Consider the following 57,671-nt stretch of genomic DNA (forward strand, 5'->3'; position numbering starts at 1 on the left):
GCTTGCATAAAGGCAAAAGCACCCAAACGAATGGGTGCTTTTTTTATATCAAATCAAACTCTAATTTTTCATTATTGGTAAAGTGAATTTTGCTGTTTTGTAATGGGAAATGATTTTTATTTAATTTTTTTGGTTTAAGTTGATAGATTTTTGTAAAAGTCTCTTTATCTATTCCGCCAAAATTTATCTGTCTAATAGTCTGGATGTTTAAAAGACTGGTATCTGGATAGGCTTCCTTTGGATTTTCCCATTCAATCAAAAAGGGAAGTACCTCTGTTTCATAATTATATAATGGAAATAGCATCCGCCACTTTAATAGGGAACCATCAGGCTTTTCTCGCACAGCTGATATAGGACCTTCAAATGGGATATCATTCTCCTGGAAGTGTTCAACATATTTATCCATTTGTGTTGTACGTAATGCAAATTGGAAAGGTCCAGCCAGATTTTGATTTAATACATGCATAAGGTGTTTGATTAATGGATTGTCTGCTTTATTTGTCTTTTCATTATCATAAGTTCCTAACCATTCTATATAACTATCATTTGAGAAATAAGATAAATAATTGTGGGTTCCCCAATCATTATGTTGGCCACCCTTGATAGATTTTATGGTGAACTGATTCCCATAACGGGCACTTAATTCTTCAGCATTCGTAGCTGCAATAACAACATGATCAAGTGCTAGCATTACGCATCACTCCTTAAATTATATTCGTTTATATTTCTAATTGGATTTAAGGCGTTTTTCAACTGATGAAATAATCGAATTCACGATTGTTTCATGTACACCATACCCTTCTAATAACTTCAACCCAGCATCAAGTGAATCAAAAAACGATACTATTTTATTTTATACATTATCGCCTCCTAATAACTATTTTGCAAAACATATGTTTTAAAAAAGAATTTAAATAGAACGTCATATTCGTACATAGTTATCATTATTTGATATAGTACTTAAAAAGAGACATGTAAAGTGGGTGATCATATTGAGTCAACCGGCTATTTTAATTGTGGAGGATGAAAAAAAGCTTAGCAGGGTTCTACAACTTGAACTTGAATATGAAAGTTACGATACGCAAATTGCAAATAATGGAAAAGAAGCGCTGCTTTTATTGGAAAATAAACAGTGGGATTTAGTGTTGTTAGATATCATGTTACCAGAAGTAAGTGGGTTAGAAGTTCTACGAAAGCTCCGACGAACTGATCAACAAACACCGATTATACTTTTGACGGCTAGAGACCAAATCCATGATAAAGTAAGTGGACTAGACTTGGGTGCAAATGATTATGTAACAAAACCGTTTCAAATTGAAGAACTATTAGCACGTGTAAGGGTCCACTTGCGTCAACAAAAAGATCGGAATGAATTGATTATAGGAGATCTGCGTGTAGACTTAAACACTCGACAAATCACCCGTTCTACTACAGAGATTGTATTAACACCACGTGAATATGATTTACTTATATACTTATTACAAAACAAAAGTATTGTGCTTACTCGGGAACAATTAATTGAAAAAGTTTGGGGATACGGCTATTTAGGGGATACCAATGTGGTTGATGTGTATATTCGGTACCTAAGACAAAAGATTGATAAAGGTTTTAATGAAAAATACATCCAAACAATACGTGGCGTTGGATATATGATAAAGGATCATAATTAATGAAACTTCGAACGAAAATTCAATTGTTCTCCAGTATATTTATGTTGGTATTAATTTTATTGGTTAATACATCCATCTATTACTTTTTTTATAAGATCTCTGCTGAAAACGAGTTATCCCAGTTAGATGAACAAGCAGAAACGATTATAAGCACATTAAACGATAATCCGGATATTGCTAAAAAACAATTGCTTCGTGCTTATTTACCAACGAATGGTATGATTCGCGTAATCGATGAAAAGGGTAATCTGGTTAATATGGTAAGACATGAAAACGATTTTACTAGTTTGCCTTATCAGTTTTCAACTAATGAGAGCCATAAAGTAGTTGCTTATGACGATAGCCCTAATGTAGCAATAGCTGTTCAGCCTGTTATATGGAATGATGGTAATATTGTTACCCTGCAGGTTTCCAAGCAATTAACAGGATTAGACGATACGATGCATACGTTATTGTACGTTGTAATTGCGGCATCCATAATTATGCTTATTCCAACCGTTGCCGCTGGTAGAATATTGAGTGGGTTTATACTTAAGCCTATCCAAGCATTGATTCAAACCATGAATGCCAATAAGAAAGTAGATACATGGAATAAAATTTCTGTCCGAAGCAATTCCAAGGACGAATTGCACCAAATGGAGCAAACATTTAATGAAATGATCGATCATTTAAAAGACAGCTTCCATAAGCAGGAACAGTTCGTTTCTGATGCATCCCACGAACTTAAAACACCAATTGCAATTGTCAAAAGCTATGCGCAACTTTTAGAACGGAGAGGATTAGCTCGTCCTGAGGTATTTAAAGAGTCAGTTGATGCAATAGAATCTGAAGCGGATCGAATGCAAAAGTTAGTGGAGCAATTGTTGGTTCTTGCGAAAAGTAAAGCAGAGGTAGAACGATCAACGATTAATATAGTCAAACTATGTGAAGATATTGCTGCTGTTTTTGTTGGTGCTAATAACCGTTCCATCCAGGTTAATAAAGAACATGATACTTTATTGGTACGAGCCAATGGGGACCAACTCAAGCAAGTGATTTATAGCTTAATTGATAATGCATGTAAGTATAGTGATGATCGTGTCATTTTGGCAATTTTAGAAGGTAACAAGGATGTGATAGTCGAAGTTCAGGATTTTGGCCAAGGTATTTCAGAAGATGAACAGGCAAAAATATTTGACCGGTTCTATCGAGTTGATAAAGCTAGAAACAGAGATAATGGTGGAACAGGTCTTGGGCTATCCATTGCCAAATCAATTGTAGAAGTGCACGGAGGAACATTATCTGTTTCGAGTAATCTGGGAGAGGGTAGTACTTTTACCATCCAGTTTCCATTAGTAATAAAAAGTTAATTATCTTCTCATCAAATTCTAATCTTATTCACCTTATTCTTTCATGTGTGAAGGGTAAGATGTAATTAAGAAAGAAAAGGGAGGAATTAATAGTGAGTAAAAAGAAAAAGGTAACAATAGGCGCGATTATTGTAACAGTCATTTTAGGTGTAGGCATATTTCAATCAACTGCCTCCCAAGCCGAGGCAACTCTGTCAACCGATGACATTAGAAAGTTAGTAGCGGATCAATATCCTGGAACAATTACAGAATTAGAATTAGATGAGGAAAAGAATAATGCGGTATATGAAGTTGAGATTTTAGGTAAAAAGAAAGAATATGACTTGAAGCTTGATGGAAATACAGGTGAAGTACTTCATTTAAGTGAAAAACCGTTATCTAAACAGGCAAAGAATAATTATGACAATGAAGCGGACGACGACAAAGATGATAAAAAAGTAGAAAAGCAACAGGCTGATGATAAGAATTCTACAAAAAAGGCAGTAATTGAAGCTAACAAAGCTGAGAAAATTGCATTAAAAGAATTTGATGGAAAAATAACGAGTATTGAACTAGATGAAGATGACGGTCGTTTAACGTATGAGATTGAAATCCATAATGCCAAAAAAGAGGCAGATATTGAGATTGATGCATACACTGGCGAAGTAATGGTTGTTTCAATTGAACAGGACGATAATGACGATGATGGAGAAGATGACAACGACGACAAAAATGAAGACTAATAATCAAAAGCCCATACCGAGTATGGGCTTTACTTCTTTATTTTTGGCTGTATTCCCAAAGATTGTTGCTTTATAAGGGAATAGATATATATTGCGACGTACCTAAAAATCATGTTCTGTGTCCCTGCAACCGCTGCGGAAAAAGCACTACGCTTTCCGCGGGCTTGCGCTGAGCCTCCTCGATCGCAAAGAACGCTCACTGCGGGGTCTCATCACTTCACTTTCCCGCAGGAGTCTTCGTGTTTTTCCTTCGCTAACATGGTGTCTGGAAGCAGTACTATATAACTCATTTCACTATTATGGCAGTTGATTTTCGCTGCGGACAGTTGACTCCTGCGGGAACAGCACGAGTCTGAAGACCCCGCAGCGGTGGTCTTCCGCGAGGAGGCTGAAGCCGTGCCCTAAGGTGCGCAACGGTCCGCAGCGGAAATCAACCAGTAGTTATGACACAGTTTTATATCAACTATGAAAATGAAAAAGCAACAATGCATACGAAAAGAGCCTTATTTTTTAACTTGAAAGTTAGCTGTAGTTGTCGCATGAACAGTTGGATGGTTTTCAAAGTACCATCGGATAAGCTCGACTGTGTCTTGTTGGACTTCCTTGATAATAGGTTTGTTTTTAAACATATGGTAATTACCGCCTCCATTTGCTCGATAATTATTTAAAACAACTTCATAAGTTCTATCTAAGTCAATTGGTTCCCCGTCTTTCCGAACATATTCAATGCGTGAACCAATTGAATTTTGTACTTTAATCGTGTATTCGATTCCTTCCCACATATCGTAATTATAATGTTGGGGTTTCGGTTGACTAAATGTCGGATTAACATCGATATCACCAGATTCGTTAATGATAAAATAGGACGCTGTTTTTTCTAGTGCTGCAAGAATATCAGCTCCAGTTAATTCAAGTACAACTAATGTGTTCGGATACATATAATTTGATACAACATCACGCATTGTTACCTCTGAGCCAAATCCTGTTGACTTATTATTGAGAAGTGAGGTAACGGAAATATCCACATCAGTTATTGCCATTTGTACACGCTGAATAAATTCAATAAATGGATGTTTACTTACACGGGTTTGAAGCGGGCTTTGAATGGTCATATCGCCCTCGATATAACCAATAGGTTGGTCCAGCCATTGTTGTGTAGAGTCTTCTAGATTCCTCATATAGCCCATTATTTCAGAATCAACAGGTATCCCACTCAGATCATGCACATTTGCACATTTCTTCTGTATATGCCATTTGTCTTGATTCTTATTGAATTCAATATTTATTTCACCATAACTTTGTCCGTTAAACCCTGGTTGTATAACCAATACATTATTGATCATACCTGTTAAGGTACGATGCTGATGCCCTGTCAAAAGTACATCGATACCATCTATTTCCTGGCACATCTGATAGCCTTGGTTTTCTCCAGTTAATGCCTCGGTTGCTTCGCCTGTTTCGATGTCGCGTTCAATTCCGCCATGATAAGAGACGATAAGTAGGTCTGGTTTTTCTGTCTTCCTAATTTGGTTTACCCAGTACTGAAGGGAGGTAAAAGCATCCTGAAATGAGATTCCTTCAATATGGTCCGGTGATTCCCAGTTTGGAATGTAATGAGTAGTGACACCAATCACAGCCAGCCTAATCCCATTATCCAATTCTTTTATATAATAGGGTTGACCAAAGTATGGTTCGTCATTGGCCTGTCTTCTAGTGTTAGCTGATAACCATGGAAAGTTTGATTGACTAACTGCATTTCTCAAAATTTCTTTTCCGAAATTAAATTCATGGTTTCCGATTACACTTGCTTCAATTCCAATTCGATTCATAATGCCAATCATAGGGTTTTCTTTAGTACGATGTTGTTTTACATAATGTGTCATCAAGGGGGTACCCTGAATTAAATCACCGTTATCAAGTACAAGAAGATTTCTATTATTTTCTTTTGCCTTTTTAACTATAGTCGCATATTTGGCAAGACCTCTATTAGCAGGTTCATTTGTCCCATATAGTATTGGTAGTGCATTTCCATGAACGTCACTCGTGTATAAAATCGTTAAATTTGCTGTATCCATATGTATGATTTAACTCCTTTTTAAAGGGGAATAAGTAAACGAAATTAAAAGTATCAATGCTTTTAATTTCGTTTACAGCTTATTATTATACAATTTTACGACGGATTCTTGCTGAAATAAAATCGATTATTGTTACAACAATAATAATTGCCAATAGGATAAGACCCATTACGCTCCAGTCGCGGTTAATGGCTGCAAAAAGAATCATTGTACCAATACCACCTGCACCAACGATACCTAGTATGGAGGAAGCACGTACATCTATTTCAAAACGGTAGATGGCATAAGATAGGAATTCAGGAATAATTTGAGGTATGACACCATAGAAAAGCATTTGTACCTTATTTGCTCCGTTTGCTTCCATGGCTTCAACTACTCTCATATCGATAGATTCGACTACCTCAGAGTAAAGTTTTCCTAGCATTCCTGTTGAACCAATCGCAATTGCAAGAACACCTGCAAAAGCATTTGGTCCTACTGCTACAACAAATAAAATCGCTAGGATAATATCTGGAAATGCTCGGATAGCAGATAATATCCATTTCCCAATCGCAGATAACAGATTACTGCGAGACATATTTTTGGCGGCTAAGAATCCAAGCGGTATGGCTAAAATAGCTGCCATAAAGGATCCGGCGAATGCAATTAATACCGTTTCAATTATCTTCATTGTAACCTCACCCACAGATGCCCAATCCGGATTGAAAAGTCTAGGGATAATAATTCCAAAGTTACTAATAGCGCGATCAACTGCACGTTCCCAATCAATATCAATACCTAGAAATGTCCAAATATAAACTGCAGCAATAGCTAGAAAGATTATCGAACTCTTAATCTTTTTAAAGCCTGATTTTGGTTGTTTTGGAGGTAATGAATAGGATTCCATTATATTAATGCCTCCCTTAGTTTATTGCTGATATACTCTATAATTAATACAACGATGAATATGAGAATAATAATAGCCATGACATTCGGATAATTATAGAACTTTAGTTGCTGATCAAGAACTAAACCGATACCGCCCGCACCAACAAGTCCCAGTACAACAGATGCCCGGATATTAATCTCGAAAACATATAAAACAAATGATGTGAATTGTGGTAACACTTGGGGTACTAACCCATAAAAAATCACCTGAAGTACACTTCCGCCTGATGCACGCATTGCTTCAAGTGGATTCATATCGACAGATTCGATTGTTTCACTAATCAGTTTTGCTAAAATACCTAATGAGAATATAACTAATGCAACGATACCAGGAAACAGACCAACACCGAATAACCCTACGAAAATAACAGCTAAAACCAGATCTGGAATAGTACGCAATATATTTAGTATCGTTCTTGTTGTGATGTAAAGTGGTTTAAAAGACGTTATGTTTTGTGCCGATAAAAGCGCTAAAGGAACCGTTAAAATAGCTGCAACCGTTGTCGCAAGAATCGCCATTTGTATCGTTTGTGCCATTGGATCCCATACAGCGGTAATAACACTCATATTCGGTGGAAAAAATTTTTCCACTACTCGAAGAACATTACCAAATGCATTGGCAAACCCACCGACCATTTTTTGTTGTGTCCAGAACATGCTAAATAGATAGAACCCTAGTACAACTACTAAAATTACTGTAATCTGTACCTTTGCTTTAACAGGATAAACAGATATAGCTTCCTGACTTTTTGAGCTTGGTTGTTTGGTCACGATTCTTTTGCCCCCCCACGCAAGTCGTCCTCACGTATTGTACGGCCATAAATTTCTTCAAATGTTTTCTCTGTAACCTCTGAAACTGGTCCATCAAAAACAACCTCTCCAGCGCGCATGCCGATAATACGATCAGCGTATTCCATAGCCATATCGATAAAGTGCAGGTTAACAATTGTTGTTATATTATCTTCTTTATTAATTTTCTTTAAGTATGTCATAACTTGATGAGATGTTGGCGGATCAAGTGATGCTACTGGCTCATCAGCCAGAATATAGGAGGGCTTCTGTGTCAGCACGCGCGCAATACTTACACGCTGTTGTTGACCACCACTAAGTTCATCTGCACGGTTGTACAACTTTTCATCAATGTTTACACGCTTAAGACTTTCATAGGCAAGTCCAACATCTTCTTTTTTATATAGATTTAAAATGGATCTTAATGTACCCGTATGGCCAAGTCGCCCCGCTAAAACATTCCTTAACACATTAGAACGTTTTACTAGATTATAATTCTGAAATATCATGCCGATTTTGGTGCGCAATTTTCGAAGGTCTTTTCCCCGATAGTCAAGAATATTCTCATCGTCAATTAAAAGCGAACCTGCTGTTGGGGTAACCAAACGATTAATACTACGAATGAAAGTCGACTTTCCTGCGCCGGATAGACCTACAATCACAACGAACTCACCATCTTTAATGGTGGTATTAATATCTTTCAGGCCCTGTGTTCCATTCGGATAAACGAGACTGACATCTTTAAATTCAATCATAGTATGTATTTCCTCCAGTACATAATTGTTTTGGATAAAGTGAAACTTCGTACAGTGGGGCATTACTACCCGACAAACTGCGATAAAAATTGAGAAAGAAGGGAGAGATAAATATACCTCCCCCTTCTGAATATGTGATATAAAATTTAGGTGTTATTATAATTCAATATTATCTTTGAATTTCTTATAAGTTTCTTTAACCACTTTGTATTCTTCTGGAGCAGCATCATCAATAGCATCCCAGTTATAAACTTCATTCATAATCTTAATCATTTCTTCGTCTTCATTAAATGAAAGGAAGATATCTTTAATCTTCTTAACTAGTCCATTATCAAGCTCTTTCGTTACAGAAATTGTGTCATTCGGAATCTCATCAGTATAGCCAATAACTGTTAACTCTTCCATGATATTAGGATGTTCCTCTTCAAGTTCAGTACGAACGTCATCAAACGTGGTCGCAACATCTGCGTCCCCCTCTAATACAGCAAGTGCAGCAGTATCGTGTGAGCCTGCCGGAACAGTCGCTGAGAAAAAGTCTGTTTCAAGTTCTGGTGCACTAGCGTAATCAAACTTCTTCATTAATTGACTAGCAGGGAAAAGGTATCCAGATGTAGATGCTTTATCAGGGTATGCCCATACTTTTCCTTCTAAATCTTCAAGGGTCTCGATGCCAGAATCAGATCGAACTAAATATTGTGCTTTATATGTACCTGATCCATGACGGATTGATTTTAAAATTACTTCTACACCGTACTGCTCATTTGCCAAAACATAACCAAATGCTGGAATGAACCCAACGTGGACTTGGTTAGCACCCATAGCTTCAACTAGTGAAGTGTAGCTTGTCATTACTTGACCTTTAACTTCAATACCCAGCTCTTCTGATAAACGGTCAGCCATTGGTTGGATTGTATCCGCAATAGTATCTGAGTCTTGAGATGGTACAAAGCCAATTACAATTGTCTCTGGTTTTATGCTACCTTCTTTGTTGTCGCCGCCTTTTGCATCTCCCTCATCCGAACCACCACAAGCTGCAAGAACGAAAGCCAAACTTAGTACAAGCAACAGACTATAAATTTTCTTCATCTTGACCCTCCTATTTAATAAAAAAATTATGAATCCTTCTACCTAATTAAATAACAATTTGAACAAAAATGCTAGATAATTTTTCTAATTTTACACTAAATTTATTTATTCTATGACATAATTGAAATGAGTATGTACTATTTTTAGGAGTTAGGAACTACTATATTGGTTTTCAACAGGTATAATAGAGGGAATGAATAACTATTGGTAGGAGGGGATGTTATGGTGCAGTACGAAGAAGGGTTGTTTTTATATAATGGTAATGCAGGAAGTGATGATTTAGAACAAAAACTTGAACAAACATTACCAACTATTACAAAAGCAATAAAAAAACTTACTATCATTCAAACAAAAACCATTGATGAAGCAAAAAAGACATGCATCGATTTTGCTGAAAGCGTGGATATTATAGTTATTTTAGGTGGCGATGGAACGATACATGCTTGTATAAACAGTATCGCACCATTAGAGAAGAGACCGATCATTGGTATTTTACCAGGTGGAACGAGTAATGACTTTAGTCGTATGCTAGGAACATCACAAAACCTCAAACAAGCTGCAGAAGGTATCGCACAAGGAGATATTGTTGATATCGACCTTGGCAAGACCAGAGATAGATATTTTCTTAATTTCTGGGGAATTGGTTTTGTTTCAGAAGCATCTCAAAATATTGATCCAGATCAGAAAAAAAGCTTTGGAGTACTTAGCTATTACATGAGTACATTACGAACCGTTAATCAAGCCGAAACGTTTACGTATACAATTAAGACGGATGCCGAAATATACGACGGGGAGGCTGTCCTTATATTGGTGCTGAATGGACGGTTCATGGGGACTAAGGAGCTCCCGGTAACCACCGCTGACCCTAGTGACGGAAAAATGGATGTGTTAATCATAAAAACCCCAAACCTTGCTTCCTTCCGTGAATTTCTATCAATGAACAAACCAACAACTGATACGAATCAATTGTCTGAAGTAATTCATTTTCAAGCTAAATCGTTAGAAATTGAAACTGACCTTGAAAAGGAAGTGGATATGGACGGGGAAGTGAATGGAACAACGCCTGAATCGATTACGATGTTGCATAACCATTTAAAGATGGTCAAAGGTTCGGAAATTATCTAGTTTTTTAAGTAGGAAAGAAATTATAAAACTTTGGCGTTAATCTGTCTAGCGCAAGCGCCTAAACACTCGAGACATAAGCAGTTCGCTTCCGTGTGGGAAACCCATCCACATTGCACCGCTCTGCTTATGCTTTTCGTGTCTTTCAAGGCGCTTTCGCTTTTCTAAAAAGGAAAGAAAGTATAAAATTAACCCCTACTACAGTAAAGGTAACTGTGGTAGTTTCTATGTATGGAGAAAAATATTCTGAAACGAATCTTTTTTGATAACTACAATCATTGGGAAACATTCAAGAAGAAACACAGAGAAAAAATCCGCCCAGTCGTTCTGAAGGAGGTAGAAAAATTTCAAGGCTGTGGAGATATGAAAAATGGATTCAAACTCTTTGTTTGCGAGGGCTGTAACGACGTACATAAAGTAGCATTCCGGTGTAAAGGGCGTTTTTGCACGACCTGTTCTATTGGGGAAAGTGAAGAGTGGAGCCGATTATTAACGGAAGACGTTTTACAGGTAAATCATCGGCACATGATTTTTACAATCGATGAAGGGTTACGGGAAATATTTCTTTTACACCGTCATCTTTTGAAACCGCTAATGGATGAGGCAGCTAAATTAATTACAAACTTTTTTCAAAAGAAGGCAAAGGTGACACCAGGTATCATTTCCGGATTACACACATTTGGCTCCAGGGTAAATTTTAATCCCCATGTCCATATGTTGGTAACCATGGGAGGGATAACGAGAAAAGGAAAATGGAAGGACTATGATTATATCCCTTTCCAAATGCTTCGAAAGCAATGGCAAACGGTGGTATTAAAGTTAATCCGTAGGAACTTAACCAAACAGGAAAAGAGGCGTGTACAACCACGACTGCAAAAGGCTTTTTCCGAAAATGGGGAAGGCTTCTATGTGCATGCGCCGAAACAGAAGGGGAAAATAAAGGAACAACTTCGTTACATTGGCCGTTATATTCGTCGACCAGCGATTGGAGTCAATCGGATCGAGGCATATGATGGACAACAGGTGACTTTTAAATACATCGATAAAACAGATGGGAAAGAAAAGCATGAAACGCTGACGGTGGAAGCCTTTATCAGTCGTTTGATTCGTCATATACCAGATGACCAATTTAAAACAATACGCCACTATGGTATGTATTCAAGAAGAAGTAAACGTCTAAGTAAGAAGCTATTAAGTAAGTGGCAAGAAGGAAGGCGGCGTTGGATCATAAAAGTGTGGAAAACAATACGCCGTCAAACATGGAGAGAACGTGTTATCGCTGGTGGACAAAAAGATCCCCTAATATGCCCGCACTGCAATAATTATTATGTGTATCAGGGAGAGGTCTGTCTTGAGAATGGACAATTAGAAATAAAAGTAGCTTTAACCAAGGAAGCAAGAAAGTACTTAGAAAGGGTGATAGCTTATTACACACCAATCCAAAAACCGCAAAAAAGGGAAAAAGAAAAAGGGGAACGACCACTTAGCGAAAAAGAAAACGAAAATCAACTTTGTTTGTTTAACGTGTCATGAGGAAGAAAAAATACCTTATGATGTAGTTAGAGATTTTGATTTGATGGATGGCGGTGATCCAACGGATCCGCCTCAGTTTAGATGCGAACATTGTGGTGGAGAAATGTATCCAGAGTATTACAAGGGAATACATGGCCAGGAATACAAACTAACGGATGTTCTCTAGCACAGAAAAGGACCGGGCGGTCTATGCCCGGTTTTTCTTATATATATGGAACTTTTGCTCGCCTGCTTCGTAAATATAGTATTCAATAAAAAATAGGTGATATAGATGATGACATTGGAAGTCAATAATGTACGTGTTGATATTGGAGAAAACAGGCTGCTAGATGACATTTCGTTTTATATAGCGCCTGGTACTATTACAGCTTTAGTAGGACATAACGGTGCAGGTAAATCTACGTTAATGAAAACCATTCTAGGGATTATGGATAAATCCTCTGGCCAAATAGTTATTAATGAAAAATTTGATTTAAATGAAAATTTTTTAGCATGTAAACAAAGCATATCCTACCTACCTGAAGAGCCGTTGCTATTAACGGAATTAACTGTTATGCAGCACTTTCAGCTTTATGGAATGAGTTATGGAATTGCCGAGAAGGATTTATTAAAACGTGTGGATCATTATGTTCGAAACTTTGAATTAAATGATAAGTTGAACGAATATCCGGAATCCTTATCTAAAGGGATGAGGCAAAAGGTGCAAACAATTTGCGCATTGATTCCTGATACACCAATTATGTTAATAGATGAGCCATACATGGGGTTAGATGTCTATGCTGTTGATTACTTTGAAGAAGTTATGAAGGAAAAAGCAAAAAATGGGACAAGTATTTTGCTGACCACACACCAATTGGATCGAGTAAAGCATTTCGCGGATGAATATATCATGCTTCAACGAGGAGCAATGCTGAGCAAAGGGCCAATTGCTGACTTTCAAACCATTCAAAGGAGATCGAAGGAATGAGGATGAATCCTACTTTGATCCGTGCTTTTCTATTTATTAAAAGAAATCGAATCCGTAAAAAAAGCGACTTCTATATGATGGCTATTCGGGTAATGGTAGATCCGGTTATTGCAATTTATTTAGTTCTTATGGGTGGATATGTTATTGCGAGTCTTTTCATTATGGGAGACATTATACAAGCTAACCATGATAATTTTATGCTGGCCGAAGAACAGGCAATTCTCCGTTATTGGGTAGTGGTAACTATTTTACCTATACGTTATGTGACGCGATCATTACGTGATCCTGGGATTACATTTTCTAGCTCCGAGGATCAACTTAGCATTTTACCTTTCTCAAAAAAGAAAATTTGGGCGTTATGCGTAGTTGAGAAATGGATTAAGCTGATTCTTTTTTATCTAGTTGCAGGAACTCTCGTTACGGTTATAACACCAATTTCAGGTTCGGTTGTTGTCGCTTATATTTTATTGTTTGCAGCAATGGATATTATCATGACAGTGCCACAATGGAGGTTATTTCAATCTAAACTTGTGACAAAGCTGTATTGGATTACCAGTATTATCGTACTAAATATTATTGCATTTTTCTCAAGTTATTTTATTGTTAGCTTAGCTTTAATAGGAATAATCCTGATCATTAATATGAAATCGTTTGGTTCCATTTTCCATGCTGTTCATTGGGGAAAGGTAATGGAAGTAAATGATTTTAAAATATGGAATATGCCAATAATCAGCAAGGCATCGGAAACCAAATTTAAACGGCAGAGAAAATATAGTGCTTTCAGAAATTCAACTAGCCAGAAGAAGCCTTTTACATACACTACGAAAGCAATCCACCATCGAATTTGGAGAGTATATTTAGGCAAGAACCTTAGTCTGGTACTTCAGACAGTTGGGGTTTTACTTATAATGCTTGTGGCGGTAGTATTTATTTCCGACATTGCCTTTTATATTGCGATTACAGTTACAATCTATGTCTATGCAACTATAGCTGCTATTCTTTTTAGTGATCGCTTTCAATCAGATATTCTTCATGTCTTACCATGGGATTTAAAAAGCTATAAGCAGTCATATTTTAAATGGGTAATAATTGGTAGTATACCGCTTCTCATCCGTATTATTAGTCATCTTGTTCTGAATGCCTCGATATGGGCACCAGTACAGTTGATCTTCTATGTTAGTACGTTCTTGTTTGTTTATCAGATAAAAATAGATAAGACAATAGCATTATTATCAAAACAATCGAGTTATAACAATAAAATGGGCCTTGGATATTTGTTTCTAATCCTTGTTGCAGTCAGTGGTTTATACCCACTTGTATCGCTTGGTTTTATCATTGTAATTGGAATAATGTTCTATGATAGACAACAAATAAAAGGGGTGAAGTCTGAATGAGTAAAGAGAAAAGCTCATTTTCATTAAAAAAAGAAGACCCATCATTGAAGTTATTTGTCGTGTTATCCAAGACATATCGCGCCATGATGAATGAAGCCGCTATTGATATGCGTTCAAAAGGCTTAAACCTAACTGAATTTGCTGTATTAGAACTGTTATACCATCGTGGCGAACAACCGTTAAAAAAAATTGGCGAAAAAATTCTTCTTACAAGTGGCAGTATTACATATGTAATCGATAAACTAGAAAAGAAAAACTATATATACCGTAAACACAGTCCGCATGATGGTCGTGTGACTTTTGCATACATTTCTGATAAAGGTATTACGTTATTAGATAGTATTTTCCCAGATCATTGGCGAAAAATTGAAGAAATACTGGAAGGATTAAATAAAGATGAAAAGACTCAAGCCATTAATCTTTTGAAAAAACTAGGAACATCGATAAAGAGTTAAACAAAAGGCAAAACACGTTTTTGAAGACGTGTTTTGCTTTTTTGATATGCAAGGAAAGTATAAACGAAAGCCACGTCCAGCTCCAGCGCCTAGCCCCTCGAGGTTTTAAGTCAAATCTCTTTGTGATAAAAAACATCACTAAGAGATTCGTCTTAAACTTGTCGGGGCTGACCAAGGCGCTTGCGTTTTCTTAAAAGGAAAGAAAGTATAAAATTAACCCCTACTACAGTAAAGGTAACTGTGGTAGTTTCTATGTATGGAGAAAAATATTCTGAAACGAATCTTTTTTGATAACTACAATCATTGGGAAACATTCAAGAAGAAACACAGAGAAAAAATCCGCCCAGTCGTTCTGAAGGAGGTAGAAAAATTTCAAGGCTGTGGAGATATGAAAAATGGATTCAAACTCTTTGTTTGCGAGGGCTGTAACGACGTACATAAAGTAGCATTCCGGTGTAAAGGGCGTTTTTGCACGACCTGTTCTATTGGGGAAAGTGAAGAGTGGAGCCGATTATTAACGGAAGACGTTTTACAGGTAAATCATCGGCACATGATTTTTACAATCGATGAAGGGTTACGGGAAATATTTCTTTTACACCGTCATCTTTTGAAACCGCTAATGGATGAGGCAGCTAAATTAATTACAAACTTTTTTCAAAAGAAGGCAAAGGTGACACCAGGTATCATTTCCGGATTACACACATTTGGCTCCAGGGTAAATTTTAATCCCCATGTCCATATGTTGGTAACCATGGGAGGGATAACGAGAAAAGGAAAATGGAAGGACTATGATTATATCCCTTTCCAAATGCTTCGAAAGCAATGGCAAACGGTGGTATTAAAGTTAATCCGTAGGAACTTAACCAAACAGGAAAAGAGGCGTGTACAACCACGACTGCAAAAGGCTTTTTCCGAAAATGGGGAAGGCTTCTATGTGCATGCGCCGAAACAGAAGGGGAAAATAAAGGAACAACTTCGTTACATTGGCCGTTATATTCGTCGACCAGCGATTGGAGTCAATCGGATCGAGGCATATGATGGACAACAGGTGACTTTTAAATACATCGATAAAACAGATGGGAAAGAAAAGCATGAAACGCTGACGGTGGAAGCCTTTATCAGTCGTTTGATTCGTCATATACCAGATGACCAATTTAAAACAATACGCCACTATGGTATGTATTCAAGAAGAAGTAAACGTCTAAGTAAGAAGCTATTAAGTAAGTGGCAAGAAGGAAGGCGGCGTTGGATCATAAAAGTGTGGAAAACAATACGCCGTCAAACATGGAGAGAACGTGTTATCGCTGGTGGACAAAAAGATCCCCTAATATGCCCGCACTGCAATAATTATTATGTGTATCAGGGAGAGGTCTGTCTTGAGAATGGACAATTAGAAATAAAAGTAGCTTTAACCAAGGAAGCAAGAAAGTACTTAGAAAGGGTGATAGCTTATTACACACCAATCCAAAAACCGCAAAAAAGGGAAAAAGAAAAAGGGGAACGACCACTTAGCGAAAAAGAAAACGAAAATCAACTTTGTTTGTTTAACGTGTCATGAGGAAGAAAAAATACCTTATGATGTAGTTAGAGATTTTGATTTGATGGATGGCGGTGATCCAACGGATCCGCCTCAGTTTAGATGCGAACATTGTGGTGGAGAAATGTATCCAGAGTATTACAAGGGAATACATGGCCAGGAATACAAACTAACGGATGTTCTCTAGCACAGAAAAGGACCGGGCGGTCTATGCCCGGTTTTTCTTATTTGTAATCATTTTGTAATAAATTTTTAATAAATGCGTTTAAGTAACTTGAATAAGGGAATAAATTTTATACATTAATTATTTGGGGAGGCGACATCAATGACTAGACATAACGTAATTATCTACACGAGCGATAATAGTCCTGATTGTGAAAAGTTAGTAGGAAAAATGAATAAATGGGGAGTAGATTATATAGTCAAAAATGTATCTAATAATAGTAATTACTTAAAAGAACTGCAAAGTAGAGGGGTATTCGGAACACCTGCAACATTTGTTGATGATGAACCAATATTAGGGATTCAAGAAAGCAAATTGAGGTATGTATTAAGTCTTGTCTGATAGTCAGGAGTTTGATTTCAGGAGTTATTATGAAGGATAGTGAAAAGGGGATTTCAGTACGTTGACACAACATTTTCTAATTTGCATATTCTAGATATAAACAGATGTAAAAGAGGTGTGTGTCAAATGTTTAATAGACCAAATGATCATCAAAGGCCATTTAACTATAACCCCAATCATCCACAATACCATAAACAGCAATGGAATCATCAAAATATACCACCATACAAACCAACACCTTATCAATATTATGCAAAACCAAAGCAACCGGTTAATTGGCATACTTTCTCACAACCAAATCAAAATCATAATGCTTACCACAATCAACATAATCAACCACCAGCAAAAAGCTTTTTAAACCACTTCCAGGATAAAAATGGTGAAGTCGATGTTGATAAAATGTTATCAACGGTTGGCCAGGTGGCAAATACATTTAAGCAGGTATCTCCGATGATAAAACAATTTGGATCCATTATGAAAACTTTTAAATAAGAACTAATGAGAAAAGCTGATGTGTATGAAACGTAATCATCGGCTTTTTTTTGTATAGGATATGTACTAGAAAAACAACCCAATGATGGGAATTGAAAATTGTACATTGGTGTAATAGGTAGTACTAAAACAGGTAAGTAATAAGTAGAAGAGGAGGATTTCTATGATTGCATGTATGCTCATCCATGGTTATACTGGTGGACCCTATGAAATAGAGCCATTATCAAATTTTTTAAAAGAGGAAACGAGTTGGCATATTGAAGTACCAACACTTCCAGGACATGGGAGGAAGTTAGCACTTAAAAATGTATCACATAAAAAATGGATTAATGCTGCTGAAAATTCATTGAAGCAGTTATTAACTAAATATGATGAAGTGTACTTAATTGGGTTTTCTATGGGAGGCATGATTGCATCATATCTAGCAGCAAAGTATAAGGTAGATAAACTTGTACTGTTAGCTTCAGCAAGAAAATACCTTTCATTCAAACAACTTGTTCTTGATATCCGTCAAGTATGCTTTGATGGTTTAAAAGGGAATATAAAAAAGAATAAATTATATATCCAGTACAAAAAGAAGCTTGGTGGAGTGCCTTTTAAAGCAAATCTGGAGTTTTTAAAGCTAGTTAAATTTACCAAACCATATTTAAAAGAAATTGACTCGAACGTATTAATTGCGCAAGGGCAAAAGGATGGAATGGTTCCCTATAAGACAGCTTATTACTTGGATAAAGAAATTAATTCGGAAGAGAAAGAAGTTGTTTTTTTTGAACGATCCAGACATTTAATTTGTTTAGGCGAGGATAAGGATACATTAAATCAAATGATTTATAACTTCTTAACTAGAGAAGTAGCGCATCCATAAAAAAGGAGTATGCCTGAGATTTTATCAAGCACACTCCTTTTATTTTTATTTTTCTAGCTCCAGCCCGCATTGCTTCTGCTTTTCTTATGTATAAAAAGAAATTACAATTCCGCCTTCACCAGCATAGGTCGAAATCAATGGTCCCATTTCCATAAGATAGGAATCTTTAAATGCATATTTTTTCATAATAGCATCGAGTGTTTCCTTAGCACGTCTCTCCGCATTTGAATGTGATATGACAATTATTTTGTCCTCAAAACTTTTTGTGTACTCACCGATTTGTTCGATTAATCGTCTAATTGATTTCTTATCACCACGAACCTTTTCTGCAACTTCAATTGTTCCTTCTTCACTTGCACGCATTAAAAGCTTGATGTTCAACGTTTTCGCGATGGTACCACGAACTTTATCAAGTCTTCCACCAAGAATCAGATTATCAAGTGTCTTCAGCGCAATTAATGTTGCAGTATGTTCAACGCGAGCATTCAAATGATCCTCTAATTGTTCAAATGTATAGCCTTCAACTATTTTACTATTTGCTTCATGGAGAAATAGGGCCATTCCACATGATGCTGTTTTTGTATTAATAACGGCTATTTTCCGATTAGGTTCTTCCTCGAGCAGCATGTTTTTTGCTAATAATGCGTTTTCATACGTCGTACTTAACCCTTTGGTAAGGCTTAAGTTAATTATCGGTGTGTCAGGATCCACTTTCTTATATGCCTCATAAAAGTCATTTGGGCTAGGGGCAGCTGAGCGAGGTAGCTCATCAGATTCTTTAATTTTTTGATAAAACTCTTTTAGGTTTAATGTTACACCACTAATATATTGTTCATCTTTAAAATGTAAATACAGAGGTACGACGATAATATTTAACGTGTCGGTTAATCGTGTTGGAAGATCAGCACCACCATCTGTCATTAGCTGGATACGCATGCCATCACCTTCTTTTCTAGTTTATTTCCATTATACCAGTTTTTAGTACTAGGTCATATAATTGTTTCTGAAGTGAAGCAAAGTGTTTTCTAATGTGAAATTGTGACTTTTCTTTTTTTAGTAGTACTCATGATAAACAAAAACAAGCCGAATAAAACGATTGTTCCACCTAGCCATTGGGACCATGTGACCGTTTCATCTAATATAATATAGGCTAAAAGCGTTGCACCAATTGGTTCGAAAACAATAGCCATTGATATGGTTGAAGTGCTCAGCCATTTGAGAGCCCAATTAAACATGGTATGTCCTAAAAATGTTGGAACGATAGCAAGTGCTATGAAAATCCACCAATAGCTTGTTGGATATCCAACAAATGAATAGCCAAAACCTACATTATAAATGATTAAGGTAATGGAGCTAATTCCATATACTACATAAGTGTAAGTCATAAGGGAAAATCTTCTTCTCATATTTTGTCCGATTAAGAAATATCCTGTAATCGTCATTGCACCAAGTAACGCTAAGATATCTCCAAATAATGCTATGCCGCTTATTTGAAAATCTCCCCAGCTGATGATTAAGCTTCCAAATAGAGCAATGATCATACTTATTACTGCTCCAGGTGTAAATCGTTCATGAAAAAATAAATACGTACCGAGAAATGCAAAGATTGGTTGCAATGTAACAAGCACAACTGAACTTGCTACCGAAGTATAATTCAGGGATTCAAACCAAAAAATGAAATGAAATGCCAGGAAAATTCCGGCAAACATGGCAAGAATCCAATCTTTTTTTTGTATTCGTTTAAATTCATGTCGGTAATATAATAAGATGATCGGTGACATAATAAGAACAGCGAATAGTAATCGATAATTCGCTATTATGGATGCAGGTGCACCATTGGCTAACTTAACTAAAACAGCAGAGGTAGAAACAGCGAAAACGCCGATGACAACCCCAAAATAAGGGTTGAATGGAGGCATACGCATTAGAACCCTCCTTCACATTTATGTTCATTTATATCTGTATAGATCAAGCGTAAAAGCGCTCGTACTATACCTGTTAACAATTTAGTATAGTTTATCATGCTACAGGTAAAAAATCATTAAAGATAGTGGATACTATATAGGTTGTGTGTTATGATATAAGAACTATTATTTAGTTCATGAATGAATAAAGTGAGGCCTCTTTCCAAGAATGGGGGATGCCTTTTTTGTGCGAATTTGAGGGAAAAAGGAGTAGACTATTAAGGTGACAACATTTAAAGAATTAACTATATCAAGTCCTATCATGAAAGCTTTAGAAAAAATGGGGTTTGAAGAAGCAACACCAATACAAGCAGAAACAATTCCACTTGCGATGCAGGGGAAAGATGTTATCGGACAAGCTCAAACAGGTACAGGTAAAACAGCGGCATTTGGGATTCCGATGATCGAAAAAATTGACAAATCAGCAAAAACGATTCAAGGACTTGTAGTAGCACCAACAAGAGAGCTTGCTATACAGGTAGGAGAAGAAATAAATCGTTTGGGCAAATTTAAAGGTATCCGTACGCTTCCTGTATATGGCGGACAACATATGGATCGACAAATTCGTGCGTTGAAAGACGGACCACACATTGTTGTAGCTACACCAGGACGTTTATTGGATCATATGCGTAGAAAGACAATTCGTATTAACAACGTTCAAACAGCTGTATTAGATGAAGCGGACGAAATGTTAAACATGGGATTCATTGATGACATTCGTGATATTCTTAAAGGAATTCCGGAAGACCGTCAAACTTTGCTATTTTCAGCAACAATGCCAAAGGAAATCCGTGAAATTGCAAACACGTTAATGAAATCACCGACTGAAATAAAAGTGAAAGCGAAAGAAATGACAGTAGAAAATATTGATCAATATTTCGTTGAAGTTCCAGAACGATTAAAGTTTGATACGTTAACAAACCATATAGATATTCATGCACCAACTTTAGCGATTATTTTCAGTCGTACAAAGAAACGTGTAGATGAAATTGCAGAAGGCTTGCAAGCAAGAGGGTTCCGTGCTGAAGGAATTCACGGTGATTTAACGCAAGGTAAACGTATGTCAGTGTTAAACAAGTTCAAAAGCGGTCGGATTGAAATTTTAGTTGCAACAGATGTAGCTGCACGTGGTTTAGATATTTCAGGTGTATCACATGTGTACAACTTTGATATTCCACAGGATCCAGAAAGCTATGTACACCGTATTGGACGTACTGGTCGTGCTGGGCGTACAGGTGAGGCAGTCTCATTCATTACACCAAGAGAAATGGCACACCTACATCTTATCGAAAAAGTTACAAAAAGCAAGATGAAGCGTCTAATGCCACCAACTAACCAAGATGCACAGCGTGGGCAACAACAAGTTACAGTAGACAAGTTATTAAAAACACTTGAAAGCAAAGATTTAAAATCTTATCATGAAACAGCTAATGAGTTGTTACAAGATCATGATTCAATTTCGGTTATTGCAGCTGCGCTAAAAATGTTGACTAAAGAGCGAAGAGATACACCAGTTCAAATCTCATCTGTGCAACCAATTAGTGTTAAAAAAGCACAACAACGAGGCGGTAAAGATAATCGTCGGAATAAGCGAAACTACGGACAACGTAGTCAAGGTGGTCGTAATAACCAAGGTGGACGCAATCAAGGCGGACGTAACCGTAAAGGAAACTTCCAGAAACGCAGAAGCCGCGACTAAGACTTAAACACGCGACTAAATAATAGACACCAAAACAAAGCTCCTTAGCGCAAAGGGAGCTTTTTAATTTGGGGAAAAATAGAAAAGCGAAGGCGACTATTCAGAAGCTATACAGGGAAAAAGCTAAAAAATGACACCTTTTCATTCGATGAATCGTATAGACAAATAGAAATAATAGTAAGGAGGATTATGATGCGACAACCACCAATTAATACGATAGCTGATAACGCAATCAAAGCTTGGAAAATAACTGCAATAATATATATATCTATATTGTGGCTCATCGTTTTTGCAGGACTCGTGTTATCGATTATCTTTGATATTCCATTGTGGTATGCGGCAATCGGTATTTTGTTAAGCGGCATTTTGCATTATCTTTTTGTTTATTTATTCCCACAGGTAAGATGGCGGCGCTGGCGTTATGAAGTTTTCGAGCAGGAGATTTATATTCAGCATGGAATCCTAATTGTTTCAAGGACGCTTGTGCCTATGATCCGTGTCCAACATGTCGATACGAAACAAGGGCCGATATTAAAAAAATATAAGCTAGCGAGTGTGACAATTTCTACTGCAGCTACAACACATGAAATTCCTGCTTTAAAAGAGGAAGATGCTTCTAACCTTCGTGATCGAATTTCTGCTTTGGCAAGGGTGGATGAAGATGATGTCTGAAAAACAAAGACTCCATCCAGCGGCAATATTTTTCACATTGATAAAAACATTTAAAGAATTGATTTTTTCTATTGGGATAGGCTTCTTTGCTCTTAAAGATGCAGGACTTATATACTTTGTGATCGGGACATGTGTATTAATAATTGGTGCAATAGTATTCAGTACGTTGTCTTGGTATAGGTACACATATCGTATAGAGGAGGAAGAGCTTCGGATTGAGTATGGGATATTCGTTCGAAAAAAACGCTACATTTCGAAAAACCGTATACAGTCAATTGACCTAACGCAAAGTGTTGCACACCGAATATTTAAGCTTGTACAGGTTAAAATTGAAACAGCTGGAAGTGGGATAGGGACAGAAGCATCACTAAAAGCAGTAAAGCTACAAATAGGTGAATCGCTGAGAGAAGAATTAAAAACGCTTCAAAAGACTAATATTGAAACAGATGAATCCATTGATGAAACTGTGCAAGATAAACCTTCGCAAAAGATAACGGCCAAGCGGTTGTTTTTTGCTGGAACAACATCAGGTAGTATTGGTATTATATTTGTTATTATGTCTGTCCTGTTTTCAGAACTAGGGCAATTCATTCCAGAGGGATACTATGAAAATACATTTCATACTATTATCAGCTTTAGCATTATAATCATCGTAGTACTTGTATTAGCTTCATTGTTATTGCTTTGGTTTCTTGGTATCGCGGGCACAATGATAAAGTATGGTAATTTCACCATTACGAAGAATGAAGACGAACTTTTTATCGCACGAGGGTTGCTAGAGAAGAAACAAACTACTATACCAATACGACGAATTCAAGCAGTGGGTATTGATGAAAGTCTGTTGCGTCAACCTTTTGGATATGTAACTGTTTATGCAGAAATTGCTGGAGGCTCCATGGAAAAAGGTGAGGATTTTTCAACGATTTTATTCCCTATTATGAAAAGAACAGAAGTAGATGATTTTCTGGAAAAATTTCTACCGGAATATATATCTGAAAGAAATAATCTAAATGGACTACCAGCACAAGCAAAGACTTTTTACATAATTAGGTCTACAATTGTGTTGATTTTAGCGATAATCGCCATGCTGTTCTTTATTCCACAGTTTATTTGGGCGCCAACTATATTACTTATATTATGTATGTTCATGGGTCTATTGCGATATAAGGATGCAGGTTTTCGAATTAATGAAGAGCAACTTACATTAAGGTACCGTGTACTAAATCGAAAAACGGTGATTTTATTTCATAAACGTATTCAATCTTTTGAAAGAAAACAGTATCTGTTACAACAAAAAGCCTCCATTGCAACGATGAAGACGTCGATTGTTTCGAAATATGGCGCAGGTAAGCATTATAAAATAAAAGATTTAGCGGTAGGGGATGTCATGGAATTAGCTGATTGGTATTCCTATCGCGACTAATAAAATAATAAAAAGCGCCTATAAAAATATGGGCGCTTTTAATATTGGAGTACTTATAATTGAACTGTTTTATAAAAATCGTCCAATTATACCTAGGATAACAAGTAAACCAAAAGCGGTCCAAAGCACAATCTTTAGAATCCGTTTGTTAGTTCGCTTTTTTTGCCAACGATTAGGATTAAATTGTACCGAAGCTCCATTATGTTTTCCTTGATTTCGCCAGATGGAAAACGGTTGAGCATGTGTTAGTAGTACTGGCCCGAGCGCAAGTCCACCTAAGAATCCAAATATGTGTGCTGAAACATTAATTCCCGGGCGTATGAACGTCATGACTAACCCAATAACGAGGATTGTTACTATAATACGAGCATTTTGACTATCAATAAGGTGTTTACGAAAAACTACCATAAAAATGTATATACCGAATAAACCATAAATTGCTCCAGATGCACCAACATAGGTGTAAAACGCTGTCGGTGCAACGATGTACGTTCCCAAGTTACCTGCCAATCCAGTCAATAAGTACATGAAAATGAACTTAAATTTTCCTAGCATTTGTTCTAGAGCTGGACCGAATAAGACTAATGCAAGAGAATTAAAAAGTGTGTGACTCAATCCTGCATGAAAAAAAATAGATGTTAAAAGTCGCCAATATTCACCTTCTTGAATTAATATGTTACTCCCAACACCCCATTGTAAGAGTTGTTCTCCAATTGGTAATGATAGTATTCTAACGATTAATAATAATGCAAGATGTATAATGACGATGGTTGACACGATAGGATAGAACCGAATAAATTCTTTAATACTTTTTTCTGATCGTATAAACATTTGAAGCCCCCGCCTGAATGAATTTTTTATTACATAAATTTTCGGGTATTATTAGTATAATAACGTTTCATACATAGTATGACCATTAATAGGACATGAAAATAATAAATTATAATTAAAACTAGATAAATACTAAGGATAGGAAAGGATTTAGTCAAAATGATTAATGGTATTGGAATCGATATAATTGAATTAAACCGGATTAATAAAAGCCTAGAGAAAAGCAATAGATTAGTAAAACGAATTTTAACAAACAAAGAACAAACATCCTATGAAAGATTAAATAGTCCATCACGACGTACAGAATTTTTAGCTGGAAGATTTGCCGCAAAGGAAGCATTTGCAAAAGCGACTGGAACAGGCATTGGAAAGTTGAGTTTTCAGGATATCGAAGTAATTGCTACTGAATCGGGCGCACCAACGATTCATGTTCAAGGTTTTGAATCCTACAATATATTCATATCAATTACGCACAGCAGGGATTACGCTGTTGCACAAGTAATTATAGAAGAATAAGCGTTTTGTCTAGCTTCAGCGCCTAGGGGTTCGCGACATGCAATAGACACTCCGAGCACATAACCCCTTGTGCTCTATAGTCTCTTGTTTATGCGTGTCACCCCTGAGCAAGACGCTTAAAAGTGTAACTACTTTCTTACTGCATAAGTGCAATTAAAGTTTTCGCCATTAAAAGCTTGGCGATAAGCCAAGTTTTCTAACATATTTGGAGAGTTTGTCTCATATATTTTAGTGCGGGTAGGAGGAAATGGTAATGTTTAAAGTCACCGCCAAAGAAGTGTACGATGTAGACAATTATACCGTGAAAAAGATTGGTATGATGGAAAACTATTGATGGAGAATGCTGGTAGAGATTTAAGCGAGAAATGAAAATCGATCATTTCTAAACATGAGCAAATTTGTATCCTGTTCGGATCAGGAAACAATGGGGGCGATGGATATGTGATTGCTGGAACGTTTTAAAATGAAAGTTGTAAAACGCATGTCATCAAATCGTTCTAGATTAAAAGAGGGGAATTACATTACCGCATTTCTATGAATTGTGGTGGTCCAGTAAATGTCACGCTTAAAAGTGGCGGAAGTTAACGTGATATACAACATGAAAAAGAAGCCATGCTTGGCATCGGTATGGATTATATGCATCTGAATCTCCCCTTTTTTATGGAACATGGGAAACAACTTCGATTGGCGTTTCATCGCACGTTTTTCCCGGGTGTATACAGAGAAGGATACATGGGAGGATAATGATTTTAGACAAACTCTACCAGAACGAAATACAATTCTCGCATAAAGAAAAACATGGTAAGTATCATTAAAAATCGTAGTAAAGAAGCCTTGAATCAATTACTATGTACTGGCTGGTTTTGAGAGCGGGGTCAATACTCTCTGTTAGCAAATGCAACATTTCTAACACTTTAAGGAAAGGTTTACTAAAGACGGAAGTGGTGCTTTTCAGGAATCATTTTATCAATGGTCGTGCTGGTACCAGAGAAGGGTTAGGAAATGCTATGCTATTCACATGGTAAAGTAGCAGATTCATGTATTTGTATTACGATGTATTAGCTGTGGATATTATCAATGGTTTTCCACTTGTTTTTCGTACATGCTGGTAAGCGGTGACACATTCCTTTTTGTCCTTGGAATCGAGACAAGGGAGATATGTCCATGAAAAAAAATATCAGCATTTGGTTAGTACTTGCCTTAGGTTTGGTTTTACTACTTTCTGCTTGTGGGGAAAAGTCACAAGAAGATGTTCTAAAGAATTTAGACGAGAAGCTTGATGATATGAATGGTTACAAAGCAACAGCAGAAATGACAATGGATACTGGTCAGGAAAGTCAAAAGTTCAACATTGATGTTTGGCATAAGAAAAAGGATCTGTACCGAGTTAAGCTAACAAATGATCAAGACAAAAAAGGAAGTCAGGTTATTTTAAAGAACAAAGAAGGTGTATTTGTTTTAACGCCATCTTTGAATAAAAGCTTTAAATTTCAATCAAAATGGCCAGATAATGGGAGTCAACCATATTTATATCAATCACTTGTAGATGATATTAAAAAAGATAGTGACGCTCAATTCAGCACAACAGATTCACATTATGTATTCCAAACAAAAACTAACTATCAAAGTAATAATAATCTTCCATATCAAGAAATATATTTTGATAAAAAGACTTATACTCCAGTACTTGTAAAGGTGCTAGATAAAGATAAAAATGCAGTGGTAGAGGTTAAATTTACTAGCTTTAAGATGGATCCAAGCTTTAAAGAAGACGACTTTGAGATGGAGAAAAACATGACAAGCAATGCTTCAGAGGCTTCCGAGGATGAGGATGTACCTGTATCTGCAGATCCGGCTTCTGATACATTTACACTCATGTTCCCATTAAATACTGCTGGTGCTGCGTTATTTGAGCAGAAGGAAATGGAGCTGGAAAATGGTAAACGCGTCATTATGACATTTAAAGGTGAGAAAAACTTTACCCTAGTGGAAGAAAAGATCAATGTTGTGCCAACAATGGCCTCACCAAAGCCAGTTTCTGGTGACATTGTGAACCTGGGCTTTGCAATTGGAGCATTATCAGAGAACTCAATCGAATGGCATAATAATGGCATGAATTTCTACCTGGCAAGTGACGATTTAACAAGAGAAGAATTGATTGAGGTGGCAAAATCAGTACAAGGTAAAGAAATTAAATAATTTAACAAGCAGACTCATAAAGAAAGGGGGTCTGCTTTTTTTTGCAGAAGGTTCTACGACGGATATAATCGCAAATAGGCAGTTATATATTGATATCGGCAGTTAAAAATGATGGCTGTATTCCCAAAGATTGTTGCTTTTGAGGGAATCGATATATACTGCGACGTAACTACTACCTAAGTTAGATCTGAAGTACTGATAATGGAAACAAGTTACTAAGGCAGCCGCAGCCCGTATACACTTCGCTTTTCGCGGGCGGCTGGTGAGCCTCCTTGTGCTAACGCACTGCGTAGTCTCACCGATGCCTGTCCTCCCGCAGAAGTCTACGTGTATACGGGCTGCTGGTATAATAGTTGCCAATAACTGAAAGAAATGACAAAGAATGCTTACGTAAATAACTTTACCAGTCCAGCATCGTTCCGGGCGGTGACTCCTGCGGGAACAGCACGTGTCCGAAGACCCCGCAGAGTGGTCGGTGATGATGGCCGACTAAAACCGTCCTTTGCGGACAACGTCGGCATACCCCTTGCCGGGGCAAGGAGGCTGAGGCCGTGCCCGCGGAAAGCATCCGCCCGAAGCGATCCTGGACGGCAGCAATAGCACTTGTCTTTGGAAATAAACCTAAAGTTACGTCGCAATATATATCAACTATGAAGTTGAAAAGCAACAATGGTACGGAAAGAGCCAAAATGATTAAGGGTATATAAATCTTTAAAACGGAGGAAGAGTTTAACGGGGATGCAATTAAACTTCCGCCATTTCGTAAAAGTACTTTGCGGGATGATTGACACCATGCAGCGAAAAAGAAATAATAGAGTATACGAAAAATTTCTGAGAGACGAAAGGAGATATGTTTTAGTGTCAGACATATTTTACCGTGCAACTTGGGCAGAAATTAACTTGGATGCTGTTGCCACTAATATAAAAGAAATGAAACAAAAGCTATCTCCGAGTAGTAATATATTTGCTGTTGTTAAGGCGAATGGGTATGGACATGGTGCTGTTGAAGTGGCTAAAACAGCCCTGAATGCAGGAGCGAGTGCATTAGCCGTTGCTCTCTTAGAAGAGGCCTTGGAATTACGCCAGGGAGGTATCAAATCTGCAATATTAGTTTTGGGTTGGGTTTCACCTCAAGATGCAAAGATTGCTGCTGAGAATGATATCACACTTACATTTTTCCAGGAAGAGTGGTTAACAGAGTTACAATCTCAGCTATTTTCAAAAGAATTGAAGCTTCATATGAAGTGGGACAGTGGCATGGGACGGATTGGAGTACGGACAGAGGAAGAATTAAAATCGATTATCTCGGCTGTTAAAGCAACTGAAAATGTACGACTAAAAGGCGTATACACACATTTTGCTACAGCTGATGAAGCTGACTTGACTTATTTTAATGAACAACAAACCCGCTTTAAACAGCTTTTATATGAATTAAAAAAACTATGGGATGACCCAATTGATATTCACATTGGGAATAGTGCTGCATCGATTCGTTTCCCCGCCGAAATGTATCACTACATTCGATTTGGGATAGCTATGTATGGTCTGTATCCTTCTAATGACGTACGAAACATGAAATCAATTGATCTGGCACCGGCTTTTTCCTTGTACAGTCGTTTAATTCATGTGAAAAAAGTTCCTGAGAATGAATCCATTAGCTATGGTAGAACCTATGTAACGGATGAATCGGAATGGATTGGCACCATACCGATTGGTTATGCAGATGGATGGATACGGAAATTACAGGGTATGGAAGTATTGATTGAAGGCAAGCGATTACCCATTGTAGGAAGGATTTGTATGGATCAAACGATGATTCATCTAGATAAAGAATATCCTATTGGAACTAAGGTTACACTAATTGGGAAAAGTGGAAATGATGAAATAGAAATGGATGAAATAGCAAATTATTTAGATACCATTAATTATGAAATTCCCTGCATGATCAGTGAGCGTGTTCCAAGGGTGTATAAGAAAAATATTTAATTATATTTTTATGTATCATGTCATAATTTCTTAATCCATAAATAAGTATATATACCACACGATTTAATAACATAAACAGGATTCATACATTTTTTAGACAAAAATCTCTAAAATCTTTTGCAATGCTATCCGTACAGTGATATTATTAATTTAAATATGATATCGATCGTTCAACAGTTGGCGGAGGTGTATGGTTTTGTCAGAGAGCTTACAGGAGATTTTAGTGCGATTACCAAAAAACCTAATAAATGAGGTGGATGGACTAATGAAGTATGATAATAGAGATCTTAGCGATTTTATCTGTCAGGCAACAAAAAACTATCTAGAGCAAAAGAAATATGACCATATTCAACAATTTCGAGAATCCATGCAAAAAGGCTATGAAGAAATGGCTCGAATTAATCTAACAATTGCGTCGGAGGCTTTTCAAGCTGAAGAGGAGGCTGAAAACACCCTTGAACGTTCTGTGATCGGGGTGTAATAATTTGATCGTTCAACGAGGCGAGGTATATTTCGCTGACTTATCCCCTGTGGTAGGATCAGAACAGGGAGGTATACGTCCAGTACTGATCCTACAAAATGATATCGGAAATAGGTTTAGTCCTACTGTAATAGTTGCAGCAATTACTGCTCAAATCCAAAAGGCAAAGCTACCAACACATGTTGAGATTAATGCGAAGCGGTATGGGTTTGATCGTAACTCTGTTATATTACTTGAACAAATTCGAACACTTGATAAACAAAGATTAACAGATAAGATTACAAAGTTAGACAATGAAATGATGAAAAAAATAGATCAGGCATTAGAAATAAGTCTTGGACTTAAAGATATGTAGGATATAATGGAGGCTGGGACAAAACTCAGTAAATAAATAAAAGCGTGGCACTCACCGTGTAGGTGACGTACCGCGCTTTTTTTATATAATCGTTTATTTTTCACTAAACAAAAAGAACCCCTTTTGATAGAATTAAAGTAACCACACAATAACCATCGGAGGGATTCTAATGTTTAAAAATTATAACATAAATCAAGTTGTTTTGCCGCTAGATTTAGAAATGAAATTGGACAAAGATGATATTGCTTATGCGGTAAATGATGTTGTAACACAGATTCCGGATGAAGCATTCGCTAACTTTTCCTGTGAAACCGGATGTCCAGCCTACCACCCAAAAATGATGATGAAAATAATTTTGTGTGCCTACACGCAGTCGGTTTTTTCTGGAAGAAAAATCGAAGGGTTACTCAAAGACAGTGTGCGTATGATGTGGTTAGCGCAAGGATATGAACCAAGTTATCGTACCATCAATCGTTTTCGTGTGCATCCAGAGGTTAAAGAAATACTCCGTCAGTGTTTCGTGCAATTCCGTTGTCAGTTGGTGAAAGAAAAACAGATTGATGAAGAAGCGATTTTTATTGATGGAACCAAGATCGAGGCGAATGCTAATAAATTTACGTTTGTATGGCGTAAATCGATTGAAAGGTACAGTGTTAATTTGGTGGAAAAGTCCAACCAAATGTATGATGAATTATTGGAAAAAGAAATTATTCCAGGCATTGAACGCGAAAGTTCGGACGAACTTTCCACTGACGAACTCACAAAAGTCGTGAAACAGCTTGATGACGAGGTAATGACCTACGACAAAAAAATAGAAGCGAGCGAGGTCGGTAGCGAACGAAAACAAGTTCGATCGGAGCGCAAAGCACCCAAACAATACCGCAAACAATTTAAAGATTTTGTGGCGCGTAAACAAAAATACCAAAACGACATGGAAGTCTTTGGAGAACGCAACAGTTACTCGAAGACGGATCATGATGCCACTTTTATGCGAATGAAAGATGATTATATGAAGAACGGTCAACTAAAAGCAGGTTACAATGTGCAGGCTGCGACGGAAGGACAATATGTGCTCGCTTATGATGTATTCCCAAACCCGACAGATACACGCACCTTCATTCCATTTCTGGATAACATAGAGAACAATTTCTTTAAGTTGCCGAAGCATATTGTCGCTGACGCAGGGTACGGAAGTGAACAAAACTACGAAGATGTCATGGAGAATCGAAAACGCACCCCGCTGATTACCTATAACCAGTATCGAAAAGAGAAGAAAAAGAAACATAAAAATAACGTTTTCCATACAGCCAATTGGGAATATAACAAGGAAGACGATACGTTTACCTGTCCAAATGGAAAACAATTGATGTTCCGGCACGTGTCCAATCGAACAGACAAATACGGACTGACACGAACGTTTAAAGTCTATGAGTGTGAGGACTGTTCAGATTGTCCATTGCGTTCCCAATGCACCAAAGCGAAGGAAGGAAATAATCGAAAAATTTATTACAATGAAAAATGGGAACGCCAAAAAGCATATATTAGGCAGCTGCTTTCGGAAGAGGAAACTGGTGAAATCTACGGCAATCGTAAAATCGATGTGGAGCCAGTCTTCGGATTCCTGAAGGCTAATTTGTGCTTCACTCGTATGTCTGTGAGGGGTGAAGAGAAGGTAGAAAATGAATTAGGATTTGCATTCATGGCGGTAAACTTGAGGAAGTACACCGCCATGAAGATAAATCAACGAAAAGATAATGAAAATTATCCAACGAAAAATGGTTCCGATCATCAAAAACCGATGATCGGAACCATTTTTAAGTTAATTTTGGCTAGTTATGTCCCAGCCTCTTTTTATGTTTAGAGCTTAAATATGGTATACTAGGACAAGAAATACACAGTAACGGAGAAGGTTTTCGTGTTTTATGTATAATTTGAAGAATTATGTAAAGGTTTGCAATTTATTAGTACATCATGGAGAATATACATAAATTTAAACAAAAGGAATAAGGGGGAATATCAATGGATAGAAAGTTTAAGGAGATTGCACTGAATAATAGCGATAAAATAGTTCATATGTGGCTTGAAGAAATCGACTCACTTAAAAATGGTAACTATACTTCAACAGTTTCAGGTGAGTTATATGAAAGCACAAATAGAGAGTTTGTAAATGTTATCTTTACTAGTATTAAAGGACAAGGGTCAACAAAAACATTAGAGAATTTCTCTGAAAAACTAATAAACCTAGGATGGCCTTTGAGTTATATTACAGATGGCTTACAGGTATTTAGGCGCGTAACAATTGAATATATCCTTAGCCAATCAGATCAAATTGATACAGATTATATTTCAAGAGTTTTAACGAGTGTCGATTTTTGGGTAGAACCAATCATCCGTCAACTTGTTAATGAGTATTCCGGAAGTTGGGAACACATCGTATCTCTTCAGCGGGTTGCACTCCAGGAATTATCTGCACCACTTATTCCCGTAATGGATAATATTACGGTTATGCCTCTAATAGGCACAATCGATACGGAACGAGCGAAATTAATCATGGAGAATTTACTTGAAGGGGTAATAAAGCATAATGCAGATGTCGTTTTGATGGATATTACCGGTGTACCAGTTGTAGATACAATGGTTGCACATCACATAATACAGGCTGCAGAAGCAGTTCGCTTAATTGGATCGACCTGTATTCTTGTGGGTATTAGACCAGAGATTGCCCAAACGATTGTTAATCTCGGAATTGATCTTGGGAAATTCCCAACGAAAAGTTCTCTGAAAAAAGGTTTCCAAAAAGCATTAGAGATGACAAATCGTAAAATAGAGGATATTGATACTAAAGATGAGGAAATTGAAACTATATTAAATTCATTAACAGGGGAGTGATCTCATGCGTATACCTATTCTAAAGTTGCATAATTATTTGTTAATCTCTATCCAAACAGAGCTTGATGATAATACCGCTATTCAATTTCAAGAGGATTTATTAAATAAAATTCATAAGAGTGGGGCAACCGGTGTTGTCATCGATTTAACTTCTGTTGAAATTGTTGATTCATTTATTGCGAAGGTATTAGGGGACGTTGTTACGATGTCGGATCTAATGGGAGCGAAAGTAGTTCTAACTGGAATTCAACCAGCTGTTGCGGTAACTTTAATTGATCTAGGGATTCATATGCAAGATGTGCCAACAGCATTAGATATTGAACAAGGGTTAATTAAACTTCATCAGGAATTGGGGGCATAAGAATGGACCTTGAATCCTGTGTGACTATTAAAAAAGAGTGGGATATTGTCGGTGCTAGACAAGTAGGCCGAGATATCGCGAAGAAAATAGGATTTGGAACAGTCGATCAAGCTCGTATTGCCACAGCGATATCTGAATTAGCTCGCAACATTTATTTGTATGCCGGAGATGGAAAGATTTGTTTTGAAGTGATTGATACGATAAATCAAAAAGGAATCCGCATGATAGCTATTGACGCTGGGCCGGGAATTGAGGATATTAGCCAAGTAATGGAAGACGGATATACCACATCTGGTGGCCTGGGTGCTGGACTTCCAGGGGTAAAAAGGCTAATGGATGAATTCGATATTAAATCAGAATTAGGTAAAGGAACAGAAATAAAAGCAGTTAAATGGACAAGATAAGATTTATAAAACGGGTAAAAGATTTTAGTCGAGTTATCCTTTTTGGACTTATAGAAAACATAAAACATAAAAATTTAAAGTATAAGAAAAACTATAGCTTTCGCCATTATTACTTGACGTTAAGCATAGTTTTTCTAATATAAAAAGGGTGGAACAGTGTGGATACGATGAAATTAGACGCTGCAAATTATAAAGATATATTAAAGCGCTATATTCAGACGCAGGATGAACAATCATTATACGGTGCTGAACAAATAAGTAAATCATTTATTAAAAATAGTATACTACCAGAAGAAATTGTAAGTCTTCATAATCAGGCATTGGCAGAATTATACCCTGACCTATTCGAAGACTTTCAACGTTCCATGGATTTTTTAATGGAAACAATGATTTCTTATGGTCTTGCACATCAAGAGTATCAAACCCTTCGCGAAAAACAGATTGAGTTGAAATCTGAGATATCAGTTGCAGCAGGAATGCAAGATACATTATTAGCAACGTCGAAGCCTGATATAGACGGTTTAGATATAGGAGTGATTAGTGTTCCCGCTAATCAAATGAATGGTGACTATTACCATTTCATTAAAGAGGAAGATGGATCACTTGGCGTAGCTGTAGCTGATGTGATTGGAAAAGGAGTACCAGCCGCCCTTTGTATGTCGATGATTAAATATTCGATGGACAGCTTTCCGGAAGAAACAATGAGTCCGAAATCTATTCTTGGAAATTTAAATCGAGTGGTGGAGCGAAATGTTGATCCGAGTATGTTTATTACAATGTTTTATGCGCAATATAACCCTAGAGCTAATAAGTTTTTATATTCTACAGCAGGTCATGAGCCAGGTTTCTATTATTGTGCGAAGACAGATACATTTAAAGAAATTGAAGCAAAAGGTCTTGTGTTAGGTGTATCTAAAGAAACGAAGTATCAACAGTATGAGAGAAATGTGGAAAAAGGCGATATGATTGTTCTCCTTACTGATGGTGTTACAGAATGTCGGCAGGGTGATCGTTTTATTGAAAGCTCGGAAGTATTAGATGTTATTAAGAAAAATATTCATTTACCTGCACAAGAGATAGTGGAACATGTATACAAACATTTCGAACGCCTTCAAAATTTCCAGCTTCGTGATGACTTCACATTAATTATATTAAGGAAATGAGTTTATGCCACTGTTTAAACGGGTATTAGACTCCTGTGTATGTATGTGAACTAGCAAAATAAATTATATATAAGCTGAGCTTTTAATATAGGAGGATGGAAATGAACTTAGTGATTGATGTCGTGGAAGAAAATGAAAAATCAAAAGTTATCCTGTCAGGTGAGATTGATGCTTATACAGCACCTAACTTAAAAGACACTTTATTACCATTAACAAAATTAGACGGAAAAACAGTTGAAGTTGATTTAGAACAAGTTGGTTATATGGATAGTACAGGTCTTGGTGTTTTCATTAGTGCTTTAAAGTCAACGAAAGAATACAATAGTCATCTTACATTAGTTAATTTACAAGAACGTGTCATGCGACTATTTAAAATAACTGGATTAAATGAAATTATGGACATTAATGATGGAATTCGAGGTGGACAAGAATAATGGAAAGATTTGATTTTATAGAAATGAAAGTACCCGCAAAAGCTGAATATGTTGGCGTTGTTCGTTTAAGCATTTCAGGTATTGCAAATAGAATGGGCTTTTCCTATGAGGAAATTGAGGATTTAAAGGTATCAATTTCAGAAGCTATTACGAATGCTGTCACTCATGCCTATAATGATGCAGACGGGGATGTGACAATTGGTTTTGGTGTATATGAAGATCGTTTAGAAGTAATGGTTGCTGATCACGGTGGAAGTTTTGACCTTAACGAAATTAAGGGAGGAATTGGTCCTTATAAACATACAGAATCTGTAGAGACCTTGCGTGAGGGAGGTTTTGGACTCTTTCTAATTAATGCCCTAATGGATAAGGTGGAAATCAATAACAATTATGGTGTTATTGTGCTAATGACTAAGTACCTTCAGGAAACAGAGGTGGATTATGATGGCGACCAAATCTCATCCACACAATAGAGATGAGGTTTACCAATGGATTGAGCATTTAAAAGAAAATCCTGATGATAATGAGGTCAAAGAAAAAATTGTTTTAACTTATAAAGATCTAGTGGAATCTATCGCTCGGAAGTATTCAAAAAATAGTAGTATTCATGAAGATCTAGTGCAAGTTGGGATGATTGGTCTATTGGCAGCTATTAGAAGGTTTGATGCTAGCTTTGGTAAATCATTTGAGTCTTTTGCAATCCCGACCATTATTGGGGAAATTAAGCGATTTATTCGGGATAAAACATGGAGTGTGCATGTCCCTCGCCGCATAAAAGAGCTTGGACCAAGAATTAAGAAGGCAGTGGATGAATTAACGATTTCAGATCAAAAATCACCATCCGTGCGTGAAATTGCTGAGTATCTAGAAGTATCTGAAGAAGATATCTTAGAAACCATGGAGATGGGCAAAAGCTATAAAGCTTTGTCTGTTGACCGGAAAGTTGAAGCTGACTCAGAAGGAAGTACTGTATCAATCCTTGATTTAGTTGGAAATGATGAGAATGGGTATGAAAATATCAATCAACAAATGCTGCTTGAGAAGGTTTTACCGATTCTTTCTGAAAGAGAACAAGAAATATTACGTTGTACGTATTTTGACAACTTAAGTCAAAAAGAAACCGGGGAACAGTTAGGAATTTCTCAAATGCACGTTTCTAGATTACAGCGACGGGCACTACTTAAACTGCGTGAAGCTATCCAGACCGAAAGTTCGGAGGTCTTTGATTGAGTATTAAACACAAAAAAGTTGAAGTAGATGCCTATCAAAAGGCGAAAAAGGGAAATTTTTATTGTGGAGACAGCTACTTTTATACAGAAACTGAGAATGAGTTCATCTGTGCATTGGCAGATGGTTTAGGTAGTGGTGAGTTCGCAAGAGAATCTTCACAAGTAGTCGTTGAAATTATTGGAGAGAATATCCATGCATCGATCGAACAAATTATAAAAAGATGCAATGAAAAACTTACTGGAAAACGAGGCGTTGTGCTTGGAATCCTTAAAATTGACTTTAAAATGAAAAGCTATTCCTTTTCATCGATAGGAAATATTGGTGTGATGACGATCATGCAGGACGGAAGGAAAAAACGTAATATTCCTAACGCAGGTTATCTTGCCGGCTATCACCGCAAGTTTAAAGTTGAAACAGGAAACCTAGATCAAACAATGAATTTTATTATGTTTTCAGATGGAGTTTCAGATACAGAGTTAGCACAACGGTATTTTTTAAACAAAAACGTTAATGAGATTATTGCTGCATATGAGTATAAAAATGGGCAAACAAAAGATGATGATACAACGTTAATCGCAATGCGTTATACGGGATAGATGGTGAGGATCAGCAAATAACATGCTGGTCTTTTTGCATTATGAAAAGTGAGGTATTTTTGGTAAAATTGTATGGTAACTATAGGAGGTAGAAAGATGTCAGTAGAAATTAATCAAGATATTATTCAATGGGTTGCAAAAGAAACAACCGTGAAACCACATGTTGTAAACACTATCATTGCATTAATGGAAGAAGGTAACACAGTTCCGTTCATTGCACGCTATCGTAAAGAAGTAACAGGTGGCCTTGATGAGGTGCAAATAAAGTCTGTACAGGATAAATGGCAGTATGCTGTCAACCTGGCAAGCAGAAAAGAAGAAGTAATTCGTCTGATTGATGAACAAGGAAAACTAACAGATGATCTGCAAAAAGAAATTACAAATGCCACACAATTGCAACGTGTGGAAGATTTATACCGACCGTATAAACAAAAACGTAGAACCAAAGCAACGGTAGCGAAAGAAAAAGGTCTGGAACCAATTGCTGAATTAATTTGGAACCAAGAGGAAATGGAATTAGAAACGGAGGCAGAAAAATATCTGTCAGAGGAGCACGAAATACATACGTTGGAAGATGTGCTATCTGGTGCTAACGACATAATTGCAGAATGGATATCGGACGATCCGGAGCACCGTGATTTTATTCGGGAAGTGACATTTAAAAAAGGCATTATTGAATCAGAGGCGAAAGATCGCGCCAAAGATGAAAAAGGTGTCTATGAAATGTACTACGAATATAATGAAGCAATTCGTACATTGGCAGCTCATCGGACATTAGCGCTGAATCGTGGAGAAAAAGATGATGTGTTGAAGGTATCGGTTGAACCACCTATAGAGCGGGTTTTAAACTACTTGCAGAAAAAGACAATTAAATCTACGAGCCAAAATGATCTTGTAGTATTTTTACAGAATGCAATTGAAGATAGTTATAAACGATTAATTCAGCCGTCTATCGCCAGAGAAATACGCAATTCACTTACAGAAAAGGCGGAACAACAAGCAATTAAGATTTTTTCCGAAAACCTGAAAAACCTGTTATTGCAGCCTCCTTTAAAAGGGAAGACAGTACTCGGCGTAGATCCAGCATTTCGAACTGGTTGTAAGCTTGCAGTTGTTGATGAAACAGGGAAGGTACATACAGTTAATGTAATGTATCCAACAGCACCAAAAAATGATTTCGCAGGATCCGAAAAAATAGTACTAGAATATGTGAAGAAATTTGATGTGGAATTAATTGCAATTGGTAACGGAACAGCGTCACGCGAAACAGAACAATTCATCGCTGATGTGATTCAAAATAATAAATTGGATGTTCCATATATTATTGTAAATGAAGCAGGGGCGAGTGTTTATTCTGCATCAGCATTAGCGCGTGAAGAATTTCCTGATTTACAGGTTGAAGAAAGAAGTGCAGCTTCTATTGCAAGGCGTGTTCAGGATCCACTCGCAGAACTTGTGAAAATAGATCCAAAGTCAATTGGTGTGGGCCAATATCAGCATGATGTTAGTCAAAAGGAATTAAACGGATCTTTATCCTTTGTAGTAGAAACAGCTGTGAACCAGGTTGGTGTTAATGTAAACACTGCATCATCTAGTCTATTGCAGCATGTATCTGGACTAAGTAAAACGGTTGCGAATAACATTGTGACAAAACGAAACGAGGAAGGTAAGTTTTCTAAACGTACCCAACTTAAAAAAATCCCGCGGTTAGGTGCAAAAACATACGAGCAAAGTATAGGATTTTTGCGTATTTTTGATGGAGAGCACCCGTTAGATCGAACGCCTATACATCCTGAAAGCTATCCACAAACGAAAAAACTATTGGAAATGTTAGGATGTAAAATAACTGACATCGGCTCTAATGAATTACAAGATAAGCTACGCGATGTTAACAAAAAAGAAGTTGCAGAAGAACTAGATATCGGAGAATTGACGTTACAGGATATCATCCAAGCTTTGATTCGTCCAGAGCGCGATCCACGTGATGATTTTCCTCAACCGATTTTAAAACAAAATGTATTAACGATGGAAGATCTGCAACCAGGCATGGAAATGCAAGGAACGGTTAGAAATGTAGTTGATTTTGGTGTCTTTGTTGATATTGGGGTGAAGCAGGATGGTTTAGTCCATATATCAAAAATGGCCAATAAATTCGTTAAGCATCCAATGGATATTGCGTCAGTTGGGGATGTTGTAACAGTTTGGGTAGAAAATTATGATGCAAATAAAGGTAGAATTGCTTTATCAATGGTTGAAAACGGTAAATAGAACTTAAGAAAAGCGCAAGCGCCCGTTAAGCGACGTATGGACTGTGCCCACGCAAAGTGGGTAGTTCGATGTTGCCACGCAAAGTGGCGGTTTTAATCGAACATTCCTTTCACCAGGAGAGATAAAGGAAACACGCCCCTTCATAGGGGTGTGCCGACGTTGGGCGTAAAGCCCGCTTTTAGTCGGCCTTCCTTCTAACAACCGATGTTAACTTATCGTACGGAGGTGAAGGAAGTCCACTAGTCGCTGGGCGCTGGAGCTAGACAGACTTTCGTTTATACTTTCCTTGCTAGTAAGAAAAGGAAAGGATCGCTACATAAAATGTGCGACCCTTTCCTTTTTAGTTTTACTATTTTACGCTCTCTGGTACAGACAAGCCCAATCCTGCCGCAACGCGTGCGCCATAATCAGGGTCTGCTTTATAGAAATGTTCAATTTGACGAAGTTTAATTTCTTCATATTCAACAGGTTTCATATGATTGACAACTGCTTCGATTAGACGATCTTTTTCATCAGAGCTCATTAATCTGTAAAGATCACCCGCTTGTGTGAAATGATCATCGTTTTCATAAGCAACACTATCAGCCTCTCCATGTACTTCAAAAGGACTGATTTTTGATGGCTCATCTTCTTTTGGACCATCAAAACTGTTTGGTTCATAGTTAACTGAACCACCTTTGTTACCATCTAACCTCATTTGTCCATCACGTTGATAATTTTGTGTTTCGTTTAATGAACGGTTAATTGGCAATTGTTGATGATTCGCACCTATACGATAACGATGTGCATCTGAATATCCAAATAAACGCCCTTGTAGCATTTTATCAGGAGATGCTTCGATACCGGGTACGAAGTTTCCAGGTGAAAATGCAGCTTGCTCTACTTCTGCAAAATAGTTCTCCGGATTACGGTTTAGAACCATACGTCCTAGTTCAATACGAGGATAGTCTTTTTTAGACCATGTTTTTGTAACATCAAACGGATCCCATTTATATGATTTTGCATCTTCATACGGCATAATTTGAACATATACCTTCCAAGTTGGAAAATCGCCTTCTTCAATAGCATTGAATAGATCCTCTGTATGATAATCAGGATTATCCCCAGCGATTTCAGTTGCTACTTTTTCATCTAAAGCTTTTACACCTTGCTCAGCAATAAAGTGATATTTAACCCAGCTAGCTTCCCCTTGATCATTTACCCACTTAAATGTATGACTACCATATCCATTCATGTGACGAAGTGTTGCAGGGATACCACGATCACCATGTAGATAAGTTACTTGATGTAAAGATTCTGGTGATAATGACCAGAAGTCCCATACCATATTAGGATCTTTTAAGTTTGTTTTAGGATTACGCTTTTGTGTATGAATAAAATCAGGAAACTTAATAGCATCCTGAATGAAGAAAATTGGTGTATTGTTACCTACTAAATCATAGTTTCCTTCTTCAGTATAGAATTTTAGTGCAAAACCACGCGGATCTCGCACGGTATCAGCCGAACCTAGTTCACCTGCGACTGTAGAAAAACGTGCAAACATAGGTGTACGCTTGCCAACTTCACTTAAGAAGTCTGCTTTTGTATGTTGTGATAAATCATTGGTTACTTCAAAATAACCGTGTGCACCTGCACCTTTCGCATGAACCACACGTTCTGGGACGCGCTCTCGGTTAAAATGTGCTAGTTTTTCTAAAAGGTGTACATCTTGAATTAAAACCGGGCCACGATGACCTGCTGTGATGGAATTTTGATTGTCCCCTACTGGAGCTCCTGAAGCAGTTGTAACTCTCTTTTTTTCATTACTCATTCGTGAAACACCTCTCCTTTTTTAAGTAAAAACAATTCATATTAATTATAATATAAATCTATTAAAAATCAATATTTAATTAAAATTATTTTAATTAAGGATAAAATAAAGATGTAAAATCTCTATATTTACTAGTTTAATTGATTCTATACCTGATTTCTAATTCTTTGCTTAGATATCAGTTGAATTTTCTAAATGAGTATTTGGACTTTTGGAAATTATGAGAAGCTACTAGGGTTATGTTAAAATAATGTCAGCAAATAAAAAGGATGCCTATTGTATGAATCTATTGAACGAAAAAGAATTGTATGCACTTGTACACGATATTTCTATGATGTATTTTAATAAACCATTTAAAGATGACGTTCGATTTAATTCAAGACTTCGTACAACTGGTGGCAGATATATTCCATCTAAAAGGGTAATTGAATTGAATCCTAAATATGCATTAGAGATGGAAGATGATGAGTTTGTGGGAATTATTAAGCATGAGTTATGCCATTATCATCTTCATATAGAAGGAAAAGGGTATAAACATGGTGATTTAGACTTTAAAACTTTATTAAAGGAAACGGGATCACCCAGACACTGTAATCCACTCCCTTCATATAATAGAGAGAAAAATCATCATTATAGATGTAAGAGTTGTGGACATGTTTATAAAAGACAACGAAGGGTTAACGTTAATAAATATCGTTGTGGTAAATGTGGAGGGAAGCTGTTAAATCAATAAAATATATTGTTGTAAAGTATTATGAGAAAATTAGTTATAGATAGAATACGGGTAATCGACAAAAACCTGAAGAAAATACATTGACGAATACTAGCTTCCGTGTTAAATTTAATTAGCCCTAAAAAAACGGGCGTAAATTTTTACATAAAGCAATTGACAATATATCAAAAGTATTGTAATATATTTCTGGTCGCAATAATTTTGAGACAAGCAGTATTACTATGATTTACTATTTTAGATTTTTTCACAGTAGCTTGATCGAACGTCTTTTGTGAGATCATGCGAGGAACGGTCTATGTGACGAGCAAGCCCGAACAAGATTATACTATTATGATTTACTATTTTAGATTATTCCACAGTAGCTCAGTGGTAGAGCTATCGGCTGTTAACCGATCGGTCGTAGGTTCGAATCCTACCTGTGGAGCCATACGGAGAAGTACTCAAGTGGCTGAAGAGGCGCCCCTGCTAAGGGTGTAGGTCGTGTAAGCGGCGCGAGGGTTCAAATCCCTCCTTCTCCGCCATTCATATGGCCCGTTGGTCAAGTGGTTAAGACACCGCCCTTTCACGGCGGTATCACGGGTTCGAATCCCGTACGGGTCATCATTTTTACTTTTGAAGGTATTGAACTTTTAAGGTTTAATGTAAGAACAATTATGGCGTTCGCCATTAATACTTGGTGAACACCAAGTATTCTAATGTTTTTCGGACTGGTCCGGTAGTTCAGTTGGTTAGAATGCCTGCCTGTCACGCAGGAGGTCGCGGGTTCGAGTCCCGTCCGGACCGCCATTTAATGATGGGCTATAGCCAAGCGGTAAGGCAGCAGGTTTTGATCCTGTCATTCCCAGGTTCGAATCCTGGTAGCCCAGCCATTTTTTAAATAGCTGTATATAATGAGCCATTAGCTCAGTTGGTAGAGCATCTGACTTTTAATCAGAGGGTCGAAGGTTCGAATCCTTCATGGCTCATCCTTATTAATAGCATCTCTTGCGGGTGTGGCGGAACTGGCAGACGCGCTAGACTTAGGATCTAGTGTCTTATGACGTGGGGGTTCGACTCCCTTCACCCGCATATTCACATGCGAATTGCTGTGTAATGCACAGTGTTTTGTTTTTTGTGAAGGTTTATGCGGTCGTGGCGGAATGGCAGACGCGCTAGGTTGAGGGCCTAGTGGGTGAATAACCCGTGGAGGTTCAAGTCCTCTTGGCCGCATTTGAAAGTTTTATTAATAAAACTATTGCTTTCTTATTGCAAACATGATATATTAGTAAATGTCGCTTCAAAAGCGCCCGTAGCTCAATTGGATAGAGTACTTGACTACGAATCAAGGGGTTAGAGGTTCGAGTCCTCTCGGGCGCACTATACATATTGATCGGGAAGTAGCTCAGCTTGGTAGAGCACATGGTTTGGGACCATGGGGTCGCAGGTTCGAATCCTGTCTTCCCGACCAGGGGAACTTTTTATTAACTTTATATGCGGGTATAGTTTAGTGGTAAAACCTCAGCCTTCCAAGCTGATGATGGGGGTTCGATTCCCCCTACCCGCTCCAATATTTATTCTAATATAGCGGGCCTGTAGCTCAGCTGGTTAGAGCGCACGCCTGATAAGCGTGAGGTCGGTGGTTCGAGTCCACTCAGGCCCATTTTGCTCCTTGAAAACTGAACAAAACAACCAAGTATGTCAAGTAACGAAACAAAGCTAAGACAATTGATAGAATCGATTGGTGTTGATTCTATTCAAACTTTTTTGGAGAGTTTGATCTTGGCTCAGGACGAACGCTGGCGGCGTGCCTAATACATGCAAGTCGAGCGCGGGAAGCAAGCAATCGCCCTTCAGGGCGTGAGCTTGTGGAACGAGCGGCGGACGGGTGAGTAACACGTGGGCAACCTACCTGTAAGATTGGGATAACCCCGGGAAACCGGAGCTAATACCGAATAACACTTTTTATCACATGGTAGAAAGTTGAAAGGCGGCTTTTGCTGTCACTTACAGATGGGCCCGCGGCGCATTAGCTAGTTGGTGGGGTAATGGCCTACCAAGGCGACGATGCGTAGCCGACCTGAGAGGGTGATCGGCCACACTGGGACTGAGACACGGCCCAGACTCCTACGGGAGGCAGCAGTAGGGAATCTTCCGCAATGGACGAAAGTCTGACGGAGCAACGCCGCGTGAGTGATGAAGGTTTTCGGATCGTAAAACTCTGTTGTTAGGGAAGAACAAGTACCGTTCGAATAGGGCGGTGCCTTGACGGTACCTAACCAGAAAGCCCCGGCTAACTACGTGCCAGCAGCCGCGGTAATACGTAGGGGGCAAGCGTTGTCCGGAATTATTGGGCGTAAAGCGCTCGCAGGCGGTCTTTTAAGTCTGATGTGAAAGCCCACGGCTTAACCGTGGAGGGTCATTGGAAACTGGAGGACTTGAGTACAGAAGAGGAGAGTGGAATTCCACGTGTAGCGGTGAAATGCGTAGAGATGTGGAGGAACACCAGTGGCGAAGGCGACTCTCTGGTCTGTAACTGACGCTGAGGAGCGAAAGCGTGGGGAGCGAACAGGATTAGATACCCTGGTAGTCCACGCCGTAAACGATGAGTGCTAGGTGTTAGGGGGTTTCCGCCCCTTAGTGCTGAAGTTAACGCATTAAGCACTCCGCCTGGGGAGTACGGCCGCAAGGCTGAAACTCAAAAGAATTGACGGGGGCCCGCACAAGCGGTGGAGCATGTGGTTTAATTCGAAGCAACGCGAAGAACCTTACCAGGTCTTGACATCCTCTGATAGCGATAGAGATATCGTGTTCCCTTCGGGGACAGAGTGACAGGTGGTGCATGGTTGTCGTCAGCTCGTGTCGTGAGATGTTGGGTTAAGTCCCGCAACGAGCGCAACCCTTGATCTTAGTTGCCAGCATTTAGTTGGGCACTCTAAGGTGACTGCCGGTGACAAACCGGAGGAAGGTGGGGATGACGTCAAATCATCATGCCCCTTATGACCTGGGCTACACACGTGCTACAATGGATGGAACAAAGGGAAGCGAAGCCGCGAGGTGTAGCAAATCCCATAAAACCATTCTCAGTTCGGATTGTAGGCTGCAACTCGCCTACATGAAGCCGGAATCGCTAGTAATCGCGGATCAGCATGCCGCGGTGAATACGTTCCCGGGCCTTGTACACACCGCCCGTCACACCACGAGAGTTGGCAACACCCGAAGTCGGTGAGGTAACCTTTATGGAGCCAGCCGCCGAAGGTGGGGCCAATGATTGGGGTGAAGTCGTAACAAGGTAGCCGTATCGGAAGGTGCGGCTGGATCACCTCCTTTCTAAGGAAAAACAGAAAGCAGAAGCTATTCGTAGCTGAAGCCGTACTGTTTAACGGAAGATCGGTGACGCTTGTCGTCATCGATAAGACCTGCCATTGGTAGGCCTTGACATATAAGGTTGTTTGTTCAGTTTTGAGGGATGCGAATCTCTCTTTTTGTACCTTGAAAACTAAATAAGAGCAAGATAGACAACGACATCAAAAACGTAAGTTCTTAATCATAAAGATAGTTAAGTGAAGAAGGGCGCACGGTGGATGCCTTGGCACTAGGAGCCGACGAAGGACGGGACTAACACCGATATGCCTCGGGGAGTTGTAAGTAAACTTCGATCCGAGGATTTCCGAATGGGGAAACCCACTGTTCGTAATGGAGCAGTACGCATATCTGAATACATAGGGTATGTGAGGCAGACCCGGGGAACTGAAACATCTCAGTACCCGGAGGAAGAGAAAGCAAATGCGATTTCCTGAGTAGCGGCGAGCGAAACGGAATCAGCCCAAACCAGAAAGCTTGCTTTCTGGGGTTGTAGGACACTCCTTTGGAGTTACAAAGAAATTCTTTAGACGAATCGATCTGGAACGATCAGCCATAGCGGGTAAGAGCCCTGTAATCGAAAAAGAGTTTCCTCCGGAGTGTATCCTGAGTACGGCGGGACACGAGAAATCCCGTCGGAATCCGGGAGGACCATCTCCCAAGGCTAAATACTCCCTAGTGACCGATAGTGAACCAGTACCGTGAGGGAAAGGTGAAAAGCACCCCGGAAGGGGAGTGAAATAGATCCTGAAACCGTGCGCTTACAAGTAGTCGAAGCCCGTTAATGGGTGACGGCGTACCTTTTGTAGAATGGACCGGCGAGTTACGATCGTATGCGAGGTTAAGTGGAAGACACGGAGCCGCAGCGAAAGCGAGTCTGAATAGGGCGAAATAGTATGCGGTCGTAGACCCGAAACCGTGTGATCTACCCATGTCCAGGGTGAAGGTCAGGTAACACTGACTGGAGGCCCGAACCCACGTATGTTGAAAAATGCGGGGATGAGGTGTGGGTAGGGGTGAAATGCCAATCGAACACGGAGATAGCTGGTTCTCTCCGAAATAGCTTTAGGGCTAGCCTCAACATATGCGTACTGGAGGTAGAGCACTGATTGGACTAGGGGCCCTCACCGGGTTACCGAATTCAGTCAAACTCCGAATGCCAGCTACGTTAAGTTGGGAGTCAGACTATGGGTGATAAGGTTCATAGTCGAAAGGGAAACAGCCCAGACCGCCAGCTAAGGTCCCAAAGTATACGTTAAGTGGAAAAGGATGTGGAGTTGCCCAGACAACCAGGATGTTGGCTTAGAAGCAGCCACCATTTAAAGAGTGCGTAATAGCTCACTGGTCGAGTGACTCTGCGCCGAAAATGTACCGGGGCTAAACGTATCACCGAAGCTGCGGATTGTTCTTAGAACAATGGTAGGAGAGCGTTCGAAGTGCTGTGAAGTCAGACCGTGAGGACTGGTGGAGCGCTTCGAAGTGAGAATGCCGGTATGAGTAGCGAAAAAAGAGTGAGAATCTCTTTCACCGAAAGCCTAAGGTTTCCTGAGGAAGGCTCGTCCGCTCAGGGTTAGTCGGGACCTAAGCCGAGGCCGAAAGGCGTAGGCGATGGACAACAGGTAGATATTCCTGTACCACCTCATGAATGTTTGAGCGATGGGGGGACGCAGTAGGATAAGGAATGCGCACGATTGGAAATGTGCGCCCAAGCAGCAAGGGAGTTGGATTGGCAAATCCGTCCAACAATTCTGAGCTGTGATGGGGAGGGAACTATAGTACCGAAGTTCTGGATTTCACACTGCCAAGAAAAGCCTCTAGTGAGTTCATAGGTGCCCGTACCGCAAACCGACACAGGTAGGCGAGGAGAGTATCCTAAGGTGATCGGGAGAACTCTCGTTAAGGAACTCGGCAAAATGACCCCGTAACTTCGGGAGAAGGGGTGCTCCTTTTAAGGAGGAGCCGCAGTGAATAGGCCCAAGCGACTGTTTAGCAAAAACACAGGTCTCTGCGAAGCCGAAAGGCGAAGTATAGGGGCTGACACCTGCCCGGTGCTGGAAGGTTAAGGGGAAAGGTTAGCACCTTCGGGTGCGAAGCTTAGAACCGAAGCCCCAGTAAACGGCGGCCGTAACTATAACGGTCCTAAGGTAGCGAAATTCCTTGTCGGGTAAGTTCCGACCCGCACGAAAGGTGCAACGACTTGGGCACTGTCTCAACGAGAGACCCGGTGAAATTATACTATGCGTGAAGATGCGCATTACCCGCGACAGGACGGAAAGACCCCGTGGAGCTTTACTGTAGCCTGATATTGAATGTTGGTACAGCTTGTACAGGATAGGTGGGAGCCTTAGAAACCGGAGCGCTAGCTTCGGTGGAGGCATCCGTGGGATACCACCCTGGCTGTACGGACATTCTAACCCAGGACCGTAATCCGGTTCGGAGACAGTGTCAGGCGGGCAGTTTGACTGGGGCGGTCGCCTCCCAAAGAGTAACGGAGGCGCCCAAAGGTTCCCTCAGAATGGTTGGAAATCATTCGCAGAGTGTAAAGGCATAAGGGAGCTTGACTGCGAGACCTACAAGTCGAGCAGGGACGAAAGTCGGGCTTAGTGATCCGGTGGTTCCGCATGGAAGGGCCATCGCTCAACGGATAAAAGCTACCCCGGGGATAACAGGCTTATCTCCCCCAAGAGTTCACATCGACGGGGAGGTTTGGCACCTCGATGTCGGCTCATCGCATCCTGGGGCTGTAGTCGGTCCCAAGGGTTGGGCTGTTCGCCCATTAAAGCGGTACGCGAGCTGGGTTCAGAACGTCGTGAGACAGTTCGGTCCCTATCCGTCGTGGGCGTTGGAAGTTTGAGAGGAGCTGTCCTTAGTACGAGAGGACCGGGATGGACACACCGCTGGTGTACCAGTTGTTCCGCCAGGAGCATAGCTGGGTAGCTACGTGTGGAAAGGATAAGTGCTGAAAGCATCTAAGCATGAAGCCCCCCTCAAGATGAGACTTCCCATCACTTCGAGTGAGTAAGATCCCTCAGAGACGATGAGGTTGATAGGTTCGAGGTGGAAGCGTGGTGACACGTGGAGCTGACGAATACTAATCGATCGAGGACTTAACTAACAAATTATGATGTACGTGTCTATAGCGCTCTTATTTAGTTTTTAGGGTACAAAATAAAAAAAGTACTTGCATTTTGAAGCAAGAACACATATAATATATCTTGTCCTTATTAAAAAAGGTCTGGTAGTAATAGCGGAGAAGTCACACCTGTTCCCATGCCGAACACAGTAGTTAAGCTCTCCAGCGCCGATGGTAGTTGGGACTTTGTCCCTGCAAGAGTAGGACGCCGCCAGGCCGTACTTTTAAAGTACATGTACAAATCAATACTTTCTCATATCGCGGGGTGGAGCAGTCTGGTAGCTCGTTGGGCTCATAACCCAAAGGTCGCAGGTTCAAATCCTGCCCCCGCAACCAATTAATTTTAAAATAAATTGGTCCGGTAGTTCAGTTGGTTAGAATGCCTGCCTGTCACGCAGGAGGTCGCGGGTTCGAGTCCCGTCCGGACCGCCACTAATATAAATTGACACACATGTTTTCATAATTTGAAGGCATGTGTTTTTGTATATATGAAATTCAAAGCAATCATCCTAATTACACCTCTTATTTCACACGCATTAATACCTTCAAGGATCTTTTTCCTTTTATCATACAGATTGAGTCGGCTACAGACTTTTGATAGTATTTTTTCCCTTTTTCCTTTGTTTTTGCTATCATAACTATAGGATTATTTTCTTTCTGACAAAAAGGTTGGTGATTATAGAGTGGATGAGTTTTCCTTTATTCAATCAATAAAACAACACTCCTATAAACAATCATCTTTAATAAAGGGTGTTGGAGATGATGCAGCTATTATTCGTCAATCATCTGAGGATGTGGTAGTAGCTGTTGACACATTCGTAGAAAACGTGCATTTTTCAAAGGAAACGACGGAACCATATCATATAGGACACCGTGTATTGGCAGCAAATATAAGTGATATGGCGGCAATGGGAGCAACCCCGGCGTTTTATCTTGTTTCGATTGTGTTGTCAAAACATTATTCATCCAAAGAAGTGGAAGAAATTTTTGAAGGCATGCGTTCAATTGCAAATAGATACGGAATGGATCTAATTGGTGGTGATACAGTTAGTGGACAGGAAATGTCTATCTCCGTTACCGTTATAGGTTATGTATCGCAAAAGAGAGCAAGGTATCGTAGTGACGCAAGGGAAAAGGATATTGTGTTTGTGACGGGTACACTTGGTGATTCACAGGCAGGATTTCATATTCTCAATAATGCTAGTACATACCAAGATGAAACGTATTATATTGAAAAACATCAACAACCTATTCCAAGAGTTGAATTTGCTAAACGATTGGAAGAAATAGATCGAGTAGCATTAAACGATATAAGTGATGGAATAGGAAATGAGGCTGCCGAGATTGCTGAGGCTTCACAGGTCACGTTACATTTGTTTGAAGATAAAATTCCTACATCAGCATCCTATTCTCAATTTCCGTCAGAGCTTCAGGAAAAATGGAAGCTATTTGGTGGGGAAGACTTTGAATTAGTAGGCACGGTGTCTAAAGATAAATGGACATATGTTCAGGAAGCAGCAAACGATATAGGAATACCTGTGACGGAGATTGGTTATGTCAGTCAGTATAAAAATAACTATGTTTATCTACATAAAGATAATAGGCATATTCCGCTAAAAAAAGACGGGTACAATCATTTGAAATAGGTGATTTAATGAGTAAAAACCAAATCGAAACACATACAGAAGAAGAGACTAAAAAATTAGCAACTAGATTGGCTAATTTACTGCGCCCTGGAGATGTTATCACACTTGAAGGTGATTTAGGTGCTGGTAAAACCACTTTCACAAAAGGTATTGCTATTGGACTTGGAGTGAAACGTGTAGTTAATAGTCCGACATACACGATTATCAAGGAATATGAAGGAGAGCTCCCTCTATACCATATGGACGTGTACAGGTTGGAGGATTCTGATGAAGATATAGGCTTTTCGGAGTATTTCGAGGGGGAAGGTATATCCGTAGTGGAGTGGGCACATTTTATCGAAGAGTACCTTCCAAATGAACGTTTGGATATAAAAATTAACTACATCAATGAACACAAACGTGTAATTGAATTTTATCCTAGTGGAAGTCATTTTAATTGGATAATTTCATCTTTAATTGGATAGTTTACACGGAAAAATAAATAAGGAGTTCCATATATGAATGTACTTGCAATAGATACTTCTAATCAAATTATGGGTGTAGCCATTTTAAAGGATAACACTTTAATTGGTGAAGTTGTGACGAATCTTACAAAAAACCATTCTGTCCGTCTTATGCCAGCAATTGTCCAATTAATGAATGATACCCAGATGAAGCCAGAACAATTGGATGAAATCGTTGTTGCAAAAGGGCCCGGTTCATTTACTGGTGTACGAATAGGACTTGCAACAGCAAAGGCAATGGCATGGTCACTTGAAATACCGATAAAAGGGATATCAAGCTTAGAGGCACTTGCATATCAAGGGAGTTTTTTCCCAGCATATATTTGCCCCTTTTTTGACGCTCGACGAGGAATGGTTTATACAGGTTTATATCAGTGGAAACATGACCAAATAGAGTTGATAGACGAAGAGGTCAACTTTTCAATGGAAGAATGGCTAGATCGGCTAGTAAAAGAAAAGAAGCAAGTGCTATTTTTAAGCCAGGACATAGAAATGTATCGTTCTATGATTATGGAAAAGTTAGGGGAACAAGCTATTATCCCAGATTCAACTTATCATATAGCAAAACCCTCACATTTAGCATTGGCTGCAAAGAATAAAGTCGCAGATAATACGCATGAAATAACACCGAATTATTTGCGGTTAGTAGAGGCAGAGGCGAATTGGTTAAAAGCACAAAAGGAAGCAACCAAAAATGGCTGATCTTGTAATTCGACCGATGGAACTAACAGACATTGGAGCGGTAGTCGAAGTAGAAAAAGCATCTTTTGCCACACCATGGACAGAGGATATTTTTTACCAGGAGGTAGTAGTAAACCAGTTTGCTCATTACTTTGTAGTGGAGGTTGACGGGGTTATTGTTGGTTATGCAGGGCTATGGATTGTAATTGATGATGCGCAAATTACAAATATAGCCATTATGCCGAGCTACAGAGGTTATAAACTAGGTGAGAAGCTTTTCCAATTTACAATGCAACAAGCAATTCATTTAGGAAGTAATCGTCTATCATTGGAAGTGCGGGTTTCCAACATTATTGCACAACGAATGTATCGGAAATTTGGACTTGTTCCTGGTGGTCTACGAAAAAGTTATTATACAGATAATAAAGAGGATGCGTTAGTAATGTGGGTGAATTTATGATGAAAAAAGATACATATATTATGGGAATAGAAACCAGCTGTGATGAAACTGCTGTAGCAATTTTGAGAAATGGAACAGAAGTTTTATCAAATGTGGTAGCATCTCAAATCGAAAGTCATAAGCGGTTTGGCGGGGTTGTCCCTGAAATTGCTTCAAGACATCATGTAGAGCAAATGACAATTGTGTTAGAAGAATCATTTAATCAAGCAAACATCAGTTGGGAGCAAATCGATGCGATAACTGTTACAGAAGGGCCAGGATTAGTAGGTGCACTACTTGTAGGAGTGAATACTGCAAAAGCATTAGCATTTGCTAAACAAAAACCACTGGTAGGTGTTCATCATATCGCAGGTCATATTTATGCGAATAGATTGGAACAAGATTTTGAATTCCCATTGTTAGCTTTAGTAGTTTCTGGTGGTCACACGGAGCTTGTACTGATGCGTGACCATGGTAACTTTGAAGTGATAGGGGAAACGCTCGATGACGCAGCCGGTGAGGCATATGACAAAGTAGCACGTTTGCTGAAGCTTCCGTATCCAGGTGGTCCACATATCGATAAACTCGCTGCTGAAGGTGAAGAATCTATTCCATTCCCTCGAGCCTGGCTTGAAGAAGGTAGTTTAAATTTTAGTTTTAGTGGATTAAAATCAGCAGTTATCAACACTATCCACAATGCGGGACAGCGCGGGGAAAAATTACAACCTGAAGATATCGCTGCAAGTTTTCAAGCTAGTGTTGTAGAAGTGCTAACAGAAAAAACTTATCAAGCCGCAATGAATCACGATGTTAAACAAGTTATAGTCGCTGGTGGTGTAGCTGCTAATAAAGGCCTTCGTCAAGCACTTACAAACAGGTTTGCGGGTTCAAACACGCCTTTATTAATTCCACCAATTCAATTATGCACAGATAATGCTGCGATGATTGCTGCCGCCGGAACGATTGCTTTTGAACAAGGAAAAAGATCAGCATGGGACTTGAATGCTAATCCTTCTTTAGTACTAAAGTAAAAGTTATCAACAGAATGTGGATAGGTATATGTAAGTGGTGTATATGTGGGTAAAAATGTGGATAAACAAGTATTTGCATGTGGAAAATGTGCATAACCTTGTTGAAAACTAGTCCCTCTGCAACGCAATTGTTTATATGTCTGTGGATTAATAGAAAATGTTGTTGTGGATTTCTCATTAAAATAGGCTAATGCTGTCTGCTTATGCAGATACAGCATTAGCCTATTATTAATATGGAAAGAAAGTATAAAATTTTGGCGTTTATCTGTCTAGCTCCAGCGCCTAGCCCCTCGAGTTTTTAAGTCAAATCTCTTTGTGATAAAAATCATCACTAAGAGATTCGTCTTAAACTTGTCGGGTCTGACCAAGGCGCTTGCGCTTTTCTTATATGACTTTGATGTTTACTATTATTCTTGAAGCTCTGTCCATTCTTCCATTAGTTGTTCAAGCGTTTGTTTAATATCGTTTGTTTCCTTTGTTAGCGCTAATGCTTTCTCATGATCCTGAAAAACTTCAGGCTTTGTCATTTCTAATTCCAGATTAGCGAGTTCACTTTCTCGTTCCTCAATCAGACTTTCTAATTCATCTATTCGTCTTTGAATTTTCCTTTCTTCACGCTGTCGTACCTTTTCCTCTTTGTAACTCAATTTTCCCGTATCAACCTGTGTTTCTTTTACTTGCTCCTGTTGTAGTCGTTCTCTTTCAGCCTGCTCTTCTTTTTTCGCAACATAATAATCATAATCACCTAGGTATCCAGTGACATGATCTGCTTGAATTTCAACTACCTGTTCAGCAATTTTATTGATAAAATAGCGGTCATGTGAAACAAATATGATGGTGCCATTATAATCGATTAGCGCGGATTCCAGCACTTCTTTACTGTCTATATCCAAGTGGTTAGTTGGTTCATCCAGTATTAAGAAATTGGCATGAAGCATCATCAATTTCGCAAGTGATAGCCTAGCCTTTTCACCACCACTAAGCGCATGAACAGGCTTTAAAACGTCATCACCTGAGAATAAAAAGTTTCCCAACACGGTACGGATATCTTTTTCCTTTTCATTTGGGTATTGGTCCCATAGCTCTTGAAGTACTGTATTATTAGGATTTAAGTTTGTTTGTTCCTGGTCATAATACCCAATTTCAACATTTGTTCCAATTTGAATGGAACCAGTGCTAGGCTGAAATTGCCCAGTTATCATTTTTAATAAGGTCGTTTTACCAATCCCATTTGGTCCAACAAGTGCAATGCTGTCACCGCGGTTCACATTAAGTTTCATACCTTCAAACAAAAATTTATCATCATCGTTATACCGGAACGCGAGGTCATTTATTTTCAATACGTCATTACCACTTCGCTTAGTTGAATCAAAAGAAAATTTAGCAGAGGATTCGTCTCCTCTTGGCCTGTCCATCTTTTCCATCTTCTCAAGCTTTTTCCTTCTGCTTTGGGCTCGCTTTGTAGTTGAGGCACGCACAATATTTTTTTGTACAAATTCCTCTAGCTGTTTTATTTCAGACTGTTGTTTTTCATACTCTTTCATTTCCTGTTCATAATCGAGCGCCCGTTGATCCAGATACTTACTATATGATCCATGGTATTTTTTAACCCTATGATAGGAAATTTCATAGACAATGGATACAGTCTTGTCTAAAAAGTAACGGTCATGGGATACAATGGTAACGGCACCTGGGTAACTCACTAAATAATTTTCAAGCCAGCCAAGTGTTTCAATGTCTAAATGGTTGGTTGGTTCGTCAAGAATGAGTAAAGCAGGCTTTTGTAAAAGTAACTTGCCTAGAGCCAGTCGTGTTTTTTGACCACCACTTAATGTACTTATTGGTGTCTGATAATCGCCCTCGTAAAAATGCAAACCATTCAGAACAGATTTGATGGAGGACTCATACTGGTATCCACCTTCTGTGATAAAAGCTTGCTGTTTCGTATCATATTCTTGTAAAAGCTGGTTATATTTATCATCTGATAAGCTTGATGCTAGTTCCATATCTTTTTCAAGCTTTCTAAGCTCTTGCTCTTTTTTAAGTAGAGTTTGAAACACCTGCAGCATTTCATCCCAAATCGTTTTATCCGATTCAAGGCCCGTATGCTGGGATAGATAACCGATGGTAAGATCCTTAGGTTTGTGCATAACTCCTTCGTCATAGGAAAATTCGCCAGCCATGATTTTAAGTAAGGTCGATTTCCCGGCGCCATTTCTACCAACAATCGCAATTCTATCCTGATCTTTTATTTCAAGTTTAATATTTGATAAAATCTTTTCCGCTCCAAATGACTTACTAATGTTATTCAATTGCATAATAATCATTACGTTCACCTCAGTAATATCAGTGTATCGTATAACTTAATTACCTAGCAATGTTTAATTGTGAAAATAATCACGACTTATCGTATTTTTTCTGATAAAATGAACTATGACTTTAAATATGGAGATGAGAAAATGGCTGATTTTACTCACTTTAATCAACAAGGCAGAGCGAAAATGGTGGATATTAGTGAGAAAAAAGAGACAGAACGGATTGCTATAGCTAGATCCAGTATAGTTGTAACAAAAGAAATTTACATAAAAATTGTGGATCAAGGAATTGAAAAAGGGGACGTACTTGCGGTAGCACAGGTCGCTGGTATTATGGCAGCGAAGAAGACATCGGATTGGATACCAATGTGTCACCCTTTACAATTAAAAGGAATAAACATTTCATTTGACTGGAATTTATCAAATAATAAGTACGAATTAATTATAGAAGTTTTTGTTAAAACAAAAGGAAGTACTGGTGTTGAAATGGAGGCACTAACTGCCGCATCAGCAACGGCGTTAACCGTTTATGATATGTGCAAAGCAATAGATAAGGGAATGGTAATCGGCCAAACCTATTTAATTGAGAAAAAGGGCGGCAAGTCAGGCGATTACACCCGGAAGAATAAGGGGGAATAAATAGTGTTACAAAATAAAATTCCGCAGGCTACTGCTAAGCGTTTACCGTTATATTACCGGTTTATAAATAACTTACATCACCAAGGGAAAACCCGTGTATCATCAAAAGAATTAAGTGAGGCAGTTAAAGTCGATTCAGCTACAATTCGCAGGGATTTTTCCTACTTTGGTGCTTTAGGGAAAAAGGGTTATGGCTACAATGTTGAATATTTATTAGAGTTTTTCAGGAAAACATTAGACCAGGATGAACTAACAGAAGTTGCTCTAATTGGCGTTGGAAATCTGGGGACAGCATTTCTTCACTATAATTTTATGAAAAATAATAATACAAAAATCATGATGGCATTTGATGCGGAACCTAGTAAAGTGGGGGCTGACATCGGTGGGATACCTGTTTATCATATTGATGAATTAGAAGAAAAAATGAAAGACGTGCATGTTGCTATATTGACTGTTCCATCCAGTGAGGCAGAGGGAATTACCGAACGACTCGTTAAAACAGGAGTTTCCGGAATCCTGAATTTCACACCTGCAAGAATTACCGTACCAGACAATATACGTGTGCACCATATTGATCTTGCTGTCGAGTTGCAAGCATTGGTGTATTTTTTGAAGCATTATCCGTTGAATGAAGTAGCGGTAGAAGAATAGCGAATTTCTAAAAAACCAGATGGCCTTTCCCTCCCGCAGAATAAGGAATGCTTCTTGAATAGGCATCGCATGAAGAAAAAGTGCTTTTCTTTTTCGAGGAGTCTACGTGTTTACGGGCTGCTGGTATAATATTTGCCAATAACAGCATTCATTAGTTGAAAGAAATGACAAAGAATGCTTACGTAAATAGCTTTACCAGTCCAGCATCGTTCTGGGCATTAGAATTTATTAAGGCACTCAAAACGAAGCATGGAAATGTAGCGATGGTTGGTGACGGTGTTAATGATGCTCCAGCACTTGCAACTGCGACGGTTGGAATTGCCATGGGCGGAGCTGGGACCGACACAGCGCTCGAGACAGCCGATATTGCGTTAATGGCTGATGATTTAGAAAAGCTTCCATATACAATTGCTTTGAGTAGAAAAACACTAGCGATTATTAAGCAAAATGTCTCGTTTGCTCTTGGACTCAAGGTGTTAGCGCTTCTACTAATTATTCCTGGTTGGCTTACACTGTGGCTGGCAATATTTGCTGATATGGGAGCAACTCTTATCGTAGTGTTAAATTCTTTACGTCTAATGAACGCAAAATATTCCTAGAAATTAAAATGACCCCCACTGAAATTTCAGTAGGGGTCAATTACATGTTAATGGCTATGGCTATGTGATGTGGAGCTATGATCATTTTGACACATGAGCGAATCATCGTGTGTATGTTCATTATTTTCCATCTGTATTGTTACATGACCAATTCCTTTATGTTCTAACTCATGTTCAATCGTTCGTAATAATTCCTGACACTCATGAATCGATAAGTCGCCATCTACAACTGCGTGACAGGAAAGTGCATTTTGCCCACTAGTTATACTCCAAACGTGTAAATCGTGTATGCTTAGGATTCCTTCGACGTGTTCCATTGTTTGAATAATATCGTCTAATTCAATATTTTTTGGTGTACCTTCCATTAATACATGAATG

At 38.6% G+C, this 57,671-nt stretch carries 52 protein-coding genes, 14 tRNA genes, 3 rRNA genes and 1 pseudogene (2 of these 70 running past the window's edge); 58 read left to right on the forward strand and 12 right to left on the reverse strand.

Features of this window, described 5'->3' with window-relative positions; genetic code table 11:
• Positions 1-10 carry the 3' end of a thioredoxin family protein gene (locus tag LG329_RS12585; RefSeq protein ID WP_404451178.1) on the forward strand. Its footprint begins 311 nt before the window's first position, so the window shows 10 of its 321 coding nt (coding positions 312-321); its start codon lies off the left edge, out of view; the stop codon is at positions 8-10.
• 33 nt (positions 11-43) lie between these two features.
• On the opposite strand, the gene LG329_RS12590 is transcribed toward LG329_RS12585, so the two are convergent.
• Positions 44-691 carry a VOC family protein gene (locus LG329_RS12590; RefSeq protein WP_404451179.1) on the reverse strand — a complete coding sequence of 216 codons (648 nt, stop codon included), beginning with the start codon at positions 689-691 and terminating at the stop codon, positions 44-46.
• A 301-nt stretch (positions 692-992) separates the two neighbouring features.
• Between LG329_RS12590 and LG329_RS12595 the strand changes: the two genes are divergently transcribed.
• The 3 genes from LG329_RS12595 (at position 993) to LG329_RS12605 (ending at position 3,741) form a co-directional block, all read left to right on the forward strand.
• On the forward strand, positions 993-1,670 hold the full coding sequence (locus tag LG329_RS12595; RefSeq protein ID WP_404451180.1) for a response regulator transcription factor: 678 nt from the start codon (positions 993-995) through the stop codon (positions 1,668-1,670).
• Positions 1,670-3,019 carry an ATP-binding protein gene (locus LG329_RS12600; protein ID WP_404451181.1) on the forward strand — a complete coding sequence of 450 codons (1,350 nt, stop codon included), beginning with the start codon at positions 1,670-1,672 and terminating at the stop codon, positions 3,017-3,019. The genes LG329_RS12595 and LG329_RS12600 overlap by 1 nt, the downstream gene beginning before the upstream one ends.
• A 92-nt stretch (positions 3,020-3,111) precedes the next feature.
• Positions 3,112-3,741, forward strand: coding sequence for a PepSY domain-containing protein (locus tag LG329_RS12605; protein ID WP_404451182.1), 630 nt, complete (start codon positions 3,112-3,114; stop codon positions 3,739-3,741).
• Positions 3,742-4,244: 503 nt separating this feature from the next.
• Here the strand turns inward: LG329_RS12605 and LG329_RS12610 are convergent.
• The 5 genes from LG329_RS12610 to phnD form a co-directional block, all read right to left on the reverse strand.
• Positions 4,245-5,816 carry a bifunctional metallophosphatase/5'-nucleotidase gene (locus LG329_RS12610; protein ID WP_404451183.1) on the reverse strand — a complete coding sequence of 524 codons (1,572 nt, stop codon included), beginning with the start codon at positions 5,814-5,816 and terminating at the stop codon, positions 4,245-4,247.
• A gap of 85 nt (positions 5,817-5,901) precedes the next feature.
• Positions 5,902-6,702 carry a phosphonate ABC transporter, permease protein PhnE gene (gene phnE / locus LG329_RS12615; protein WP_404451184.1) on the reverse strand — a complete coding sequence of 267 codons (801 nt, stop codon included), beginning with the start codon at positions 6,700-6,702 and terminating at the stop codon, positions 5,902-5,904.
• Positions 6,702-7,514: a phosphonate ABC transporter, permease protein PhnE gene (gene phnE / locus LG329_RS12620; protein ID WP_404451185.1), complete on the reverse strand. Its 813-nt coding sequence runs from the start codon at positions 7,512-7,514 to the stop codon at positions 6,702-6,704. Before phnE (LG329_RS12620) ends, phnE (LG329_RS12615) begins: the two co-directional genes overlap by 1 nt.
• Positions 7,511-8,287, reverse strand: coding sequence for a phosphonate ABC transporter ATP-binding protein (gene phnC / locus LG329_RS12625; protein ID WP_404451186.1), 777 nt, complete (start codon positions 8,285-8,287; stop codon positions 7,511-7,513). The genes phnE (LG329_RS12620) and phnC overlap by 4 nt, the downstream gene beginning before the upstream one ends.
• Before the next feature lie 156 nt (positions 8,288-8,443).
• On the reverse strand, positions 8,444-9,373 hold the full coding sequence (gene phnD, locus LG329_RS12630; protein ID WP_404451187.1) for a phosphate/phosphite/phosphonate ABC transporter substrate-binding protein: 930 nt from the start codon (positions 9,371-9,373) through the stop codon (positions 8,444-8,446).
• Between the two features lie 222 nt (positions 9,374-9,595).
• Here phnD and LG329_RS12635 point away from each other — a divergent pair, with 222 nt between their 5' ends.
• The 9 genes from LG329_RS12635 (at position 9,596) to LG329_RS12675 (ending at position 18,303) form a co-directional block, all read left to right on the forward strand.
• Positions 9,596-10,498, forward strand: a complete 903-nt coding sequence (locus tag LG329_RS12635; RefSeq protein WP_404451188.1) for a diacylglycerol/lipid kinase family protein — start codon at positions 9,596-9,598, stop codon at positions 10,496-10,498.
• Positions 10,499-10,726: 228 nt separating this feature from the next.
• Positions 10,727-12,028, forward strand: coding sequence for a transposase (locus LG329_RS12640; RefSeq protein WP_404451027.1), 1,302 nt, complete (start codon positions 10,727-10,729; stop codon positions 12,026-12,028).
• 274 nt (positions 12,029-12,302) lie between these two features.
• On the forward strand, positions 12,303-12,995 hold the full coding sequence (locus LG329_RS12645; RefSeq protein WP_404451189.1) for an ABC transporter ATP-binding protein: 693 nt from the start codon (positions 12,303-12,305) through the stop codon (positions 12,993-12,995).
• Positions 12,992-14,389, forward strand: a complete 1,398-nt coding sequence (locus tag LG329_RS12650) for a hypothetical protein (RefSeq protein WP_404451190.1) — start codon at positions 12,992-12,994, stop codon at positions 14,387-14,389. The genes LG329_RS12645 and LG329_RS12650 overlap by 4 nt, the downstream gene beginning before the upstream one ends.
• Positions 14,386-14,844: a MarR family winged helix-turn-helix transcriptional regulator gene (locus tag LG329_RS12655; RefSeq protein WP_404451191.1), complete on the forward strand. Its 459-nt coding sequence runs from the start codon at positions 14,386-14,388 to the stop codon at positions 14,842-14,844. Before LG329_RS12650 ends, LG329_RS12655 begins: the two co-directional genes overlap by 4 nt.
• Before the next feature lie 256 nt (positions 14,845-15,100).
• A complete protein-coding gene (locus tag LG329_RS12660) occupies positions 15,101-16,402 on the forward strand; it encodes a transposase (RefSeq protein WP_404451027.1) in 1,302 nt (433 codons plus the stop codon).
• Between the two features lie 304 nt (positions 16,403-16,706).
• Positions 16,707-16,946, forward strand: a complete 240-nt coding sequence (locus tag LG329_RS12665) for a glutaredoxin family protein (protein WP_404451192.1) — start codon at positions 16,707-16,709, stop codon at positions 16,944-16,946.
• Positions 16,947-17,072: 126 nt separating this feature from the next.
• A complete protein-coding gene (locus LG329_RS12670) occupies positions 17,073-17,438 on the forward strand; it encodes a YppG family protein (protein WP_404451193.1) in 366 nt (121 codons plus the stop codon).
• Between the two features lie 163 nt (positions 17,439-17,601).
• Positions 17,602-18,303, forward strand: a complete 702-nt coding sequence (locus tag LG329_RS12675; RefSeq protein ID WP_404451194.1) for an alpha/beta hydrolase — start codon at positions 17,602-17,604, stop codon at positions 18,301-18,303.
• A gap of 84 nt (positions 18,304-18,387) precedes the next feature.
• Here LG329_RS12675 and LG329_RS12680 read toward each other — a convergent pair whose 3' ends face one another.
• Both LG329_RS12680 and LG329_RS12685 read right to left on the reverse strand, forming a co-directional pair.
• Positions 18,388-19,239, reverse strand: a complete 852-nt coding sequence (locus LG329_RS12680) for a DegV family protein (RefSeq protein ID WP_404451195.1) — start codon at positions 19,237-19,239, stop codon at positions 18,388-18,390.
• Positions 19,240-19,328: 89 nt separating this feature from the next.
• Positions 19,329-20,228: a DMT family transporter gene (locus tag LG329_RS12685; RefSeq protein ID WP_404451196.1), complete on the reverse strand. Its 900-nt coding sequence runs from the start codon at positions 20,226-20,228 to the stop codon at positions 19,329-19,331.
• 262 nt (positions 20,229-20,490) lie between these two features.
• Here LG329_RS12685 and LG329_RS12690 point away from each other — a divergent pair, with 262 nt between their 5' ends.
• The 3 genes from LG329_RS12690 (at position 20,491) to LG329_RS12700 (ending at position 24,061) form a co-directional block, all read left to right on the forward strand.
• Complete coding sequence (locus tag LG329_RS12690) at positions 20,491-21,966, forward strand: DEAD/DEAH box helicase (protein WP_404451197.1); 1,476 nt, start codon at positions 20,491-20,493, stop codon at positions 21,964-21,966.
• Positions 21,967-22,158: 192 nt separating this feature from the next.
• A complete protein-coding gene (locus tag LG329_RS12695; RefSeq protein WP_404451199.1) occupies positions 22,159-22,638 on the forward strand; it encodes a PH domain-containing protein in 480 nt (159 codons plus the stop codon).
• Entirely contained in the window at positions 22,631-24,061 is a 1,431-nt protein-coding gene (locus LG329_RS12700) for a PH domain-containing protein (protein ID WP_404451200.1), read from the forward strand. The genes LG329_RS12695 and LG329_RS12700 overlap by 8 nt, the downstream gene beginning before the upstream one ends.
• 69 nt (positions 24,062-24,130) lie before the next feature.
• On the opposite strand, the gene LG329_RS12705 is transcribed toward LG329_RS12700, so the two are convergent.
• On the reverse strand, positions 24,131-24,892 hold the full coding sequence (locus tag LG329_RS12705; RefSeq protein WP_404451201.1) for a rhomboid family intramembrane serine protease: 762 nt from the start codon (positions 24,890-24,892) through the stop codon (positions 24,131-24,133).
• 159 nt (positions 24,893-25,051) lie between these two features.
• Between LG329_RS12705 and acpS the strand changes: the two genes are divergently transcribed.
• The 16 genes from acpS to LG329_RS12785 all read left to right on the forward strand — a co-directional run bounded on the left by acpS (position 25,052) and on the right by LG329_RS12785 (position 39,774).
• On the forward strand, positions 25,052-25,408 hold the full coding sequence (gene acpS / locus LG329_RS12710; RefSeq protein WP_404451202.1) for a holo-ACP synthase: 357 nt from the start codon (positions 25,052-25,054) through the stop codon (positions 25,406-25,408).
• Between the two features lie 405 nt (positions 25,409-25,813).
• Positions 25,814-25,870, forward strand: a complete 57-nt coding sequence (locus LG329_RS12715; RefSeq protein WP_404456654.1) for a hypothetical protein — start codon at positions 25,814-25,816, stop codon at positions 25,868-25,870.
• Between the two features lie 702 nt (positions 25,871-26,572).
• Positions 26,573-27,607: an outer membrane lipoprotein carrier protein LolA gene (locus LG329_RS12720; protein WP_404451203.1), complete on the forward strand. Its 1,035-nt coding sequence runs from the start codon at positions 26,573-26,575 to the stop codon at positions 27,605-27,607.
• Positions 27,608-28,465: 858 nt separating this feature from the next.
• A complete protein-coding gene (gene alr / locus LG329_RS12725; protein WP_404451204.1) occupies positions 28,466-29,593 on the forward strand; it encodes an alanine racemase in 1,128 nt (375 codons plus the stop codon).
• A 196-nt stretch (positions 29,594-29,789) separates the two neighbouring features.
• On the forward strand, positions 29,790-30,074 hold the full coding sequence (locus tag LG329_RS12730; protein ID WP_404451205.1) for a CopG family ribbon-helix-helix protein: 285 nt from the start codon (positions 29,790-29,792) through the stop codon (positions 30,072-30,074).
• A gap of 4 nt (positions 30,075-30,078) precedes the next feature.
• Positions 30,079-30,429 (forward strand): type II toxin-antitoxin system PemK/MazF family toxin, encoded by a 351-nt coding sequence (locus LG329_RS12735; RefSeq protein WP_089534079.1) that lies wholly within the window; start codon positions 30,079-30,081, stop codon positions 30,427-30,429.
• A 169-nt stretch (positions 30,430-30,598) separates the two neighbouring features.
• Positions 30,599-32,290 carry an IS1182 family transposase gene (locus LG329_RS12740; protein WP_404451206.1) on the forward strand — a complete coding sequence of 564 codons (1,692 nt, stop codon included), beginning with the start codon at positions 30,599-30,601 and terminating at the stop codon, positions 32,288-32,290.
• 158 nt (positions 32,291-32,448) lie between these two features.
• Complete coding sequence (locus LG329_RS12745) at positions 32,449-33,318, forward strand: RsbT co-antagonist protein RsbRA (RefSeq protein WP_404451207.1); 870 nt, start codon at positions 32,449-32,451, stop codon at positions 33,316-33,318.
• Positions 33,319-33,322: 4 nt separating this feature from the next.
• Positions 33,323-33,679, forward strand: coding sequence for an STAS domain-containing protein (locus tag LG329_RS12750; protein ID WP_404451208.1), 357 nt, complete (start codon positions 33,323-33,325; stop codon positions 33,677-33,679).
• A gap of 2 nt (positions 33,680-33,681) precedes the next feature.
• A complete protein-coding gene (locus LG329_RS12755; protein ID WP_404451209.1) occupies positions 33,682-34,083 on the forward strand; it encodes an anti-sigma regulatory factor in 402 nt (133 codons plus the stop codon).
• 158 nt (positions 34,084-34,241) lie between these two features.
• A complete protein-coding gene (locus LG329_RS12760) occupies positions 34,242-35,246 on the forward strand; it encodes a PP2C family protein-serine/threonine phosphatase (RefSeq protein ID WP_404451210.1) in 1,005 nt (334 codons plus the stop codon).
• A 101-nt stretch (positions 35,247-35,347) separates the two neighbouring features.
• Positions 35,348-35,680, forward strand: coding sequence for an STAS domain-containing protein (locus tag LG329_RS12765; RefSeq protein ID WP_404451211.1), 333 nt, complete (start codon positions 35,348-35,350; stop codon positions 35,678-35,680).
• Positions 35,680-36,153 (forward strand): anti-sigma B factor RsbW, encoded by a 474-nt coding sequence (gene rsbW, locus LG329_RS12770; protein WP_404451212.1) that lies wholly within the window; start codon positions 35,680-35,682, stop codon positions 36,151-36,153. The genes LG329_RS12765 and rsbW overlap by 1 nt, the downstream gene beginning before the upstream one ends.
• Positions 36,125-36,910 (forward strand): RNA polymerase sigma factor SigB, encoded by a 786-nt coding sequence (gene sigB, locus LG329_RS12775; RefSeq protein ID WP_404451213.1) that lies wholly within the window; start codon positions 36,125-36,127, stop codon positions 36,908-36,910. Before rsbW ends, sigB begins: the two co-directional genes overlap by 29 nt.
• A 2-nt stretch (positions 36,911-36,912) precedes the next feature.
• Entirely contained in the window at positions 36,913-37,506 is a 594-nt protein-coding gene (locus tag LG329_RS12780) for a protein phosphatase 2C domain-containing protein (protein WP_404456657.1), read from the forward strand.
• Positions 37,507-37,602: 96 nt separating this feature from the next.
• Positions 37,603-39,774, forward strand: a complete 2,172-nt coding sequence (locus tag LG329_RS12785; RefSeq protein ID WP_404451214.1) for a Tex family protein — start codon at positions 37,603-37,605, stop codon at positions 39,772-39,774.
• A 349-nt stretch (positions 39,775-40,123) separates the two neighbouring features.
• Here LG329_RS12785 and LG329_RS12790 read toward each other — a convergent pair whose 3' ends face one another.
• On the reverse strand, positions 40,124-41,584 hold the full coding sequence (locus tag LG329_RS12790) for a catalase (RefSeq protein WP_404451215.1): 1,461 nt from the start codon (positions 41,582-41,584) through the stop codon (positions 40,124-40,126).
• A gap of 280 nt (positions 41,585-41,864) precedes the next feature.
• On the opposite strand from LG329_RS12790, the gene LG329_RS12795 reads away from it, so the two are divergent.
• The 23 genes from LG329_RS12795 (at position 41,865) to tsaD (ending at position 53,089) form a co-directional block, all read left to right on the forward strand.
• Positions 41,865-42,317, forward strand: coding sequence for a SprT family protein (locus LG329_RS12795; RefSeq protein WP_404451216.1), 453 nt, complete (start codon positions 41,865-41,867; stop codon positions 42,315-42,317).
• 352 nt (positions 42,318-42,669) lie between these two features.
• Positions 42,670-42,744: transfer RNA gene (locus LG329_RS12800), tRNA-Asn, on the forward strand.
• 3 nt (positions 42,745-42,747) lie between these two features.
• Positions 42,748-42,838, forward strand: a tRNA-Ser gene (locus LG329_RS12805).
• A 7-nt stretch (positions 42,839-42,845) separates the two neighbouring features.
• Positions 42,846-42,917 (forward strand) — tRNA-Glu (locus LG329_RS12810).
• Between the two features lie 109 nt (positions 42,918-43,026).
• Positions 43,027-43,103 (forward strand) — tRNA-Asp (locus tag LG329_RS12815).
• Positions 43,104-43,111: 8 nt separating this feature from the next.
• Positions 43,112-43,186, forward strand: a tRNA-Gln gene (locus LG329_RS12820).
• A 23-nt stretch (positions 43,187-43,209) separates the two neighbouring features.
• Positions 43,210-43,282, forward strand: a tRNA-Lys gene (locus LG329_RS12825).
• 21 nt (positions 43,283-43,303) lie between these two features.
• Positions 43,304-43,385: transfer RNA gene (locus tag LG329_RS12830), tRNA-Leu, on the forward strand.
• A 57-nt stretch (positions 43,386-43,442) separates the two neighbouring features.
• A tRNA-Leu gene (locus LG329_RS12835) sits at positions 43,443-43,526 on the forward strand.
• Positions 43,527-43,599: 73 nt separating this feature from the next.
• Positions 43,600-43,673, forward strand: a tRNA-Arg gene (locus tag LG329_RS12840).
• Positions 43,674-43,687: 14 nt separating this feature from the next.
• Positions 43,688-43,764, forward strand: a tRNA-Pro gene (locus tag LG329_RS12845).
• 25 nt (positions 43,765-43,789) lie between these two features.
• Positions 43,790-43,863: transfer RNA gene (locus tag LG329_RS12850), tRNA-Gly, on the forward strand.
• Positions 43,864-43,882: 19 nt separating this feature from the next.
• Positions 43,883-43,956: transfer RNA gene (locus LG329_RS12855), tRNA-Ile, on the forward strand.
• Positions 43,957-44,057: 101 nt separating this feature from the next.
• Positions 44,058-45,623, forward strand: a 16S ribosomal RNA gene (locus LG329_RS12860).
• A 227-nt stretch (positions 45,624-45,850) separates the two neighbouring features.
• Positions 45,851-48,771: ribosomal RNA gene (locus tag LG329_RS12865) — 23S ribosomal RNA — on the forward strand.
• A gap of 119 nt (positions 48,772-48,890) precedes the next feature.
• Positions 48,891-49,006, forward strand: a 5S ribosomal RNA gene (rrf, locus tag LG329_RS12870).
• Together the 16S, 23S and 5S rRNA genes with 14 tRNA genes alongside form the textbook arrangement of a ribosomal RNA operon.
• Before the next feature lie 42 nt (positions 49,007-49,048).
• A tRNA-Met gene (locus tag LG329_RS12875) sits at positions 49,049-49,125 on the forward strand.
• A 19-nt stretch (positions 49,126-49,144) separates the two neighbouring features.
• Positions 49,145-49,221, forward strand: a tRNA-Asp gene (locus LG329_RS12880).
• 251 nt (positions 49,222-49,472) lie between these two features.
• Positions 49,473-50,435 (forward strand): thiamine-phosphate kinase, encoded by a 963-nt coding sequence (gene thiL / locus LG329_RS12885; protein ID WP_404451217.1) that lies wholly within the window; start codon positions 49,473-49,475, stop codon positions 50,433-50,435.
• Positions 50,436-50,443: 8 nt separating this feature from the next.
• Complete coding sequence (gene tsaE / locus LG329_RS12890) at positions 50,444-50,899, forward strand: tRNA (adenosine(37)-N6)-threonylcarbamoyltransferase complex ATPase subunit type 1 TsaE (protein WP_404451218.1); 456 nt, start codon at positions 50,444-50,446, stop codon at positions 50,897-50,899.
• Between the two features lie 33 nt (positions 50,900-50,932).
• Positions 50,933-51,640, forward strand: coding sequence for a tRNA (adenosine(37)-N6)-threonylcarbamoyltransferase complex dimerization subunit type 1 TsaB (tsaB, locus tag LG329_RS12895; protein ID WP_404451219.1), 708 nt, complete (start codon positions 50,933-50,935; stop codon positions 51,638-51,640).
• Positions 51,633-52,079, forward strand: a complete 447-nt coding sequence (rimI, locus tag LG329_RS12900; RefSeq protein WP_404451220.1) for a ribosomal protein S18-alanine N-acetyltransferase — start codon at positions 51,633-51,635, stop codon at positions 52,077-52,079. Before tsaB ends, rimI begins: the two co-directional genes overlap by 8 nt.
• A complete protein-coding gene (tsaD, locus tag LG329_RS12905; protein ID WP_404451221.1) occupies positions 52,079-53,089 on the forward strand; it encodes a tRNA (adenosine(37)-N6)-threonylcarbamoyltransferase complex transferase subunit TsaD in 1,011 nt (336 codons plus the stop codon). Before rimI ends, tsaD begins: the two co-directional genes overlap by 1 nt.
• Positions 53,090-53,496: 407 nt before the next feature.
• On the opposite strand, the gene abc-f is transcribed toward tsaD, so the two are convergent.
• Positions 53,497-55,416: a ribosomal protection-like ABC-F family protein gene (gene abc-f, locus LG329_RS12910; protein ID WP_404451222.1), complete on the reverse strand. Its 1,920-nt coding sequence runs from the start codon at positions 55,414-55,416 to the stop codon at positions 53,497-53,499.
• A 132-nt stretch (positions 55,417-55,548) separates the two neighbouring features.
• Between abc-f and moaC the strand changes: the two genes are divergently transcribed.
• The 3 genes and pseudogenes from moaC to LG329_RS12925 all read left to right on the forward strand — a co-directional run.
• Positions 55,549-56,043 (forward strand): cyclic pyranopterin monophosphate synthase MoaC, encoded by a 495-nt coding sequence (gene moaC, locus LG329_RS12915; RefSeq protein WP_404451223.1) that lies wholly within the window; start codon positions 55,549-55,551, stop codon positions 56,041-56,043.
• A gap of 3 nt (positions 56,044-56,046) precedes the next feature.
• Positions 56,047-56,694, forward strand: coding sequence for a redox-sensing transcriptional repressor Rex (locus LG329_RS12920; RefSeq protein WP_404451224.1), 648 nt, complete (start codon positions 56,047-56,049; stop codon positions 56,692-56,694).
• A gap of 218 nt (positions 56,695-56,912) precedes the next feature.
• Positions 56,913-57,293: pseudogene (locus LG329_RS12925) on the forward strand (HAD-IC family P-type ATPase); the annotation flags it as partial.
• Positions 57,294-57,340: 47 nt separating this feature from the next.
• On the opposite strand, the gene LG329_RS12930 reads toward LG329_RS12925, so the two are convergent.
• Positions 57,341-57,671: the end of a cation diffusion facilitator family transporter gene (locus LG329_RS12930; RefSeq protein WP_404451225.1), read on the reverse strand. Its footprint extends 614 nt past the window's final position; 331 of the gene's 945 nt are visible here — the last part of the coding sequence; its start codon lies off the right edge, out of view; its stop codon occupies positions 57,341-57,343.

The sequence above is a fragment of the Virgibacillus necropolis genome, from assembly GCF_044793635.1.
GTDB classification, from domain to species: domain Bacteria; phylum Bacillota; class Bacilli; order Bacillales; family Amphibacillaceae; genus Virgibacillus_F; species Virgibacillus_F necropolis_A.

Coding starts and splice junctions, on each gene's coding strand:
- LG329_RS12590 (WP_404451179.1), bottom strand. CDS start 691: ATGCTAGCACTTGATCATGTTGTTATTGCAGCTACGAATGCTGAAGAA.
- LG329_RS12600 (WP_404451181.1), top strand. CDS start 1,670: ATGAAACTTCGAACGAAAATTCAATTGTTCTCCAGTATATTTATGTTG.
- LG329_RS12610 (WP_404451183.1), bottom strand. CDS start 5,816: ATGGATACAGCAAATTTAACGATTTTATACACGAGTGACGTTCATGGA.
- phnE (WP_404451184.1), bottom strand. CDS start 6,702: ATGGAATCCTATTCATTACCTCCAAAACAACCAAAATCAGGCTTTAAA.
- phnC (WP_404451186.1), bottom strand. CDS start 8,287: ATGATTGAATTTAAAGATGTCAGTCTCGTTTATCCGAATGGAACACAG.
- phnD (WP_404451187.1), bottom strand. CDS start 9,373: ATGAAGAAAATTTATAGTCTGTTGCTTGTACTAAGTTTGGCTTTCGTT.
- LG329_RS12635 (WP_404451188.1), top strand. CDS start 9,596: ATGGTGCAGTACGAAGAAGGGTTGTTTTTATATAATGGTAATGCAGGA.
- LG329_RS12640 (WP_404451027.1), top strand. CDS start 10,727: ATGGAGAAAAATATTCTGAAACGAATCTTTTTTGATAACTACAATCAT.
- LG329_RS12645 (WP_404451189.1), top strand. CDS start 12,303: ATGACATTGGAAGTCAATAATGTACGTGTTGATATTGGAGAAAACAGG.
- LG329_RS12650 (WP_404451190.1), top strand. CDS start 12,992: ATGAGGATGAATCCTACTTTGATCCGTGCTTTTCTATTTATTAAAAGA.
- LG329_RS12655 (WP_404451191.1), top strand. CDS start 14,386: ATGAGTAAAGAGAAAAGCTCATTTTCATTAAAAAAAGAAGACCCATCA.
- LG329_RS12660 (WP_404451027.1), top strand. CDS start 15,101: ATGGAGAAAAATATTCTGAAACGAATCTTTTTTGATAACTACAATCAT.
- LG329_RS12665 (WP_404451192.1), top strand. CDS start 16,707: ATGACTAGACATAACGTAATTATCTACACGAGCGATAATAGTCCTGAT.
- LG329_RS12670 (WP_404451193.1), top strand. CDS start 17,073: ATGTTTAATAGACCAAATGATCATCAAAGGCCATTTAACTATAACCCC.
- LG329_RS12675 (WP_404451194.1), top strand. CDS start 17,602: ATGATTGCATGTATGCTCATCCATGGTTATACTGGTGGACCCTATGAA.
- LG329_RS12680 (WP_404451195.1), bottom strand. CDS start 19,239: ATGCGTATCCAGCTAATGACAGATGGTGGTGCTGATCTTCCAACACGA.
- LG329_RS12685 (WP_404451196.1), bottom strand. CDS start 20,228: ATGCGTATGCCTCCATTCAACCCTTATTTTGGGGTTGTCATCGGCGTT.
- LG329_RS12695 (WP_404451199.1), top strand. CDS start 22,159: ATGCGACAACCACCAATTAATACGATAGCTGATAACGCAATCAAAGCT.
- LG329_RS12700 (WP_404451200.1), top strand. CDS start 22,631: ATGTCTGAAAAACAAAGACTCCATCCAGCGGCAATATTTTTCACATTG.
- LG329_RS12705 (WP_404451201.1), bottom strand. CDS start 24,892: ATGTTTATACGATCAGAAAAAAGTATTAAAGAATTTATTCGGTTCTAT.
- acpS (WP_404451202.1), top strand. CDS start 25,052: ATGATTAATGGTATTGGAATCGATATAATTGAATTAAACCGGATTAAT.
- LG329_RS12720 (WP_404451203.1), top strand. CDS start 26,573: ATGAAAAAAAATATCAGCATTTGGTTAGTACTTGCCTTAGGTTTGGTT.
- LG329_RS12740 (WP_404451206.1), top strand. CDS start 30,599: ATGTTTAAAAATTATAACATAAATCAAGTTGTTTTGCCGCTAGATTTA.
- LG329_RS12745 (WP_404451207.1), top strand. CDS start 32,449: ATGGATAGAAAGTTTAAGGAGATTGCACTGAATAATAGCGATAAAATA.
- LG329_RS12750 (WP_404451208.1), top strand. CDS start 33,323: ATGCGTATACCTATTCTAAAGTTGCATAATTATTTGTTAATCTCTATC.
- LG329_RS12755 (WP_404451209.1), top strand. CDS start 33,682: ATGGACCTTGAATCCTGTGTGACTATTAAAAAAGAGTGGGATATTGTC.
- LG329_RS12765 (WP_404451211.1), top strand. CDS start 35,348: ATGAACTTAGTGATTGATGTCGTGGAAGAAAATGAAAAATCAAAAGTT.
- rsbW (WP_404451212.1), top strand. CDS start 35,680: ATGGAAAGATTTGATTTTATAGAAATGAAAGTACCCGCAAAAGCTGAA.
- sigB (WP_404451213.1), top strand. CDS start 36,125: ATGGCGACCAAATCTCATCCACACAATAGAGATGAGGTTTACCAATGG.
- LG329_RS12785 (WP_404451214.1), top strand. CDS start 37,603: ATGTCAGTAGAAATTAATCAAGATATTATTCAATGGGTTGCAAAAGAA.
- LG329_RS12790 (WP_404451215.1), bottom strand. CDS start 41,584: ATGAGTAATGAAAAAAAGAGAGTTACAACTGCTTCAGGAGCTCCAGTA.
- LG329_RS12795 (WP_404451216.1), top strand. CDS start 41,865: ATGAATCTATTGAACGAAAAAGAATTGTATGCACTTGTACACGATATT.
- tsaE (WP_404451218.1), top strand. CDS start 50,444: ATGAGTAAAAACCAAATCGAAACACATACAGAAGAAGAGACTAAAAAA.
- tsaB (WP_404451219.1), top strand. CDS start 50,933: ATGAATGTACTTGCAATAGATACTTCTAATCAAATTATGGGTGTAGCC.
- rimI (WP_404451220.1), top strand. CDS start 51,633: ATGGCTGATCTTGTAATTCGACCGATGGAACTAACAGACATTGGAGCG.
- tsaD (WP_404451221.1), top strand. CDS start 52,079: ATGAAAAAAGATACATATATTATGGGAATAGAAACCAGCTGTGATGAA.
- abc-f (WP_404451222.1), bottom strand. CDS start 55,416: ATGATTATTATGCAATTGAATAACATTAGTAAGTCATTTGGAGCGGAA.
- moaC (WP_404451223.1), top strand. CDS start 55,549: ATGGCTGATTTTACTCACTTTAATCAACAAGGCAGAGCGAAAATGGTG.